Consider the following 57,671-nt stretch of genomic DNA (forward strand, 5'->3'; position numbering starts at 1 on the left):
GCATCGCATACCGCATCAATACATCTGTGCGCGATTCGCTACTTGATGCTGGTACACAATAAACTGGAAGGTCAGGATTATCGTATCGGAGACATTCGGTCACAGATGCAGGATCAGCTGGATTCACTCAGTTTTGCCGGACGGCTATGGCAAATATTTCGCGCCATCATATCCGGTACGCTCAATGAACTACGGAAAACGCTTGGTTGTTCAGTCGATACTATTATGCTGGCAATTGATAACCGCGTTCATGAGTTTTTTATCCAGAGCCTTCAGCTTGATACATTTACTATGCAATTGGAGCATGATTGAGGGGACGGCTGGGACTGATTTTTGCTATTTTGAACTCCGAAACTTGAGTTTTTTAGAGCCTAACGTCGCAAATCACCGGAAGGCAAAAGCGTTGTTTGGTTTGTGTAATAATAGAGCGTAGCGAAATACACAAACCAAACAACGCTTTTGACTGTCCGAGTGAATTTGCATTGTATGGATAATCATAACCGTTTCCGGGTAAAGTGTGACCCGGGCTTTAGCAGCAACTAAAGCCCTCCTATGTAGTAGCTCGTGATTTGCATGGCTCCTCTTTCGAGAGACCGATAACAAGTGTGAGCGCTACATCGGACACCGAGCTATAAACTCGAATAGTCAACCGGGCATTAAGCCCGTATTTGCAAGGCGGAGTCAGCTTATTATGTCTACCTCAAGTAACGAAAACAATATTAATGTCGGTGTTGATACCGGCAAATCCCAATTGGATATCTACTTCGTTCAATTACATGTGCTCCTTGAAGAGGCCTTGAAGCTCAAGAGGATCGGCTATCTGCACGCCGAGGGTTACACCGCCGGTGAGATGAAACATGGCCCTATCGCTTTGGCAGATACCGAGCTCTTCATAATTACCTTAATGACATGAAGCAGTCTTTACGACAAGATCAAAAGCAATGTGGATGAGTTGTCGGCCTGGGACTCGACCATAGTAGCCATCCACTGAGTATTTTAAGTTGGCCGAAGACATAATCAAGATCACCCTATAGTGGAGTTTTTTGAGATGATGGCAGTTGTGCAGTTGCTTGTGATAGAGATTGCCATCCGGCACGGCAGTGATGTGGATATGCCGCGCAATCTGGCCAATAGAAGTATGACAGTGGAGTAGTAGTTGTTGTCAAACGAGCGAAGCCATCCTTGGGAAAGATCTGGAAGTCTATTGGCTTTTCCACAAGGTTGGCAACGTCCGGCTAAAACCGAAGAGTGGGTATATGAGCAATGTCTTGGAGAATTGCCGGAATCCGTCTTTTCCCAACTGGTTTGTTTTCCTTGGGCTACGCTGATTGATCTGCTTAGGTCCAATAGGCAGCCGAAGGCAGGCCCTTATCTTGATGTCTTGGCTTTGGCTCCTCCTCGAACCACTTTAATTCGCGCTACAGTCTGCCAGCATATCTATGCCCTGGATATGCTGGAGTGGTTTCAAAGGTTAAGCATTACCGATCTTTATTGGTCTCATGCAGTCAGGGATGTGAGAGGAGTAGAGGGGGTCCGTGTACATCCCTTTCCGCTCTATCCGGTTCGCTGTTTCGATAACCCTGATGTTGATTCGCATGAGGTCAAGTCATCGTCCGAAAGAAAGTATCTTTACAGTTTCATTGGCGCCTATGATGCCAATCTTTATCTTTCTCCCGTGAGGAAGTGGATTCATAAGCTGCCCGTTCGCTCGGATGCTTTTGTAAGTGGGCGTAACGAATGGCACTACGAAAAGCAGGTTTATCATCAGCAGATTGGTGGATTCAAGATTGCGGATAGGGACCAGAAATCGCATCTTCAGCAAAGCGAAGAATATTCCCGTGTGATGGCCAATTCAGTTTTTTGTCTTTGCCCCTCCGGATCTGGCCCTAACAGTATACGTTTATGGGAGGCCTTGGGTTTTGGTTGCATTCCCGTGATTTTGTCTGATGATCTGCTTCTTCCTGGAAGCCGGAGTGATTGGAATAAGGCCGTAATCCAAGTCAAGGAAACAGAAATCGCTGTCAGTCAGCTGCCAGCGTTGCTGGAGGATCTGGCTAGCCAGCCAGAGCTGTTGAAGAGAATGCAAGAGGCAGGGCATGAACTGTGGAGATTGTATGGTGAACAAGGGCCTGTAACGATATTGAGCGAGTTGACACAATTGGGTGTCGTCAGAGACAGGGTGTTGTCATAGCTGGGGTACAAACCAGAACTCCGTCTGCTGTCAGTTTCGAGGCGCCTGAATATGCTGCCGATGTTGTTGGTATGTGTACACTTCGCCTGCTTGAGGCGATTCGCTTACTGGGGCTTGAGAAGAACGCGTGCTTCTACCAGGCGACCACCTCCGATCTATTTGGGCTTGTACAGTATAAAGGGGGGCGTTACTTAATATCATGGAAGATTCAAAGACTACCGTCGGTGGCAACTGGCCTGGATGCCGACATCCTTACTGCACAAACCACTGCCAGGAGGAGTTAGACTGGCCTTCATACCTTGAAGCTCTTGGTTAGCATCTTTGTCACTATCTTGACAAAGGCACCATATTGACGTACATAATAAGTATCCGTTATCGTTTTTTCCTCAAGGTACATATTATGAACGTTACTGCTGAAAAAAATGAGCGAATCAACTTACGCTTGAAAAAAAGCGCCAAGAGTCTCATTGAGCGCGCAGCAAGCTTCGAGGGTAAGACTGTAAGCAACTTTATTCTGTCCAGTGCCCTGGCGACTGCCGAAAAGACCATTCATGAGCAAGGGTATATCCAGCTCAACGAGTTGGATGCGCAATGTTTTTTTGATGCATTGGCCAAACCAGTCGCGTTCAACAGCAAGCTGACTGAGGCTCTGGCGGAACATGATCGCCGCGTAGTTTCCAAATAAGCGAAGTTCATGACGGATGCTCCCCAAGGACATGGGATGATCACAAACGGCTCTGAAAATGGCCTCATCATCATTGAGCCTTTAAGCAAAAACCACAAACGGAGTGCTTTCGATTGCGGTATAGAATCCCTGGATGACTACCTGAGGTATCGGGCCAGCCAAGACATAAAACGCCACGTCAGCCGCGTGTTTATTGCCTGCGGCCCCCAGGATAAAACAAAGGTGTTGGGCTACTACACGCTCAGCACCCTCTCCATCGACTTGTCGGTTTTGCCTGAAAAAATAGCTAAGAAGTTACCCAGGCATCCTATACCAGCTGCTCTCATCGGCCGTTTGGCGGTAGATACTTCAATGCAGGATAAGGGTATAGGCAAAATGCTCCTTGCCAACGCCATCAAGCGCACCCAGGCGGTAAGCGAAGCCAGCATATAGAATTAGGAAGAAAATCACATGAGATGCACGTTCTACGTATTGCCCATGTGTCGCAAAGCATTTAGTTCACAAGCTTCAGCATATGCACAGATAGAACCAGAAGAATTCTCATGGGTAAGTGGAGAAAATTTACTAACCAGCTACGAATCAAAAAGTGGTGCAGGATTGCTTTTCTGTAGCATATGCGGCTCAACACTTTGTGGTACATATAAAGACAAAGTTAATGGAGAAGGTGATCCAGAAATAGAGATTTGGAATGCATATTTTTGTAGGTTCTAAGGCATCCTGGGAAATCATCCCTGAAGGAGTTCCACAACATGATGAATGGCCACCAAAAAATGCCTAACAAAAAGCTCCAGCGGACAGTTTGTTTGGTAGCCAAATTGAAACCACTCAAAATATTCGTGCCATATCAGAAAGTTGTGGATACGGCTACTTTATCTATGCCACATGGGTATAATATCGCCATTACCCTTTGATGACATTAATATGAGCAACGAGATAAATTACAAGAACAACCCCACGGTGTTGGTTTGAAAAGCTTGTTAATTGAAATGGTAGATCAGTGTGGTTTTGAGATGCTCTTTGCCTATTTAAATATCAATTGCTTTAAGACCAATCCAAGCATTGATTCCAGTGTGAAGTTTCTAAAAAAAACGGATTGGGCGCGTGAAAAAATTGAAGCCTTCTATTTGTATGAGTTTAACAACTTACCTAGGGCATCTTCTGAACAGTTTTTATTACCTCCAAGAGAGCGGATTATTCCAGAAGACCAAACGCCGGGTAATCCTAAGGAGCTGAGTTTTGAAGATGCTGAGCGGTTACGCGAAAATCGTGCAAATAAGTCAGCTGCACGAAAGCCGTGGGTAGGGCAGCACTCGGGAAAGAGTATCGATCCATGGGCTAATCGTAAAAATAAAACCTAAACGATTACGGAACGAATAGATGCCTAGAGAGCTAGATAAATTGTTACTTAAAGTCGAAGAAAATGCCTAACAAAACAAATTCACTCGGACAGTCAAAAGCGTCGTTTGTTTTGTGTATTCCGCTACGCTTCATTTTACACAAATCAAACGCCACTTTTGCCTTCCGGTGATGTGAGACGTTATGTGCACAATAAAATCAAAGATCTGTTTTTGTAATGGTGATAGCGAAAACAGAATTATTTTTTTCACTATAAAGTAGAGAGCACAATATGAGTAAAGGTACAGTAAAGTGGTTTAATGCGGACAAAGGCTTCGGTTTTATTACTCCGGAAGATGGCAGCAAAGATCTGTTTGTTCATCATTCAGAAATTCAAGCCGGTGGCGGATACGCATCACTGAATGAAGGTCAGGCCGTTGAGTTTGAAGTGGGTCAAGGTCAGAAAGGCCCATGTGCAAACAAAGTTAAGGCTTTGTAAGCGATAAGCACATAACAAAAAGCTCATGCTGAAAACCGTGAGTTACGGCCTTGAAAAACAGGCCTCCACTCACGTTTTCAGCATAGCTTGGTGTTAGATTCAAGGAATAAACAAAGAAGCATGGATATACCCCTACCACAAGAATAATAGGGGACGCACCACGTTTTCCCGTTTTACGCGCCACTTCTGGTACTTGATGATCGGGTGTGGTACGAGCTGATCACGGGTAACGTGGTGCGTCCCCTATTGTTTAGTACTTTACGCAAGTGTGATAAAGATGGTGTTCACTGCCGCACAGGCAGCTCAGAAATCGATTTCAGCCTGCATCTGTGCAATGGTGCGGTTCACTGCCGGACAGGCAGCTCAGAAATGACTGAGGTCAAAACTTTTGACCTAATCCAAGTTCACTGCATGATAGGCAACTTAGCTTCATTATTATAGATCTTGTAATAATTGCATTTGCTGCAAGCATCTATCTTGCCTTCAATTAATGCTCGATATTGTATAAAAATATCACTATGGTCATAACATGAAGTACCCTCAATTTCCCAGCATTGTAGGTCATCAATTGTGCGTCTAACACAATCCGCCTCTTCGCAACATAAAAACTCGTAACATTTTTCCATGGCAAATAACCAAAAGTTAAATGAGAAAGTACTTATTCTATACTTAAAATGAAAAATTTTTAATAAAATTGACTGCCAAAATACTTTTTCAGTCTGATCCAGCTAGCGTTTTTGACGCTTTTTATTCGTTTTATTTCCGTGCTGAGTCCGGCCTGTTTTTTGTGGCTTGGCTGATCTGAGGTTGGGACGTTTGCCACTCCTGCCTTTGCTGTTTTCGTCTCTCCCCCCCCTCTTTCGGCTGCCAGCTTGGCACCAGGTGGCGTTTGCCGTTGCCGATCAGGTCTGCCCGTCCCATACTTTTTAGCGCTTCCCGCAGCAGGGGCCAGTTTTTCGGATCGTGATAGCGCAGGAAGGCTTTGTGCAGACGACGCTGTTTCAGGCCTGTGGCGACAGGGAGGTGGGGAGAATTCCGGCGAACCTTCTTCAGTGGATTTCGACCGGTATGATACATGGCAGAGGCAATGGCCAGAGGGGTCGGCAGAAAAGCCTGCACCTGATCCGGCCGAAATCCGTTTTGCTTCAACCAGAGGGCAAGGTTGAGCATATCCTTGTCTGTTGTGCCCGGATGTGCGGCGATAAAGTAGGGGATCAGATACTGCTCCTTGCCCGCCTCGGCAGAGTATTTGTCAAACAGCTTTTTGAATTTGTCATAGCTGCCGATTCCCGGTTTCATCATATGTTCCAGCGGGCCGGATTCAGTGTGTTCCGGGGCGATCTTCAGATACCCGCCGACATGGTGAGTGACCAGTTCCCTGATGTATTCCGGCGAACGTATCGCCAAATCGTAACGCAGGCCGGATGCGATGAACACCCGCTTGATGCCGGGCAGTTTGCGGGCGCGCCGGTAGAGTTTGAGCAGTGGTCGGTGGTCGGTGCCCATGTTTGGACAGATGTCCGGGTAGACACAGGAGAGGCGCCGGCAGGCAGCTTCGATCTTTTCGTCCCTGCAACTGAGTCGGTACATGTTGGCGGTGGGGCCGCCCAAGTCGGAGATGTTGCCGGTAAAACCGGGAACCTGGTCACGAATCGTCTCCACCTCGCGGATGATGGAGTCCTCCGAGCGGCTCTGGATGATGCGTCCTTCGTGCTCGGTGATTGAGCAGAAGGTGCAGCCGCCGAAACAGCCGCGCATGATGTTGATGGAGAAACGGATCATTTCCCAGGCGGGGTTCTTCGCCACCCCATAGGCAGGGTGGGGTTTGCGGGTGTAGGGCAGTTCGTAGATCCTGTCGAGTTCTGTGGTGGTCAGCGGGATCGGCGGCGGATTGAGCCAGACATCCCGTTTGCCGTGCCGTTGCACCAGCGCGCGGGCGTTACCGGGGTTGGTCTCCAGGTGGAATACACGGGAGGCGTGGGCGTAGATTACCTCATCCTCCACCACTTGATCGTAGGAGGGGAGCCGCACCAGGGTCTTCTCCCGATCGAGCTTGCGGGGACGATTATGGGGTATGACTACCTGAGGCTGTGGGCAGTCAGGTGCCGCCTGATAAGGGTCGGGATGGAAGGCTTTGGGACCGGGTGTGTCGAGTTCAGTCGAGTCGATGACTGTCCGGTCAGCCGGAATCTGTTGTGACATGAATCCGGTGCCGCGAATATCTGTGATCTCGCTGATCTTCTCTCCCGCTGCCAGCCGGTGCGCCACCTCCACCAGCGCCCGTTCCGCGTTGCCGTAGATCAGCAGGTCGGCCTTGGAGTCGGGCAGAATGGAGCGGCGTACCTTGTCCGACCAGTAGTCATAGTGGGCGATGCGGCGCAGGCTGGCCTCGATGCCGCCGATGATGATCGGCACGCCCTTGAGCGCCTCACGGGCGCGCTGGGCGTAGACGATGACGGAACGGTCCGGGCGCTTGCCGCCCTCGCCATCCGGCGTGTAGGCGTCGTCGCTGCGGATGCGCCGGTCTGAGGTGTAGCGGTTGACCATCGAATCCATATTTCCGGCAGTGATGCCGAAAAAGAGGTTGGGCCGCCCCAATTGCAGGAAGTCTTCGCTGTTGCGCCAATCCGGTTGGGAGATGATGCCGACACGAAAACCCTGGGCCTCCAGCAGTCTGCCCACCAGCGCCATGCCGAAACTGGGATGATCCACATAGGCATCGCCAGTGACGATGATAATGTCGCAACTGTCCCAGCCCAGGTCGTCCATCTCCTCCCGGGACATGGGCAGTACGGGTGCAGTGCCGAAACGTTTGGCCCAATGGGGGCGGTAGGAAAATATGTCAGGTGCGGTTTGCATGAGCCGATAATGATTGCCACAGAGGAATTAAGTTAACGTAACCAACCCTGGCCCCAGAATCGAGGATTGAAAGTTGCATGGGTCTCGAAACGCTCACAGGCTGTTTAGCCATTCCACCCCTAGTTCCGGCAGAGAAAAAACCTCAGGGAATTTTAAGTTAGCGTAACCAACCCTGGCCCCAGAATCGAGGATTGAAAGTTGCATGGCCCTCGAAACGCTCGTGGCTGTTTAGCCACTCTACCCCTAGTTCCGGCAGAGAAAAAACCTCAGGGAATATGCCCTGCGCCACGCCTGCGATGGAGAGCAATATAACAAACAAAAATAACCACTTCGCGGTGTGTCCGGCTGAACTGTCTGGTGTGATCTGCAGGGGTTGCACTATGCCGTACATCCAACCGATAACCAGACACATCATTATCTGGCTTAATGGCGTGGTTAATACACCGCTGATCTGTGAGTGAAATGTAGCAGCAAGCAGTGCTGCAGTCAGCGAAAGGTGGACCGGGTTTGCCGTGGTTCGCTTTACCCAGATGGTGAAGTTGGAAATGGCCAGGAGAGAGACCATCAGTAGTACTGGAAGTCCCCATTCAGAGGCGATTTGCAGCATGCTGTTATGAGGGTGTGCAGCATAAGGGTTACGAAAATATGCGTAGTGCAAGGGACCCGTACCCAGAAGTGGATTGTCTTTAATGAGCTGGAGCGCCTGTTCCCACAATGCCATCCGGCTGACGAGACTCTGGGCAATAGCGGCAAAATTGTCGTAGCGGAGCTCCGGTACAAAGACAGTGAAGTAGATAAAGAGTCCGGCCAGCAGGGCGTAAAATTGTATGAGCAGCCAGTCCCGGCTTCTGCCACGAAAAATAATCGCGACCACTATCCATCCAATAAGCAGCCCCAGAAGACTTCCTTTAGACCCATTGGCAATGGCAATAGCCCACCAGGTTCCGGCGATCAATAGCGTGGATAAAAAGATCAGTTTACGCCTGGTTGGTGTGCTTTCCTGAGCAAGGAATATTGGCAGCGTGATCAGAGGAAGCGTCCAGGTTAGGAACTGGCAAAGAAAGCGGCTGTTTACGAAAATCGGGTGAAAATAGAAAATCCTGTCCTGAACAGCATGATCAATAAATGATTTTATAAATGCACCTTCATAGATGATTACCGCGAGCACAATGATGAGAACCAGTATCTTGTCGTAAGCGTTGCCGTAATGGTGCCGCTGGGTTGCAATAAACAGCGTAAAGAAGAAAAGAAGGGCAACATAGCTGAGGGAGAGAAAAGCATCTTGGGGGATGGGTGCAGCGATGGAAGAGATTGAGCCGAAAATGATAATGCCGCTGATCAGCAGTTTCGTTTGATGGGTTAGTCGGGAGAAAAGGGTAAGCCATGACTGGCGTTCTTTTTGGGAAATGAGCAGTATCAGACAGATACCAAATAGTAATGCTGTTTCCAGTATGCGTTTGGTGTCATAGGGGTTGTCTTCCGACAGGAGAAACCTGGAGAGCCGGCCATTTAGCGCAAACGCAAAAAAAATAGCCAATGGAGCCGAGATAATCTCAGCGCTGGAACTGCGTATTTTTGTCATTGTGGAACCATTTTTCTGCATGGATTTTTATATCATAGTTATTCTTTCGGCAGGATTAAGGTTTCTCTTAATTGAATTACATTTGCAATCCGTTGGGAAGCGTATTAGCTTGCATGTGGGAGTCGGCCGGACAGTCGCTGTTTTACTTTTGTGAAGCGGAGGAAAGTCCGGGCTCCATAGGGCAGGGTGCCAGGTAACGCCTGGGAGGCGAAAGCCTACGGAAAGTGCCGCAGAAAATATACCGCCTAAGTCTCTTCGGAGGCCGGTAAGGGTGAAATGGTGACGGTAAGAGCGCACCGCGCTGTCGGTAACGATAGTGGCAAGGTAAACCCCACCCGGAGCAAGACCAAATAGGGGAACATTGGTGCGGCCCGCACTGTTCCCGGGTAGGTTGCTTGAGGTGTGTGGCGACGCACATCCCAGATGAATGACTGTTCTCGACAGAACCCGGCTTACAGGCCGGCTCCCACTTTTCCCCCTCTCTTTCCGTTGGTCCGGATTTTCTCCGATTTTCTTGATACTCCACTTTAGGTTTGAGCTTTAATCTGCTGTATTTTCAGTGGAAATCTACTGCTTATTCCTGTGTAACTTCCTCTTGTAACCCCCTGAACACAAAAGACTTTTACCCTAATTAACCTTGACAGATCCAGGTATCGGCTCCTAAGATGGATGGAAAGTGGGATAAAGTGGGTAAAAAGGGAAAATTTTACCCAAGGGGGGAGTTTTTTGTTTCGTGGTGTCTCCAAGCTCAATCTGGATGCTAAAGGCCGTATGGCGATACCGACCAGGTATCGCGACGGGCTGGTGGAGACCTGTGCCTCTCAATTAGTGATTACTGGGGATAAAGATCGTTGTCTGTTGATCTATCCTAAACCAGCTTGGTTGGTGATTGAAGAGAAACTCAAAAAGCTTTCCGCCTTAAGCAGATCAGCCCGGAACCTACAGCGACTCTATATCGGCTACGCCCATGAAACTGATATGGATGGCCAGGGGCGTATTCTCCTGCCGACAGAACTCAGAGAGTTCGCCAGTCTCGACAAAAAGGTGGCGTTGGTGGGACAGGGGGACAAATTCGAGCTCTGGGATGACGCGGTCTGGAGTCGGCAGCTTGATGACTGGCTCAATAAGATCGATGAGGAAGGGCTGGAACTGACTGAAGAGCTGGAATCGCTCTCGCTCTGATGATGGAAGAACCGAGAGCACACCGGCCGGTACTTCTGGACGAGTCGGTGGCAGCACTGGCTATTCGTCCGGATGGCGTCTATATCGACGGTACCTTCGGGCGTGGCGGACACAGTCACTTGATCCTGGAAGGTTTGGGTGAAGCCGGCCGTTTGATCGGTATCGACAAGGATCCTGAGGCCGTTATCCATGCCCAGGAGGCATTTGGCGGAGATGGCCGGTTTGTTATTGAGAGGGGTAGCTTCGCTATGTTGGCGACGATTGCAGCACAGCACGGGGTGGCGGGAAAGGTCGATGGAATTCTGTTGGATCTGGGGGTCTCCTCACCGCAGTTGGATCAGGCGGAGCGGGGCTTCAGTTTTCTGCAGGAGGGTCCACTCGATATGCGCATGGATCCAGAGACGGGGTTCAGCGCTGCCGACTGGCTGATGGGTGCGGAGGCGAAGGAGATTGCGGATGTGCTTAAAACCTTTGGCGAAGAGCGTCATGCGCGGCGTATCGCCCGTGCGATTGTGGCAGCCCGTCAGGAGCAGCCGATCAGGACCACACGCCAGTTGTCCGAGATCGTCAGTGCGGCCAATCCCGCCTGGGAGAAGGGTAAACATCCGGCCACCCGCAGTTTTCAGGGCATCCGGATCTTTATCAACCGGGAGCTTGAGGATCTGGAGCGTTTTCTGGACCAGGTGCTGGACGTGTTGGCCCCGGGCGGTCGGTTGGCAGTGATCAGTTTTCACTCCCTTGAGGACAGAATGATAAAGCGTTTCATGCGCGATCAGGCGAAGGGTGATCGTTTTCCGCCGGGTGTGCCTGTGACCCAGGCTCAGTTGAATCCAAAGTTACGGCTGCTGGGCAAGGCCATCCGGGCCGGCAAGGCAGAGATAGAGGAAAACCCCCGGTCCCGCAGTGCGGTGCTGCGGGTGGCGGAGCGGCTCTCATGAGCTACTTCAAATTCCTTCCGCTGGCTGGATTGATGTTGGCGGTAGTGCTTTCCGGCGTCAGTGTTGTCTATGCCAAGTATTTGAGCCGCAAGGCATTTGTGGAACTGCAGGTGCTGCATGCCGAGAGGCGGCAGATCGATGTCGAGTGGGGACGCCTGCAGTTGGAGGAGAGCACGCTGGCGACCCATGCAAAAGTTGAAAAGGCTGCGGATCGGGAGTTGAAAATGCACCGGCCGCGATGGGGTGATGTTGTGGTGATCAGGCGCTGAAGATGGTGGGATCGAAGAAAAAGCGGGGACATGCTGAGAAGATCAAGGTGCCGAGCTACAAAGCTCGCCGCCTTTTTCTGCTTGCTGTGCTGGCTTTTGCCTTCGGTTCTTTGATCTGGCGTTCGGTTGAGCGGCAGGTATTCGAGACGGCCTTCCTGCAGCAGCAGGGGGAGAAGCGTTATCTGAAACCGATGAAGGTGCGGGCGAGCCGCGGCATGATAACCGACCGGAATGGCGAACCGCTGGCGATCAGTACCCCAGTGAAAAGCATTTTCGCTAACCCTCGCAAACTCAAGGCCGACGGTAAAACCATTGGTGCGATTGCTTCTATCCTGGATCTGAATCCTGACAGGGTACGGCGTCTGCTGGCCAGTGACCGGAGGTTTGTCTATCTCAAACGGCGCGTCAATCCGGATGTGGCACAGCGGGTAAAGGCGTTGGATCTGGAAGGGATTGGCCTGGAGTCGGAGCACCGGCGCTTCTATCCCAGTGGCGAGGTGATGGCCCATATGGTCGGGCTGACGGGCATTGACGATCAGGGACTGGAGGGGATGGAGCTGGCCTACAATGAGTGGCTTTCCGGAGTGAATGGCGCCAAGCGGGTCATCATGGATGGTCGCCGCCGGGTGATCAAAGAGGTGGAGAATATCCAGTCCCCACGTCCGGGTAATGATCTGGTATTGAGTCTCGATCGGCGCCTGCAGTTTCTCGCTTATCGGGAACTCAAGAAGGCGGTGATGGCCCACAGAGCGGTTTCCGGCTCAGCCGTAATTCTGGATGCCAAGAGTGGTGAGGTGCTGGCAATGGTCAATCGTCCCGCCTATAACCCGAACGGCCGCCGCAGCAACCACCGGGGTAGCTTCCGCAATCGCGCAGTGACCGATGTGTTTGAGCCGGGATCCACGGTAAAGCCCTTTGTGGTGGCCGCTGCATTGGAGCAGGGACGTTTCAAGCCGGACACGCCGATCGATGTGAGGCCCGGACTGCTGCGCGTTGGACGTCATCTGGTCAAGGATTCGCACAACTACGGCCGCATCGACGTGGCAACCGTGTTGAGTAAATCGAGCAATGTGGGCGCCAGCAAGATAGCGCTTGCACTTAAGCCGGAGATCCTTTGGAAGCTCTACTCCCAGTTTGGCTTCGGTCGTTCGGCCGAAAGCATGTTTCCCGGTGAATCATCAGGCCGTCTGCCGCATTTTTCGGATTGGAGCCAGTTTGAACAGGCCACCCTCTCCTTCGGCTATGGACTTTCGGTGACCCCGCTACAGCTTGCCCGCGCCTACGCCGTATTGGCCAACGATGGGGTGAGACTGCCGGTCTCCCTGTTGAAGGTGAGTGAGCTGCCCAAGGGTGAACGTGTGGTACGTCGCTCCACCGCGCGATCAGTGGTTCACATGTTGGAAGCGGTGGTGGCCAAAGGCGGTACCGCACCGTTGGCGGCAATCCCCGGCTACCGCGTGGCGGGCAAGACCGGCACCGCCAAGAAGTCGGTTGCCGGAGGGTATGCGGAAGACAAATATCTCTCCCTGTTTGTCGGCATGGCGCCTGCGAGTGATCCACGTCTGGTGATGGCGGTGATGATTAATGAACCAAGGGGTAAGGATTACTATGGCGGCAAGGTGGCAGCACCGATATTTTCCAAGGTGATGAGCGGTGCATTGCGGCTGCTCAATATCCCACCCGATGCACCGTTGGTGGTGACGCCGTTGCTGGCGGGTTCAGGGGAAAGGCGCTGATGACCGCACATGTGAACGCACAGGGCATACTACTCTCCGAGTTGCTTGGCGGGTTTGTGAGCGTGACCCCGAAAGAGGACCGGGTGGTCACAAATATCAGCCTGGACAGTCGCTTTATAGAGGAAGGCGGACTCTTTCTTGCCTGTGTGGGGGGGAGTGTCCATGGGCTCGATTTTGTCGATCAGGCGATAGGGCAGGGTGCAGCCGCCATCGTTTGGGAACCGGACGGCGTGGTGAACGAGCGCAAAGCGGAGAGACTGGCGGCAGAGGTGGATATTCCACTTTTGCGGGTTGAGAACCTGGCGCGTCAGGCAAGCCTGTTGGCAGCACGCTTTTATGGCTATCCCAGCCGCTCCATGACGGTGATTGGGATTACCGGCACCAATGGCAAGACCAGTGTCAGTCATCTGCTGGCGCAGGCGCTGGAACCGGAGACACCCACCGGCATCATCGGCACCTTGGGGGCGGGTTTTATCGGTGCGTTGATTGATACCGGTTTTACCACCCCTGATGCGGTGACGCTGCAGTCACTGCTGGCGCAGCTGAAAACCGAAGGGGCAAAAGCGCTGGTGATGGAGGTCTCCTCCCACGCGCTGGCTCAGGACCGGGCAGCCGCGATCCATTTTGATATTGCCGTATTCACCAACATCAGCCGGGACCACTTCGATTTCCACGGCACCATGTCGAACTACTTTGCCGCCAAGCAGCGGCTGTTTCACATGTCTGACCTGTGCTGCGCGGTGATCAATCTCGATGACCCCTTCGGTCCTGAACTGCTCGATTCCCTGGCAGCTGATGTAGATGCGGTGGTCTATTCGGTGAGTCCGGAGGCCTGTCCACCGGATGGTATCAGTGGCTGGATCAGGGCGGAGGTCATCCTGCCCGCTGCCGACGGCATGGAGATCCACTTCTCCAGTCAGTGGGGCAGAGGCGTGTTGCATACCTCCCTGATGGGCCGGTTCAATGCCAGTAATCTGCTCGCCGCTCTCTCGGTCTTGCTCTACAAAGGCTGGGCGCTGGAGCAGGCTTTGGCAAAACTCTCAACGGCTACAACAGTAGAGGGACGCCTTGAGCGCTTCGGCAATGATGAGCGTCCCTGTGTGGTGGTGGATTTTGCCCATACGCCGGATGCCCTGGAAAATGTTCTGCTTGCGGTGCGCAGCCACTGCGCCAGTCGCATGACTATCGTTTTTGGCTGTGGTGGGGATCGGGATAGAGGCAAGCGGCCGCAGATGGGGCGTATTGCCGAGCAGTATGCGGATAACATTATTGTTACCGACGATAACCCCAGGAGTGAGGAGAGTCGCGCCATCATCGATCAGATACTGGCTGGGATGGAGCATCCCGAGCAGGCCAGGGTCGAGGCTAATCGGGCAGAGGCGATCCGTCTGGCGGTGCTCAGCGCCGGGGCGGAGGATCTGGTGCTGGTGGCCGGAAAGGGTCACGAGACCTATCAGCAGATAGGAGATCGGAAGCTGCCGTTCAGTGACCGGGAGCAGGTTATCCAGGCGCTGGACGATTGGCGGGATGGGGGTAACTGACGATGCTGCTCTATCTGACCGATTGGCTTTCGCAATATGACACGGCATTCAATGTCTTTCAGTATCTGACACTGCGTACCATTCTCGGGGTACTCACCGCGCTGCTGATCTCATTGATGGTCGGCCCGGTGATGATCCGCAGACTCAGTACCCACCAGATCGGGCAGACCATAAGGGACGATGGTCCGGAGACCCACTTCTCCAAGGCCGGTACGCCCACCATGGGGGGAGCGCTGATCCTGGTAGGAATAGCCGTCGCCACCCTGCTTTGGTCCGATCTGGGCAATCGCTATGTCTGGATCGTGCTGTCGGTGACGTTGCTGTTTGGCGTCATCGGCCTGGTGGATGACTACAAGAAACTGGTACTCCAGGATCCACGCGGACTCGCCTCCCGCTGGAAATATTTCTGGCAGTCGGTGGTGGGCCTCGGGGCCGCCTGCGTGCTCTACTTTAGCGCGCAGAGTCCGGTGGAGACGCAACTGTTGATCCCCTATCTAAAAAATGTGGCGTTGGATATCGGCCCCTGGTACATCCTGCTGACCTATTTGGTCATTGTGGGTTCATCAAATGCTGTGAATCTCACCGATGGCCTGGATGGTTTGGCGATACTGCCGACGGTGATGGTGGGTGGGGCGCTGGGTCTGTTTGCCTACCTTACCGGACACGTTGACTTCGCCGCCTATCTGAAAATCCCCTATATCCCAGGACTGGGTGAACTGATCATTTTCTGCGGCGCTCTGGTGGGTGCAGGGCTGGGGTTTCTCTGGTTTAACACCTATCCGGCGCAGGTCTTTATGGGAGATGTGGGCGCACTGGCCCTTGGCGCTGCCTTGGGCGTGGTTGCGGTTGCGGTACGCCAGGAGCTGGTGCTGTTCATCATGGGGGGAGTCTTCGTCATGGAGACCATATCCGTGGTGCTGCAGGTCGCCTCGTTCAAACTCACTGGGCGACGCATCTTCATGATGGCGCCCTTGCACCACCATTTTGAATTGAAGGGTTGGCCCGAACCCCGGGTCATTGTGCGTTTCTGGATCATCACCGTCATCCTGGTGTTGGTCGGATTGGCGAGTCTGAAGATCAGATGAGGGATGGAATGCAGGTCATGGCGCAGCAAGCAGGTAAAATCCTGATTGTCGGTCTGGGCAAGACCGGGCTCTCCTGCGCCCGTTATCTTATGCGGCAGGGTGTGCCTGTTGCAGTGACCGATAGCCGTGAGCAGCCGCCCGGGTTGCAGGATCTGACCGATGAGATGCCGGATGTGGCGCTGTTTCTCGGTAGTTTTCAGCCTGAGGTATTCCTCGCAGCGGAGCAGCTGGTAGTCAGTCCCGGCTTGTCGTTGCAGGAGCCCTTGATCCAGGAAGCCCAGCGGCGGGGCGTTGAAATCGTCGGTGACATCGAACTTTTCTGCAGAGCGGCACAAGCCCCTATCGTTGCCATTACCGGCTCGAATGGTAAGAGCACGGTCACCATGCTGTTGGGTGAGATGGCCCGTGCCGCCGGGTTGAATGTTGCCGTTGGCGGCAATATTGGAGAGCCGGCGTTGGATCTGCTGGATGAAACAGTGGATCTCTATATTCTTGAGCTGTCGAGTTTTCAGTTGGAGACGACTCAGTCCCTGAAGGCCGATGTGGCAGTGGTGCTGAACATCTCCGCAGATCATATGGATCGCTACGCCTCACTCGATGAGTATGCGAAGACCAAGGCGGCAGTTTACCAGAACGCCAGGGTTGGCCTGGTCAATCGGGACGATTCGCGGGTCGTTTCCATGAGCGGTGCTGCCAGCGCTGAGTCGGGATTTACCCTTGAGGCGCCACTGAAAGACGATTTCGGCATTTGCGAGAATGCAGAGGCCCGCTGGTTGTGCCATGGAACCACCCCCCTGCTGCCTGTGAGCGAACTGAAGATCCCAGGTTTGCACAACCAGGCAAATGCGCTGGCCGCCTTGGCGCTGGGTGTGGCGGTGGATCTGCCCATGCAGCCGATGTTGGCTGCCCTGCGGGGTTTTACCGGCCTGTCTCACCGTACCCAGTTTGTCGCTGAAAAAGGAGGTGTGCGCTGGTACAACGATTCCAAAGGCACCAATGTTGGTGCGACCATTGCCGCACTGGAGGGTCTCCACCCCCAGAACGGAGAGAGCCGCAGCGTGCTGATCGCCGGTGGCGACTGCAAAGGGGCGGATTTCTCCGAGTTGGCGCCGGTAGTTGAACGCACCGCCCGAGCAGTGATCCTGATCGGACGGGATGCCCAGGTTATCGAACAGGTGCTTTCCGGCAGGATTGTTGTGGAGTGTGCGGAGAGCCTTGAAGCGGCAGTGAACCGGGCAGCGGAATTGGCAAAACCTGGAGACCGGGTGCTGCTCTCACCGGCGTGCGCCAGTTTCGATATGTTCCGCAATTATGAAGCCCGTGGTGAAGCCTTCATTCAGGCGGTTGAGGGGTTGGTGTCATGAGTGCCATGGCAAGACCACAGGCGATCATCGGCGGTAAAGAGGGCGTTCTCTCGCCACCAGTCATTGACTACTGGCTGATGGGGGCTGCACTGATCCTGCTCATGTTTGGTCTGGTGATGGTGGCCTCCTCTTCCATGTACGCCGGTGAGCGTATCGCAGGATCGCCCTTCTTCTTTGTGATCCGCCACACCATTGCGCTCTGTATTGGACTGGTTGGCGCTGTGGTGCTGTTTCGCGTACCTGTCTCAACCTGGGAGAGGGCAGGGCCGGTACTGGTGTTCGTCGGTTTGGTGATGTTGGTGCTGGTATTGATACCGAATATCGGTAAAGAGGTGAACAATGCGCGGCGCTGGATTCCACTGGGGGTCTTCAACCTGCAGAGCTCTGAGTTCGTGAAGTTGTTCATGGTGATCTATATCGCCGGTTATCTGGTGCGCCGTCAGAGTGAGGTTACCAGTTCGCTGTGGGGTTTTGCCAAGCCAATGATACTGGTGCTTCTGACCAGTCTGCTGATTATGCTGGAACCCGATTTCGGCACCACGGTGGTGCTCTTCGCCACGGTCTTGGGCATGCTCTTTCTGGGCGGAGTCGTATTGTGGCAGTTCACTATTCTGCTGACATCCTCTGCCCTGGCTGGTGGCGCACTGATCTACTTTTCAGACTACCGCTGGCGGCGGATCACCGCCTTCATCAACCCTTGGGATGACCAGCGGGATAGCGATTACCAACTGGTGCAGGCGCTGATCGCCTTTGGCCGTGGTGAAGTGACCGGTGTCGGTCTCGGCAACGGCATACAGAAACAGTTCTATCTGCCCGAGGCGCATACCGACTTCATTATGGCGGTGATTGGAGAGGAGTTCGGTCTGATCGGAACCCTGGGGGTGATTTTCCTGTTTGCCTTCATTACCTGGCGCGCCTTTCAGATCGGTACCCGGGCGATGGCCCGGGAGAAGCGTTTCTCCGCTTATACCGCCTACGGTTTCGGTATTTGGATCGGCCTTCAGTCGTTCATCAATATCGGGGTGAACGTGGGGTTGCTGCCCACCAAGGGTTTGACCCTGCCCTTTATAAGCTACGGGGGTAACAGCATTATCGTCACCTGTCTGGTAATCGCCGTGCTGCTGCGTATCGATCATGAATTGCGGCAGCAGAGTGACGGCGTAAAGCCGGGAGGCCGCTCATGGAGCCGCGTGTGATGGTGATGGCAGGCGGCACAGGCGGACATGTCTTTCCCGCGCTGGCGGTGGCTGACTGGCTGATGGCAGAGGGCATTGCTGTCTTCTGGCTGGGTACGCGGCGGGGAATGGAGGCGAAACTGATCCCGCAGCGGGGCATTCCTATGGAGTGGATCGAGGTCCGTGGCGTTCGCGGCACGGGTCTGCTGCGTCGGCTGGCAGCGCCTTTTGTGATTTTGAAGGCACTCTGGCAGACGTTGCGGATACTGCGCAGAAACCGCCCGAGTCTGGTACTGGGGATGGGGGGTTTTGTCTCTGGTCCGGGTGGCCTGATGGCACGCTTGTTGGGTATTCCACTGGTGATTCAGGAACAGAATGCAATCCCGGGTTTTACCAACCGTCTCCTCTCCCATTTTGCGACTCGGGTATTCGAGGCGTTCCCCGGCAGTTTTGACACAGCCAGGAGAGCGGTTGAGTCGGGCAATCCGGTGCGCCTGGAGATCGCTGAACTGCCGGAACCTGCAACGCGGTTCGAGGGCCGGGTCGGGCCGTTACATCTGCTGGTGCTGGGCGGATCCCTTGGCGCCCAGGCATTGAATGAGACGGTGCCAGCCGCACTGGCCCGGCTGCCGGTTGGACAACGGCCCGAGGTGCGCCATCAGGCGGGCGAACGGAGCTATGACACGGCGGTCTCCGCCTATGAAAAGCATGGAGTAGATGCGGATATCAGCGCCTTTGAGCACGACATGGCGGGTGCCTATGGCTGGGCTGACCTGGTGATCTGCCGGGCCGGGGCGCTTACCATTTCAGAGCTGGCGGCCGCCGGGTTGGGTGCAATCCTGGTCCCCTTCCCCCATGCGGTTGACGATCACCAGACCCGCAACGCGGCCTATCTGGTGGATGCCGGTGCTGCACAACTCGTCCCTCAGACTTCGCTGGATGCAGTCACCCTGGCAGATATGCTGGAAGCGCTGTTGGCAGATCGAAAGATACTATTAAGTATGGCCGTCGCTGCACGCCGATTGGCACGTCCCGATGCCGCAGAACGGGTAGGCCGGGCCTGTCTGGAGATGATTGAAAGATGAGTGACAAGAATCGCCGCCGCCACGCCCCCGACAGCATGGGCCGCATGCGCCGCATCCATTTTGTGGGTATCGGTGGTGCCGGTATGAGTGGTATCGCCGAGGTGATGGTGAATCTGGATTATGCGGTTTCCGGATCCGATCAGCGTGAAAGCGCGGTGACCCGGCGGTTGGCTGGATTGGGCGCGCAGATATTCATCGGTCATGTTGCGGAGCAGGTCAGGGATTGTGATGCCGTAGTGATCTCCAGCGCCGTGAAAGCGGATAATCCGGAAGTGCAGGCTGCCAGAGAGTGGCGTATCCCGGTGGTGCCACGAGCGGAGATGCTGGCGGAGATCATGCGTTTCCACTACGGCATCGCGGTGGCAGGTACCCACGGCAAGACCACCACCACCAGTCTGGTGGCGAGTGTGCTGGGAGAAGCGGGGCTGGACCCCACTTTCGTGATCGGTGGACGCCTCAACAGCGCCGGCGCCAATGCACAGCTGGGAGAGGGAGACTATCTGGTGGCGGAAGCGGATGAAAGTGATGCCTCATTCCTCTATCTGCAGCCCATGCTGGCGGTGGTGACCAACATCGATGCCGATCATATGAGCACCTATGGCGGCGATTTCGACCGTCTTCGCGGGGCCTTTCTGGAGTTTCTTCACCACCTGCCTTTCTATGGTCTGGCGGTGCTCTGTATCGATGACGCCGAAGTCCGTGGGCTGTTGCCTGAGATCACCCGGCGGGTGCGCACCTACGGATTCTCCGAAGATGCTGATGTGCGGGCGGTGGAGGTCACCCAGAAGGGGGCGATCACCCGTTTCGGATTGGAGTGCGAGGGCTGGAATCAGGATCTGCGGGTCACCCTCAATATGCCGGGACGCCACAATGTGTTGAACGCCCTTGCGGCGATTACCGTAGCGCTGGAGCTGGGTGTCGAAGAGGCCAGTATCCAGCGGGCGTTACAGAATTTTCAGGGGATCGGCCGACGCTTTCAGACCAGCGGCGACTGTCTCGTGGGCAATGACCGGGTGATGTTTGTCGATGACTATGCACACCACCCCAGCGAGATAGCCGCCACTCTGGCGGCAGTGAGGGCCGGTTGGCCGGAACGGCGTCTGGTGCTGTCTTTTCAGCCCCATCGCTACACCCGGACCCAGGAGCAGTTCGAGAATTTCGTGCAGGTGCTCTCGCAGACCGACGTGTTGCTGCTTACCGAGGTCTATGCCGCAGGGGAAGCGCCTATTCAAGGTGCGGACGGGCGTGCGCTGAGCCGCGCTGTGCGTATGCGCGGGCAGGTTGATCCGGTATTTGTCGAGCTGCTGGAGGAGTTGCCGGAGGTCCTGGCCGGACTGCTGCAGGAGGGAGACATAGTCCTCACCCTCGGAGCGGGCAGTATTGGAGCCATCGCTGCGGATTTGCCGAAAAGACTGTGTGAGGGGATGGTCGGATGAATAAATTGTTCGATATGAGTCGGCTCCATCAGGGTTGTGGGGAGGCCTTGAATTCCGCGCATCTCCAGCTGTGCTTCGGCGTGGCGCAAGACCATGAGAAAGATGGGCTGCAGCAGACCGGGCGGAATCGATCCCTGCTTTCACCTCATCGACCAGATGATCAAAGATGTGTAGGGGAGCCCCGGAAATGATGCCTGCGCTGGACGAACAATCGCTGCGGGGTGAACTGCTGCTCGACGAGCCCCTGTCCGGTCATACGACCTGGCGGGTAGGCGGTCCGGCGCGTCGTTTCTACCGTCCTGCGGACAGCGCGGATCTGGTGCGGTTTCTACAGCAGTTGGAAACGGATGAACCGCTGCTCTGGCTGGGTCTGGGCAGCAACCTGCTGGTGCGTGACGGTGGTTTTCCCGGCACGGTGATTGCCACTCAGGGTCGGCTCAACAGGCTGGAATGGCGGGACGGGTCACGGCTCTACGCGGAGGCGGGCGTCTCCTGCGCCAAGGTGGCGCGCACTGCGGCGCGGGCGGGTCTCTGCGGGGTCGAGTTTCTGGCGGGTATCCCCGGCACACTTGGCGGTGCTCTGGCGATGAATGCCGGTGCCTTTGGCGGTGAGATCTGGGATCAGGTGAAACAGGTGGAGACCCTGGACCGTTACGGGGAGGTGCGGAAACGCACTCCAGATGACTTCGATATCGGCTATCGCAGCGTAAAGGGTACTGCAGGGGAGTGGTTCCTCTCCGCCGAACTGCAGCTGCAGTCGGGGGATGTGAGCGCGTCGCAGCAGGTGATTCGGACGCTGTTGGACCGGCGTGCGGCGACTCAGCCCACGAGTCTGCCGAGTTGTGGTTCCGTATTCAGAAATCCGACTGGTAACCATGCGGCAAAACTGATTGAGGCAGCAGGTCTCAAGGGGACGCGGATTGGCGGTGCACAGGTCTCTGAAAAGCACGCTAATTTCATTATCAACACCGGCGATGCCACTGCGGCGGATATCGAGGCGTTGATAACGAAGGTGCAATCTGAGGTTGAACAGCGCAGCGGTGTGCTGTTGGTACCGGAAGTCCACCGGGTTGGAGAGGCGCGGTGAAGCGGCGGCAGAAAAAAGCGCCGCTCAGCCGGTGGAAAAAGGGGGTGATCCTTCTGCAGGTGTGGGGGTTTGCACTCCTGTTGTCCGTACTGGGTGGAATTGGCGCAGCTTGGGGGATTGCCCAGCTGCAGGATCCAAAAGTGATGCCGCTGCGGGTGATTGGGATCGATGGAGAGATATTACATCTCGATCCAAAGCTGCTGAAACAGACAGTGATCAAAGCCATTCGCGGTAGCTTTTTCAGCGTCGACCTCAATTTAATCCGCGCCGAAGTGGAAGGATTGCCTTGGGTGGCCAGTGCAAGTGTGCGGCGGGTCTGGCCCGATACCCTGCGGGTCAATGTGGTGGAGCAGGTGGCGCTGGCACGTTGGGGTAAGAGGGGGTTGGTCAACCAGCAGGGGGAGATCTTTCGTCCTCAGCGGCTACCAAAACTGCCTGAACTGGTGACTTTGGAAGGGCCGGAGAGCAACGCTGCCGCCATCAGTCGTGACTTTCTGCGCATCGAGGCGCTGCTGAAGACCGTGGAGCTGGATCTGAAACATGTCTTGGTCGATGCCCGTCAGGCGTGGCGGCTGAAGACCCGGCAGGGTCTGACATTGAATTTGGGACGATCTGACATCGCCCAGCGGCTGGCACGTTTTGTACGGCTCTATCCCGGCTTGGGAGATGGTAAAGAGGGGCGGTTGGAAACGGTGGATCTGCGTTACACCAATGGATTTACGGCACGCTGGAAGGCGTTGCCGAAGCAGGAATTATCAACAGACAATCCGGCTCGGCAGAGCGGGAAAAAACGGATTGCAGGACTTTGAATGACCAAGAAAAGTGAAAAAAATCTGATTATTGGCCTGGATATCGGCACCTCCAAAGTGGTGGCCATCGTGGGAGAGGTCAAGACCGGTGATGAGATAGAGGTCATCGGCATCGGTTCCCACCGCTCACGCGGGTTGAAGAAAGGGGTCGTAGTGAATATCGAGTCCACGGTTCAGTCGATTCAGCGGGCGGTGGAAGAGGCGGAATTGATGGCGGGCTGCGAGATCCACTCGGTCTTTGCCGGTATCGCTGGCAGCCATATCAGCAGCCTCAACTCTCACGGCATCGTTGCGATCCGTGACAAAGAGGTGACCCAGGGTGATGTGGAGCGGGTGATCGATGCGGCCAGGGCGGTGGCGATCCCGGCGGATCAGAAGATCCTGCATATCCTGCCCCAGGAATTCATCATCGATGAACAGGAGGGGATCCGCGATCCCATCGGTATGTCGGGTGTGCGCCTCGAAGCCCGAGTGCACATGGTCGCTGGCGCCGTCAGCGCGGCGCAGAACATCATCAAATGCGTGCGCCGCTGCGGTCTGGAGGTCGATGACCTGATCCTGGAACAGTTGGCGTCGAGTTACTCGGTCCTGAGCGATGACGAAAAGGAGCTGGGGGTCTGCCTGGTGGATATCGGCGGCGGCACCACCGACATAGCGGTCTTCACCGGTGGAGCGATTCGTCACTCCGCAGTGATCCCCATCGCCGGGGATCAGGTGACCAATGATATTGCGGTGGCGCTGCGCACACCGACCCAGCACGCAGAAGATATCAAGATCAAATATGCCTGTGCCCTGACCCAGTTGGCCACCAACGATGAGAGCATCGAGGTGCCCAGTATCGGTGACCGGCCGCCGCGCAGGCTTTCGCGTCAGACCCTGGCGGAGGTGGTTGAACCCCGTTACGAGGAGTTGATGACACTGATTCAGGCGGAATTGCGACGTAGCGGTTTTGAGGATGTGATTGCGGGCGGCGTGGTGCTGACCGGCGGAAGTTCCAAGATGGAAGGGGTGATCGAGTTGGCGGAAGAGGTGTTTCACATGCCGGTCAGACTCGGGGTGCCGCAATACGTCACCGGGCTGGCCGACGTGGTGCGCAACCCGATCTATTCCACCGGCGTCGGGTTGCTGCTGTTCGGTAACACAAACCGGAGTCGTGGTGTGGTGGATCTCTCCCATGATGGGGGAATGAAAGCGATCTGGGAACGGATGAAGAATTGGTTTCAAGGTAATTTTTAACTTTATGTAGTGCAGGCTGTTGGCAGACAGACGGGCGGATAAAAGAGGAGATAGGCAATGTTTGAACTAATGGATACACACAGTCAAAACGCTGTGATCAAAGTGGTAGGCGTAGGCGGTGGCGGTGGCAATGCAGTGAACCACATGCTGACGGGCGAGATTGAGGGCGTTGACTTCATCTGTGCCAATACCGATGCGCAGGCACTGCGCAACAGTGAGGTGCGTACGCTGTTGCAACTGGGTTCCGATATCACCAAAGGCCTGGGTGCAGGCGCAGATCCTGAGATAGGCCGGCGGGCTGCCCTTGAGGATCATGACCGGATCCATGAGGTGCTGGAGGGGGCCGACATGATCTTCATCACTGCTGGCATGGGCGGCGGCACAGGTACCGGCGCAGCGCCGGTGGTTGCCCAGGTGGCCAAGGAGTTGGGCATTCTGACGGTGGCGGTAGTGACCAAGCCCTTTGGCTTCGAAGGCAGCAAACGCATGAGGATTGCCGAAGAGGGCATGGCCGAACTGTCGAAGAGTGTCGACTCCCTGATCACCATTCCCAATGAGAAGTTGTTGGCGGTGCTGGGCAAGGATATGAGTCTGTTGAACGCCTTCAAGGCGGCAAACGATGTGTTGCTGAACGCGGTGCAGGGCATTGCAGATCTGATTACCCGTCCCGGCCTGATCAATGTGGACTTCGCTGACGTGAAGACAGTGATGTCGGAGATGGGTGCGGCAATGATGGGTTCAGGTGAGGCAACGGGTGAGAACCGGGCCCGTGAGGCGGCGGAGAAGGCGATTCGCAGTCCGCTGCTGGAAGACATCAACCTGTCAGGCGCAAAAGGTATTCTGGTCAATATCACAGCGGGTCTGAACCTCTCCATCGGCGAGTTCGACGAGGTGGGCAATACCGTGCGGGAGTTCGCTGATGAAGACGCCACTGTGGTGGTGGGAACGGTCATCGACGGCGATATGCAGGAGGAGATGCGGGTTACCGTGGTCGCCACCGGACTGGGTGATCTGTCTGCGGCCGAATTACCGAAACCGGCTCGTCAGGCCGATGCGGGACTGGAACTGGTGGGTACGGATGTCGTCAAACCAGGCCCGACTGACTACAGAGAGCTGGATCGTCCGACGGTGGTGCGCAAGGGTTTGGCGGCCAAATCTGCCGCCGAAGCGCCGACAAAGACCAGTCTCGACTACCTTGATATCCCGGCATTCCTGCGTCGTCAGGCCGATTGAACTTTGTGGGATAGCCGCGTTCAGAGTGTTGGAGTTTCAGGGTGGTGCAGCGTGCCGGGGGCGGAATCAAATTTGGTTCCGATCCCGCATGTTCAAAGAATGCGACGGCCTTTTTGTCGGATAATTTGACATGTGATAACATTCCCGCGCTCATAAAGGTCAATTTCTCAAGGGAGCGAAAACGGCAATGATTCGGCAACGCACACTGAAAAATGTGATTCGCGCCACTGGCGTCGGATTGCATACAGGTCAAAAGGTCTATCTGACCCTAAGGCCTGCTGCGCCGGATACAGGTATCGTATTTCGCCGGGTTGACCTGGATCCGGCGGTGGAGATCCGTGCCTGCCCGGAAAATGTCGGTGACACTCGTCTCTCTACGACCCTGATGCAGCACGGTGTCAGGATCTCGACGGTGGAACATCTGCTTTCAGCCCTGGCCGGACTCGGTATCGATAATGCCTATGTCGATGTCAGCGCCCCCGAAGTGCCGATCATGGACGGCAGTGCCGGACCCTTCGTATTCCTCCTCCAGTCTGCCGGAGTGGAGGAACAGAACGCGGCCAAGCGCTTCATCAAAATCAAGCGCAAGGTCGTGGTGGAGGATGGAGACAAACGCGCCAGTTTTGAACCTTTTGATGGATTCAAGGTGAGCTTCGCCATCGATTTCGATCATCCGGCGTTTGAGCAGCGGGCGCAGTATGCCAGCGTCGACTTCTCCTCCACCTCATTCGTCAGAGAGGTGAGTCGCGCCCGGACCTTCGGCTTCCTGCGTGATATCGAGATGCTGCGTCAGCGGGAACTTGCCCTCGGCGGCAGCATGGACAACGCGGTGGTCGTGGATGACTATCGGGTGCTGAACGAAGATGGTCTGCGTTACGAAGACGAGTTCGTCAAACACAAGATCCTCGACGCCATCGGCGATCTCTACCTGCTCGGCCACAGCCTGATCGGCGCCTTCAGCGGCCACAAATCGGGACATGCCCTCAACAACCGCCTGTTGCGGGAACTGATGCAGGACCAGGATGCCTGGGAAGAGGTCACCTTCGACGAGACCGAAAAGGCGCCTATCTCCTATATGAAGCCTGTTCAGGTGACCTGACTCAATCTCCGGCTTACGCCGAAAAAGGCCGCTTCCGTCTGGAGGCGGCTTTTTTTTGCGGCGAACTTTTTCCTTTCGGCGGCAGAATTGGGTGACATTCTAAGATTGACAAACACCTCATCATGGAAGGAGCGGCGCTATCGCCGCGATTTGCCTAACTATGGAGTAATCGCGGCAGTATGGTTCATTGCCTCCGTCCTGTTTAATCGTTGAATGCATCCACACCACCTGAAGTGTTCTTGTCCATCGGGACAGAGAAACAGCAGGAAGTGAGGAAAACCATAATCGAACGACAAGATGGGAAAGAGAGTTTTTTGGGTGGGAGCGCGAGTGTTTTTTTGAGCCGGTCTTTTACTGATTCAGATCAATATTTCGGTGCGCAATTAAAGAATATTCTTCCCATATGGCCTATAAAAAGTTTAGAGGGTTCTATTTTCTGGAAGGATTGAATATTTGGAGTCGTTGTTTTCTGGTTCGATATTTACGAAGTTTTGGCAGATGGTCAGAGGGCGCTGACGTAAGAAAAGTCTGGGAGCGTGATTGTATAAATTATATTCCCTTCGCGCTTTGTTCCAATAATAAACATGGCGTCCTGTGGTTTGGTGCTTGCAGCGTGTATGCAGCAAATGGAGGTTGTTATGCGAACATCAGCTTTATTTTTTTTGGCAGCAATAGCCATAGCGTCAATAGCCGGTCAAGTCCATGCGTGGGGGCAGCTAACAGTAGACGAGTTGAACAATAAAATTTCAATGTACGTACAGTTTGGACCAGATTCATGGTACCAAAGTAGTGTAGATGCTCAACAAGACTTTATTAAAGGTGCGCGTGTTGGCATGGAAATGTGGGAATCAGTAATCCCTGAGTTGGACGTTGTATGGAAAGGTAATCCTGAAGATACTAACATAATTCTATCTGTAAAAGATTGGAGTCCTAGTTCATGGACCGCTCTCTCATTTTTTCCAAACGGGTTCCGCACAGGGCTAACGTCGAACTGCACTGATCAGTATCAATGTGAAATACGATTCCACGATCGTAATAAACAAGACTTTAAATATAATTCTTTGCTGTACAAATCAAAAGAAGATGCATTTTTTTCATACCAACCTGCCACATACCCGCCTGTCTACTATCATGGGTCTCCAATCGATACCTGTGAAGAAGCTTCGTCAGAACCCGGTAATATTGGCTTCATAGATGGAACCACTTTCACCACACCATTCAACCCAAGTGCTCAGGTTTCTGATTCAAGCAACCAAGCATCAATAATCATGTTTCACGAGTTTGGGCATACGTTGGGCATGCAACATTGGCGTCTACCAGTAGATGAATGGATTGACTATTATGGAAATCCGAATCCATCTGGTGGTGATCCCATAATCACTGTAGACAAAACACTCTACCCTGACCTTCCTGATGAGTATTATGGCGGTGGAACATGTAAGGATCCATGGATAGGAGACCTTGACTTAAATGCACCTATGGTCACTAATCATTTTGCAGATGTAAGTGGTACATTGCCAGAAGGTATACCAGTCGCACCACTAGTACACAATACCCAAGTGGTTTTTTCATCTGATGTGGATCGTCCGTTTATGCAGAATTACGATCTAACCTACCCGCACACGAGCAAAATTATCGTCATGTCAAATATCAATGAGGACTATTATCACACCAACAATTGGTATGACGCGATATATCGGATGTTTGAAACGGAACTACTTTACACAGATAGATACTATGTAATTGATCTGGACTCCAATATTGTTTCAACATATGTAGGAACAGGCGAATCAGGTGATTTGGATGGTGATATCACTGCAGCCAGCTTTAATGCCCCATCTGGTTTTTTTGTTGATACAGATGGTTCTCTATACATTGGTGACAGTGGCAATAATAAAATCCGCAAAATCTCACCTGATGGGATAGTTTCGACAGTAGCTGGCACCGGCGAACAAGGCTATAACAATGGCCCAATCAATACTGCAACCTTTACTTCACCGGCTTTTTTCGGAAAGGATAGCAGTGGTAACTCATACATTATTGAGGGGGCAGGGCATCACATAAGAAAGATTTCTGCCGAAGGTGTTGTTACAACATTTGCAGGAACCACTGGTGTGGCTGGTTATGGTGATGGGGTAGGTACATCTGCCCTGTTTAATAACCCCAATTCATTGGCGATTGATTCGAATGATAATGTTTTCGTATCGGATGGTGGTAACAATAGAATAAGAAAAATCTCTCCTGACGGAATGGTTACTACATTTGCAGGAACTGGAACTGCTGGCTTTGCAGATGGCCATAGGTTATCAGCGCAATTTGACTATCCTGCAGGCGTTGCCGTTGATAATGTTGACAATATATATATTGCAGATTACCAGAATAACAGAGTTCGAAAAATCAAGGCGGGTACTGACAACGTTATTACGATCGCAGGCAATGGATCTAATGGGGTGGTTGACGGTTTTTATCCAATCGCAGAATTTGGTTCCTTGTCGGATATTTTTGTAGACGATACTGGCAATATTTATGTTACAGAATATTTTACAAGAGTGGTTAGAAAACTTACGCCTGTAGGTAATGATAGTTACGAAGTCAGTACAATTGCCGGTGCTTTCACAGAGGATGCTGGTTATCAAGATGGTCCGGGAAGCATCGCAAGATTCCATAACCCATCTGACGTTGGCGCAGATTCAAGAGGCAATATCTTTGTTACTGATCACACAGACCATAGAATAAGAAAAATAAGCACTGCAATTCAACTAACAGTTAATGGATCTAAAGTTGGTGGCCGCATCAATAATGCTGATACAGACAACTGGTTTGAGTTCACAGTGTTGACAGAAGACTTATTCACAATTGAAACGCATTCAGGATCTTTAAACGATACTTACATTTCATTATACGGGCCGAGTGATGAATATAGACTATTAAAAGAAGATGACGAAAGTGGCGTTGGAAACGCAGCAAAGATTATTACGCATCTACTTCCAGGCGCATACAAAATAAAGGTGACCGCGCCTGATGACACAGTCGTCCAAGAAGGTGCTTATACCATTAGAGTCACCTCATCCTCTTTATATCTAAATTTAGATGGAACGCATACGGACGGCAATATTTCTTTTGCGGGTGACAATGACTGGTATGAGTTTGATGTTATTACAAGGGGAACTTACACCATTAAAGCTTCAATGGTTGCAGTATCACAATTAAAAAATGCCCACATGTACTTATATGGCGATGGCTCCGCAGGACAGAATATCCCGACCACTCTTGTTGAAGAATCCAAGGATACAGTTAACATCGGGGAACCTTCAATTATGAAGGCAGAATTAGACCCAGGAAAATACTGGCTTAGAGTCAGAGCTGAAGAGATGGATGATACAGGCGCTTACGAACTCACTATTACTTCCAGACTACCACCCATTCCACTAACTAACGGCCCATGGACCGCAGTCGCAGGAAATCCATTGATATTCGATGGAACAGCATCATATGCCCAGAATCCCGGTACAACTATTGTGTCGTATGAGTGGGATCTGGATGGTGACGGTATCTTCAACGAAGAACTTGATGATGGAATCATCACTTCACCAGGCATAGTGACCAAAACAATTACATTGCCAAGTTCTGGTGTTGCCGTATTAAAAGTAACAGATAGTATTGGTGACTCTGCAGAATCAGATGCTGAGATCATAACGATCGGATTGGCCTTTGTAACAAACTACCAAAATTGCTGGGTCAATCGTTTGACGCGCTTTATCAGTCGTTATGGGATTATTGTTACTATTAAGAATATTGGCAGTGATGAAATAGAAAATCTCGTGCTGACACTAACAGAGGTACCTAGCAACCGCTTTATCTATGTTCCAGCCAAAACGTCGGAATTGGGTAACTTGGCACCTGGTGATGAAGCCACTACCGCATGTAATCCTACCACCAAGGAAGCTGACATTCAGACCACCCTCAATCGACGCATCCCACCAGACGGCAGTTGGAGTTGGGAGGCTGAATTCGACTTGGGTGGATCTCACTATATAATTCCAAATCTTCCGCCGCTGGCGCCGTAAGTATGGATGAGGTATTTGGGGTCTATCTAACCGGGGTGCAGGTCTTGCGATAGAGCATGGGTGGGTTCCCTTTTTATCTGCTCCCGTGCTTACTCAGGCGCAGCAGCGCCTCCCGCAGTTCGTCTGATTCGGTACACTCGGCGGTACTGCGAATCATCTCGGCGCTCTCTGCGGAAAGGGTCAGCGGTTCCTCCGGGTGGTGCCGTTCGGCCGGTGCCGATTGGGGCAGGAATACCTTGATCTTGATACTTTCCAGCGCCACGCCTTCGGACTTCATTTTTTCCCGCAAATCCCGTCCCAGGTAACGGAACCGGCTGGCCCAGGCGGGTGAGTCGACAAACAGCACCAGCCGGGTTTCATGGGGTACAGCTCCGATGCAATGGTCGCCCAGGGGTTCGGGCAGCAGCTGGCGAATCCTGGCCAATAGCGCCGCATGTTGCGCCAGTTTTTTGTTCAGGGTTTTGATCGATTCCCGGGAGCCAAACAGCTCTTCCAGCGACTTCATCTTGCTTTGCATGGGCAAATCATAGGAGAATGCGCGGCTGTATGCCATCGCAATTGGCAGAGAAAGGCCTAAAGGTTTCGGCTTAAGCGGTCGATAAATGCTGTAGTTCCCCCTGAAAATCCCGGATAGAACTGGTTAAATGAAGATCATCTACCTGCGTGGCATCGGAAAGAGCTGTAGTACTACAGGACGTTGTCTATCGGCAATCACCCTACTTGGACTGCTTTGCGTCTTTGGCGCAGGCATGCTCTTGACCGGTTACAAAATGGGTGTGCAGGACGTGACCTTTCCTGAGCACCAGCTGGTGCGTTCCCTGAGAGATACCTTCATTCAGGAGCGCCTTCTGCTGGAAGATACCAGGACCGATGCCCAGGAGCGCATCGATGGCCTGGCCATGCGGCTGGGGCAGTTGCAGGCCAATCTGCTGAGGTTGGATGCCCTTGGACAGCGTCTGGTGGATATCGGCAGCCTGGATAAGGGTGAGTTCAGTTTCGAGGCGCCGTCAGCGGTGGGTGGCCCGGTAGTGGCTGAAGTTGCGAAATCGCAGTCGGTGCTGCCGGAGATCCTGAAGGATATGGACAGTCTGGAAGCGCTTATTGCGAACCGGGAACAGCAGTTGATGTTGCTGGAAGATCTGATTATGAACTCGGAGCTGGAAAAATCCGTACACCCTGCCGGTCGTCCCGTGGCCAAGGGATGGATCTCCTCTTACTACGGCATGCGCAACGATCCGTTTACCGGTAAGCGCACCATGCACAAGGGGATGGACTTCGCCGGCAAAAAGGGCTCGGATGTGGTTGCGGTGGCGGCAGGCGTGGTGACCAAGGCGGGCAAACAGAGTGGCTACGGTTACCTCATTGAGATCAATCACGGCAAAGGTTACGTTACCCGTTACGGCCACAATGCCCAGGTTGATGTCAAAATCGGCGATCGGGTGCAGCAGGGTCAGACCATCGGCAGCATGGGTTCCACCGGCCGCTCCACAGGTCCTCACGTCCATTTCGAGGTGCTGCGCAATGGTAAAACCGTCAATCCCACCAAATATATCCGTTCCAAGCGCACCGAAGCGCGAGCCTGATTTCCGCAAAGCTCTCTTTTTCTGAAATCCTGTTGGTCTTGAATCCAGCGGATTGATCCGCATATTTGCTGGAACAGTGCCGGATAAGGTGCTGGAACAGCATCATCACTCCATCTTTCCCCTCCTGTCTTCATGAAATCGATGGCATGGGGTATGATTGCCCGATTTCGCATTTTTCACGGACACCAACAACTACATGGTCACCAATATCTTCAAGAAGGTCTTCGGCAGCCGCAACGAGCGTCTGATCAAGCGGATGAGCAAGAGTGTTGCTCAGATTAGTGCGCTGGAAGCGGATATGGAGGCGCTTTCGGATGAAGCGCTGAGTGCCAAGACTCAGGAGTTTCGCGAACGTCTGGAGAAGGGGGAGTCTCTCGACTCACTCCTGAACGAGGCCTTTGCCGCAGTGCGTGAGGCGGGGCGTCGGGCCATGCAGATGCGTCACTTCGACGTGCAGCTGATCGGCGGTATGGTGCTCAACCAGGGCAAGATCGCGGAGATGCGAACCGGTGAAGGCAAGACCCTGGTCGCCACTCTGGCGGTCTATCTCAATGCCTTGCCCGCCAAGGGTGTGCATGTGGTGACGGTGAACGACTATCTGGCCCGTCGCGACGCGGTCTGGATGGCCAAGATCTACCACTTCATGGGGCTGAGTACGGGTGTCATCAACTCCTCCGGTGGAGCGGGGTCTGACAGTGCATCCTACCTCTATGATCCCGAACACAATGGTTCCACGGGTGGCTTCCCGCACCTGCGCCCCGTTGAGCGTAAAGCGGCTTATGCCGCTGACGTGATCTATGGCACCAACAATGAATTCGGCTTCGACTATCTGCGCGACAATATGGCGTTCAGCGGAGAGCAAAGGGTACAGCGTCCCCCTTTCTTTGCCATCGTGGATGAGGTGGACTCCATCCTCATCGATGAGGCACGTACACCGCTGATTATCTCCGGCCCCACCGACGACAGTTCCAATCTTTACCAGGCGGTCGATGCGATCATTCCGCAGCTGACGCGGCAGGATCCCATCACCAACGACGAGGGGCAGCCGGACTTCGGTCCCGGTGACTTTTCGGTGGATGAGAAGGCGCGCCAGACCTTTCTCAGCGAAGAGGGACATCAGCATGTGGAGGATATGCTGACTGAGGCCGGGCTGCTGGATGAGAACGCAAGCCTCTACGATTCAGCCAATATCATGCTGATGCACCATGTGAATGCGGCGCTGCGTGCCCATGCTCTGTTCCAGAAGGACGTGGAGTACATCGTCAAGGATGGGCAGATCGTTATTGTCGACGAATTTACCGGCCGCACCATGCATGGCCGCCGCTGGTCCGATGGGCTGCACCAGGCAGTCGAGGCCAAAGAGGGTGTGGAGATTCAGCACGAGAATCAGACGCTTGCCTCGATCACCTTCCAGAACTATTTCCGGCTTTACGAGAAACTGTCGGGTATGACGGGTACTGCCGATACCGAGGCCTTCGAGTTTCAACAGATCTATGGATTGGAGGTAGTGGTCATCCCCACCAACATGCCCATGATCCGTGACGATAAGGGTGACCTGATTTTTCTTACGCCGGATGAGAAGTATCAGGCGATCCTCGAAGATGTAGAGGATTGCGTGAAGCGGGGTCAGCCGGTGCTGGTGGGCACCGCCTCTATCGAGACCTCGGAACTGGTCTCCAATCTGCTTCAGCAGGCCAATGTCGAGCATAAGGTACTGAACGCCAAGCACCACGAGCACGAGGCCGAGATCGTAGCTCAGGCCGGTGCGCCGGGAGCCGTTACCATCGCCACCAATATGGCGGGCCGTGGTACGGACATCGTGTTGGGCGGCAATCTTGAGACTCAGTTGGCTGTGTTGGGAGAGGAGCCGGACAAGGTAAAAGTCGATGAGATGACTGAGACGTGGGGGTTGGTTCACAAGCAGGTCATTGAGTCTGGTGGTCTGCACGTGGTGGGTACCGAGCGCCATGAGTCCCGCCGTATCGACAACCAGTTGCGGGGCCGCTCCGGCCGCCAGGGTGATCCGGGTTCAAGCCGCTTCTATCTTTCGCTGGACGACAGCCTGATGCGCATATTCGCCTCCGACAAGATGAGCGGTATCATGAAGCGGTTGGGCATGGAGGATGGCGAGGCGATCGAGCATCCCTGGGTGACCAAGGCGATCGAGAATGCGCAGCGCAAGGTTGAGGGGCGCAACTTTGATATCCGCAAACAGCTGCTCGAATACGATGATGTGGCCAATGACCAACGCAAGGTGGTCTATCAGCAGCGTAACGAACTGATGGAGACGGAGGACATCTCCGAGACTATCGCCAGTCTGCGCGCCGACGTGGTGGATGTGGTGATGCACCGGTCTATCCCCCATGAGAGCCTTGAAGAGCAGTGGGACATTCCCGGACTGAGTCAGACGCTCTCTGATGAGTTTAGTGGAGAGTGGCCGATCCAGCAGTGGCTGGATGATGACCATGATCTGCATGAAGAGACTCTCCAGGCGCGTATTGAGGAGACGCTCAAGGCTGAGTACCAGAAGAAAGAGGGTTTCGTCGGTGCTGAGGGGATGCGTCAGTTCGAGAAGGGCGTGATGCTGCAGACGCTCGACGGTATCTGGAAAGAGCATCTGGCCGCGATGGACTATCTGCGCCAGGGGATTCACCTGCGGGGATATGCGCAGAAAAATCCCAAGCAGGAGTACAAACGCGAGGCTTTCGAGATGTTTTCCAACATGCTCGACAGCATCAAAACTGAAGTTGTGGGTGTTCTCGCCAAGGTTCAGGTACAGATGCCGGAAGAGATGGCGCTGCAGGACCACTCTCAGCAGGACACTGACTTTGAGTTCAAGCATGAAGAGTTTCATGGCCTGACCGAAGAGGAACAGACGGTGCCGCAACAGGCCGCTGCTGGAAAGGAAGAGCATCAGCCGTTTGTGCGCGAGGGACGCAAGATCGGGCGCAATGAACCCTGCCCATGTGGTTCTGGTAAGAAATACAAGCAGTGTCATGGGCGCATCGCCTGATCATGGGGGGTGACGTCTACTCTGTCCCCGGCATTCGCCTGGGGGTGGCGGCAGCGGGCATCAAGTATTCCGACAGGAATGACCTGCTTGTCATAGCGTTACCTGAGGGGGGGTGTTGCGCCGGCGTCTTTACCCGTAATGCGTTTTGTGCGGCCCCGGTGCAAGTGGCCAAACAGCATATGGGGGCAGAAGCCCCCCGTTATCTGCTGATCAATTCAGGAAATGCCAATGCCGGCACCGGCGACCAGGGCATGTTGGATGCGCAACGCTCCTGTGCGGCGCTGGCTGAGGTTACCGGCTGTAAGGCTGCCCAGGTTCTGCCCTTCTCCACCGGTGTGATTGGTGAGAATCTGCCGGTCGATTGCATTGCACAGGCGCTGCCGAAAGCGATTGAGTCGTTGGATGAGGCGTCGTGGGAGGTGGCCGCGGCGGCGATAATGACCACCGACACCCGCCCCAAAGTGGTATCCCGACAGTTTGATCTGGCGGGAGAGACTATCACTGTGACTGGCATTGCCAAAGGCTCCGGTATGATCCGGCCCGATATGGCCACCATGCTGGCCTATCTGGCAACGGATCTGGCCGTGGATGTTTCGCTGTTGCAGCAGTGCCTGCTCGATGCGGTCCAGCCCTCCTTCAATAGCATTACCGTGGATGGGGATACCTCCACCAATGACGCCTGCATGCTGCTGGCCAGTGGCAAGGCCGGGGTTGAATTGGTGTCTGATGTCGATTCTGAGGCATACCGGAAACTGAGTCAGACGGTCACCGAGGTCTGCATGTCTCTTGCGCGTGAGATAGTGCGGGACGGCGAGGGCGCAACCAAACTGGTCGAAGTGCTGGTGGAATCCGCAACCAGTGAGCGGGAGGCGAGATCGGTTGCCTATACTATTGCCCACTCCCCACTGGTCAAGACCGCGCTTTTTGCCTCCGACCCCAACTGGGGGCGTATTCTCGCCGCAGTGGGGCGGGCTGGCCTGGAAGATTTGGTCATTGATCGGGTGGAGATCTGGCTCGATGACGTATGTATCGTCCGGGATGGGGGACGCGCCGCAGACTATACGGAAGCGGCAGGACAGCAGGTGATGGATCGCGCCGAATTTACCATCGGTGTGAAACTGGGCCGAGGTCATGCCGCAACACGGATACTGACCTGCGATCTTTCCTACGACTACGTCAAGATCAATGCTGAATACCGAACCTGATGGATTGACCTTGACTCACCTCACCACCGTAGGCCGGTTCAAGCGTAGCGGAACCGGCAACGCCCGATCCGCTGCGCTTGATCGTGCCTACGTCTTGAGCAACTTCAATCAAGAAACCAAAACAGAGTGTTGATCCACGTCGCCGCCGCAGCTATCGAGGACGACCAAGGCCGCATTTTGATCGCCCGCCGTCCGCAACATGTGCATCAGGGTGGACTCTGGGAGTTCCCCGGCGGCAAGCTGGAGGCGGGTGAGTCGCCGCTGCAGGCGCTGGAACGGGAACTGCTGGAGGAACTCGACGTCCGGCCGCTGCGGTCTGAACCGCTGATCCGCATCACCCATCACTATGAAAATCGTTCCGTGCTCCTTGATGTCCACCGGGTGAGTGCCTTTGCGGGGACGCCCCGGGGTGTCGAGGGCCAGCCGCTTCGTTGGTGCAGACCACAGGAGATGCGTCCGGAGGTGTTTCCTGCGGCAGATCGACCGGTCATTACTGCGCTGCAGTTGCCGTCTCGTTATCTAATCACCGGCGCAGATTCATCACGGCCGGAACAGTTTCTGCGGCGCCTTGAACAGGTTTTACAGCTGGGCGTACGTATCATCCAGTTGCGCGCCCATGAACTCTCAGATCGGGATTACCGGGGACTGGTGGATGCAGCCAGGAAAGCAACTGGAAAGGTGGGCGCCCGCCTCATGCTGAATCGTCCGGACAATATCCTGGACTGGGCCGGGCTGGCGGATGGTCTGCACCTCAATCGACATACATTGATGTCACTGCAACGACGTCCTGCGAACGCAGGCCTGGTGGGGGCCTCCTGCCATGATCCGGAGGAACTTGCTCGCGCTGTCGATCTGGGACTGGACTACGCGCTATTGTCACCCGTGCTGCCGACGGCCAGCCATCCTGATGCGGAACCTTTGGGGTGGGAACGGTTTGAGGCATGGGTCGATCAAGCCAATCTTCCAGTCTATGCGCTGGGGGGTATGCGGTTGGAAACGATGGTTGAGGCAAGGCGACGTGGCGCCCAGGGTATTGCGGCTATTCGTGGATTGTGGCCGGAAAACTGAAACAGTTTTGGACTCAGTCCTGGAAACCATACTCCTTGATCAACTGCTGTACGATATCGATCGCCTCAGGGGCGCTGTTCAGAAAACTGAAACCAGAATCGTAGAATGACCGATTGATGTCGTTGCTGCTCCAGCGGCAGGCTGCCCGAAACTCAATCTTTTGCTGCTTGCCTTCGATACCTGGCAGACGGATCTCCAGCGAAAACTCTTTGTCTTTGGGGATTGGCTGGTCACTGAGCAGCATCAATCCCTCGCTGGAGATGTCGACGACATGTCCAAGCAACTGTTCGTAATCAGTCTCCCAAACACGCAGATAGTAGATGAGGTGGCGCCGCTTGATTTGGCGACGATCATCCCCAGTGCTTTGTTCGTTCTCATCGTATTGAAAGGGTTTTGTAATATACATGCCAAAGATGCTCCTTGCTTGAGCGGGCGGGGTGCTGTCTGTTTCTGTTGTTGGACGGACAGCGGCATCAATCTATGTTAGCTTTTCGGCAGATTGCGGTTTTTCTTGACCCAAGCTGCAATAAAAGTCTCTTTGCCGAGAATAAATAGGGAATGAATCAGATGTTTTCTCGCCTTTTTTCAAGGGAGTTGTTGCATAACTCAGAGTATCAGTCGGCTTGGGTACGTCTGGCGATCTGGAGTTTCAGTGTTGGTTATATCGGGCTTGGCGCCTGGACCGATTACTATGTGGTCGATGTCGGGCAGTACTATCTCTTTTTCGGTTTCTTCATTCTGCTCTTTCTGGGCCTGCTGATCAGTATCTACTACGTGCCAGAGATGCCGGCGCGTCGCTACGTCACAGTTGTTTCCGATATCGTTGCCGTCAGTCTGGCAATATTTCTCACCAACGAGGCAATCAGCCCCTTCTACCTGCTCTACATCTGGATATTCGTCTCCTACGGAACCCGCTATGGCAAGCGGCTGTTGAAGGTAGCCTCCATCCTTAGCGTCTTCGCCTACAATGTTGTGTTGATCGCCCTGGATGAGTGGCAGCAGCACACCTTCGAGGCCTTTTTCTTCCTGTTGCTGCTGGTGGTGCTGCCGATGTACCAATACTCCCTGCTGCGCAAGTTGCATGAAGCGCGGCAGGAGGCGGAACAGGCCAATAAGGCGCGGGGGGATTTTCTCGCCACCATGACCCATGAGCTGCGTACTCCGTTGATTGGGGTGATTGGTATGTCGCGGTTGATGCAGTCCACCCGCCTGGATGCGGAACAGCAGGAGTATCTGCACTCAATCAAGGCCTCGGCTCAACTGCTGCGGGCATTGATTGGGGATATCCTCGATTTTTCCAAGATCGATGCCAACAAGCTGGAGCTGGAAAGCAGTGCCTTTGAAATCCGGGAACTGCTGCGTGGGGTCACTTCAACCTTGGCAACAGAGGCGCAGGAGAAGCAGGTTGAGCTGATCTGCCAAGTGGATGCGCGGCTGCCCAGAGAGTTGTTGGGAGATGAACTGCGGCTCTCTCAGATTCTCTTTAATCTGCTGGGCAATGCGATCAAGTTTACCGATGAGGGAGAGGTGGTCCTGCGTGTCTTGCTGGCTCCGGCTGACGATAAGGTAACCGTGCCGCATGTTCGGCTTGAGGTGGAGGACACGGGGATCGGCATCCCGGCTGAGAAGCTGGAGAATATATTCGAGATGTTCTGGCAGGCGGATGTATCGACCAGCCGTCGCTTCGGTGGTACAGGCCTCGGAACCACGGTGGCTCGTGACTTGGCGCGCCTGATGGGGGGTGATATCGGGGTCAGAAGCAGGCTGGGTGAGGGAACCTGTTTTTGGGTAAAACTCCCCCTGCTGCCGAAGGACGGCAGTAAAAGTGGGGTTAAACCCCCTGTATTGTCCGGCCGCCGCTGTCTACTGTTTGAGGCCAACGATACGGGGAGGTCCGTATACAGCGAGGTGGTGACGGCGTTGGGTATGGAGGTAACAGCGGTCTCCAGCGTGGATTCACTGGCGCAGATGCCGAAACGGGCCTGGGAGCTGATTCTGCTCTGTGATTCAGTCAATGGTATAGATCCGGAGATCGTGCTGAACCAGCTCGATGAACATGTGACCGGACAACCTCCGGTGCTGTTTGCCGGCTATCGAGGGCGCAGGGTGGACCTGCCGGCACGGGTGATCCCGGCATTACTGAAGCCCTTTCTTGTCGATCAGTTGGCGCAAGCCGCAGTGCGGGTGCTACGTGGGGAGAGTGCGAGTGGTGAGGATGAGGCGGCATTTTCCAAGCGTGGAGGCCGGCGTGCTGAAGACAGCGGTGTGAATATTTTGTTGGCGGAAGATAATTCGATTGCAGCAAAGGTGCTGACGACGCTGCTGGTGCAGAAGGGGCACCGGGTGATTCATGCCATTGATGGAAGAGAGGCGCTGGAGGCGGCGACGAGTAACGAATTTCATCTGGCCTTTATCGATCTTCGTATGCCGCATCTGGATGGCTTTGATTTCACTCGTCTCTATCGTGAACAGGAGCCTGAGGGACTGCACATGCCGATTCTGGCGCTCACTGCCAATGCCGCAGAGGATGTAATCGAACAGTGTCACGAGGCCGGAATGGATGGCTTTATCAATAAGCCGGTAGAGCCGGAGCAGTTGGATTTGGTGATCTCCAGATATGTGCAGACGCAGGAATATGAGTAGCGGTTATGAGTGATCTGGTTGAACGGGCGGCACTCTATGCCACCCAGGCCCATGCGCGTATCGATCAACGGCGTAAATATTCCAATCAACCCTACGATGTCCATCTGCGGGCGGTAGCTGAGATCGTGTCGGAGGTCACCGATGATGAACACATGATCGCAGCGGCCTGGCTGCATGACACGGTGGAGGATACCACTGCCACGGTGCGCGATATTGAAACGACCTTTGGTCCGGATGTGGCGGCCCTGGTATCGGATCTGACGGACATCAGTCGTGCCAGTGACGGCAACAGGGCGGTGCGTAAGGCGATCGATCGCGATCATACGGCAAAGGCATCGGTTCGGGCGAAGACCATCAAGCTGGCGGATCTTACCGATAACTGCCGGGATATTTGCAAGCATGATCCCCGTTTTGGACGTGTCTATCTGGCGGAGATGACGGCGCTGCTCGAGGTTCTTGAGGAGGGCGATGAGCGGTTGAAAAAGCAGGCTCGTAAAGTCTGGGCACGCTGTCAGGAGAAGATTGGTCACGATCCCGCCGCAGTGTCAAACTCAATAGCGGCGCCTGTACGTACCGGTATCGGTGAGAATTTTGAACAGAGACGTGCCCTGCGATTGTTTACCAAGTCGTTCTCTGCGCGGGATATTGCCGAGCCCCTGGCTTCATTCGATGCGGAAACATCGGCAAAATCTGTACGCAAGATATTGCAGAAAAATGGCTGGTCGGTAGTCGGGTTGCGGGATGACGGATTGGTCAGCGGATATGTTCATGAAGAGGATCTGCTCTCCGGTTTTTGCCGGGATCACCACCGGTCATTTGCCAGGGGACAGGTGCTGCGTGAGACTGCATCACTTTCCGATGTGATACATGTTCTGACCCGGCATGAGAGCTGTTTCGTCTCCATGGTGGGTGGCGTTTCCGGCATTATTTTGCGGGAGCATATACAGAAACCGATTGTGCGCATGTGGCTGTTTGGCATGGTCACCATCATAGAGATGAATCTGGTGGAACGGATTGAGAGAATCTTTCCAGATGATCTTTGGCGTGAGCAGTTGAGTGAGTCGCGCCTGGCCAAGGCGCTTGAGATGCAGCAGGAGCGCACCCGCAGAGGTCAGTCCGGTCGTCTTCTGGACTGCCTGCAATTTTCCGACAAGGCCAAGATCCTGATCAATGATGACAGTCAACTGCAATCGCTTGGATTCGACAGCCGCCGCACGGCCAAGAATGTAGTCAAGGAGTTGGAGTCACTGCGTAACAACCTGGCCCACTCCCAGGATATCGTCGCGCACAACTGGCCGCAGATCGCACGAATGACGCAGCGGATCGAGGAGTTGATTCTTTGGGATGGGGAAGAAACGGTGTAGAGATCTGCATGAGTCGTGTGGGAGGTAGTTCCGGACTTTCACTCCTGGCGTCTGCCGCCGATGAACGACACAATGAGAAATTCTTCAAATCCAACAAAATTCTCCTGTCGACAAAGGAGACATACCCAGTTTCTCAAGTTGACACTTAAAAGGCAAAATAGCTAATATAGCCGCCCCGAAATATGACTCTTCCTCACGACTTATGACAGCTTCTTTCACCACTCCCGCAGTCGTCATCGGCGGACTGATACTGCTGCGGCAATTAGAAGGGACAGGTATTCCCTTCGTTTTGATTCCCCGTGCGCCCAAGGATCCCAGCGTCTACTCACGATTTTATCGTGGCGTTGGTTTGACCATGGAAGATTTAATGGAGAATGAGACGCTGTTTCTTGAGCGTCTGATTGAATTGGCAAAGGGCTATTCCGAGAAACCGGTCCTCTTTTTCGGTGATGATTGGGTGCTCTTTTTTGTTATCAGGCACCGGGAGGTTCTGTCGGAATATTTCCGTTTCACCATGCCTGAGCAGCGGATACTGGAAGAGTGTTCGGACAAGATGGCATTTGCCAAGCTTGCCCAGGAGTATGACCTGCCGGTACCGAAAGGCCTGGTGGAGTCCCCTTCCCTCGATTGCGCCCAGATCGAAGAACAGATCGGCTACCCCTGCGTCTTCAAACCCGACTCCCACTTGGGTTGGTTTGAGTCAGAGGCGGTAAAAGATGCGGGAGATATGCCGCAGAAGGTACTGCTGGCGCAGAATCGTGAAGAGTGCGAGCACGCTTTGTCAGGAATCCGTAAATTCACCGAAAAATTTGTTGTACAGGAGTTTATTCGTGGCGGCGAGGAGGAGATCTACTCCTTCCATACCTTCGTCGGTCGTGATGGCAAGCCGGTGGCTTCATATGTCGGCAAAAAGATCAGGACCTATCCCTCCATGGGTGGGGAGAGTAGCTACGTAGGCCTGATTCGCGATGACGAAGTCACACGGCTCGGACTGGAAGTGGCTGAGAAACTTGGCATTCGTGGTGTCATGAAGATTGACTTCAAGAAGGATGTCGACAGTGGCCGCTATTTCGTTTTGGAGATTAACCTGCGCTTCACCTTGTGGAATCATTTGGGCGCACGGGCAGGCATTAATCTGGCGGAACTTGTCTATCGGGATCTGTGCGGTCTGCCAATGGAGGTGCCGGGTGACTATAAAGACGACTTGCGTTGGTTACATCTGGGCCGCGATTTTCGTTCATTCGTCAAAGACTACCGCCCGTCCGGTCAGCTCACCACCTGGCAATGGCTAAGTTCTTTGATGCGGCCGAAGGTCTACGCTATGTTCGAGTGGCGCGATCCCATGCCGTTTTTGGTGAAGACCTTCGACTACATGAAACACAGCATCGGGAAGCTGAAGTAGTCCTCTCGCCCGTTAACCACACTGGATCAGGAGTCCATGCGCTCTTTCAGCGCATCGAGGCTGGAATCATCCGCCGTGCGAGGGAAGAGCCGGTGACGCAGGCGACCTGCCTTACGCCGAAACCTGTCGTATAATCCGCTAAACCCATTTGAGTTCTTCCGGCGCCACTTCTGCTCTATGGAGCGTTGCCAGGATGTTTCATGATCAAACTCCACTCTGCGGAATGTCACCTTCCCCGCATCGGGATCATAAAGCACATAACTGGCCCATTTCACCTCGCCCCTGGGCTCGCCAACTGTCCCTACATTGACCAGGAACACTCCATCATCCTGGAGTTCTATCTCGCCGTCTCCCAAGGAAATCAAGCTGCCGTCTTCCTGAATCCTAGTCGCCTTGGTGAGATGGGTGTGTCCGAAGAATGCCAGCGGGGGCAACCCTCTCTCCCTGATGATTCTGACGGCCTTGCGTAATCGCTCTTCCCGGGACAGGTACTCATCAACCTTGTCCGGAGAGCCGTGAAAGGCGCAGAATTTCTCCTCTACGATCATCAAGGGAAGCGTGCGGATGTACTCCCGCCATTCAGGTTTGAGCCGTTTTCTTGCCTGGGTTGAGGAGTAGAGTGCGTAGGGACTGCATGCCAGTGGGGCCAGCAGGCCTGCGGCAATCAGGTCGTGATTGCCTGCGATCCACTCGATATCCTGGCTCCGCAGCAGTTCCATGCAGGTGTGCTGATCCGCATTGTAGGAGGCAAGATCGCCGAGGCAGATGATCCGTTCCGCTCCAACGGACTTAATGTCGTCCAATACGTGCCGTAAGGCATCGATATTGCCATGCACATCAGAAAAGAGGGCGATAGTCCCCATGTGATTTAGGCGCCGCCCAGCAAACCGATCTCGTCAATGTAGCGTCCTGAGGGCCAGATCTCCTTGGAGAAAAGCAGCTTGTTTTTCAGCTTTGACGGGTGGGCGATGAATAGATCGTAGCCATCCCGTTCCTCCGCTCCCCATCGCCGTTTATGCTCGCTTCCACCACCCAGAAAGTCGTAACCGGAGATGCCTGCATCGATGCACCGCTCAATCACTTCAGTACGCAGCACATTGCCTGAGCCTTGCACATAGTCGGGATCAAAGCCCTCCTGCAGTTGCAGAAAGACACCATTGTAAACATAGCCGATCTGGACCGATTTGATCTCCCCGTGGTCTGTGAGTGCGATCAGCCACAGCCAGTCGTTCTTCAGGGCGATGCGAGAAAACTGGCGATAGAATTCAGCCTCGTAGGGCTTGCGACGAAAGGCGCCTACCTGGCCATCGAGCTGCCAGCGTCGGTAGTGCAGCTCGAACAGGGTCTCGATGAATTGGGGGAGATCTTCCGGTTTTTCACAGAGTACCACCTCGACACCTTCGGTATTGAGTAATTTGCGGCGCTTGCGGCGCATCTGCTGTCGGCGCTTGGAGGAGAAACTCTCTTCATAGAGCTGCATCGAGTCGGGGAGATCGAAGTAGCTGAAGACTGTAGTACGCGAGTGGTGCAACAGTCCCTTCTCTTCGCAGGCTGCCTTGATTCTCTCCATGGCCCCTGTCCAGCCCGCCATGCGGGGCATCCAGATGGTATCCCAATCCGACTTTGCAGCCAGCAGGGCATCCGCAATGGCGGACAGGGCCGCCGTCTCTACATCAGGATCGACGATCCAGTCAGCGTACTCGGAGCCGGTTGCATGATCCGCCATCATACGCAGGGTGCGGAACGGGAGCACTTTTAGCAGGCGCAGTTCCGAGACATAAAACGGCACCGCTCCAACCAGTCGTCCATTTTCATCGCGCACGGTGACGACAAACGGCTTAGCGGCTTCCTGCGTGACCTCGCGCCAGGTCTGCAGCCACTCCCAGGTGAGGAAGATCGTGTTGGAGCGTGACCGCTGCAACAGATCGTTCCACTCCTTGGCGAGCGGGTCGAAGTCGGACCAGCGGGTGATTATTTTTGTTTCCAGAGATAAATGTTTGGCAGTCACGAAATTCACTTTATATTAGAGAGATAGGAATTTGCTTTTGTGATGGGAGATGGATTTAGCCGCACCGTCCAGTGCTTGGCTTTGGTTCCATTTCATTGTTCTTCTCATCGCGGTTTTTAAGCAGAGGGTCATTCTCGCCACCCCTCAACCCTACTGTCAACCGGGACGTGTCATTTCTGAGAAATTTCCACTCTGCCTATAATTCGGCGTACCGGGATCAAGTCGGCGGCGGCAGAGTATTGACCTGATCTCATTAACAAGTTTGATCTCCTCTCGGCTAATTGACCCAGCTCAATAATATGTCGGTTATATGACGGTTTTGTTACAGTACCTGATGCGGAAATGCACTAACAGGAGTAATATGTGCATGAAAAATAACTATTTCAAAAAGCGTGAGAAAAATGCTCATGAGGGGGATCGTATTGGCCTCAGAGGGAGGCGAAATATGACAGAACAACTTAACGCGGCAACAGAGAATAACGACCCGTCCGCACCTTGGGCGATTATCCGTTTGGATGCCGATAATCAGTGTCTCAACACAATGAAGATGATCCTTGGGGCTGTCGCTTACAAAAGATTGGATCTGCAGGTTGATCTTGTTCCAACCCCCTCGATCGCTGCCTCCGGTGCATGTGAGATGGAGAGGGCGGAGGCGCTATGGCTGAGTCATGGCAAGTATTAAAACTGCTTGCCGCATTTCGCGGCGGCAGTGACGTCCAACGAAAAAGGGGGGGAGCCTTTTGAGATACAAAAATTTCGTCTGAATTTAAAGGATGAAGAAGATCCACTGACTGGGCTTCTTTGCGTCGCCTTTTGCTTTCGGCTAAGGGAAGGGTCACCTGCATGGCGGTGGCTGTCTTTACCTTGTGCGCAAAGGCCTAGGTTCACGCTACGTGATTTATCGATGTTAATTACTTATACGGAGACATACATGCGGACAACCAACCCTATTGCTTCCCTGTTGGGAAGCAGCCCGTTCAAGCCACTGCAGGCCCATATGCGCATCGTTGACGAGTGCGTTAATGAGGTTCCTGCCCTGTTTGATGCCTTGGTGGCGGGAGACAACACGGCACTTGTCGAGCAGAAGGAGAAGATTTTTGCAAAAGAGGGCGAAGCGGACATCCTCAAACATAACCTGCGGGCACACTTGCCAAAAAGCCTGTTCATGCCGGTCGATCGCCGTGATCTGCTGGAGTTACTGGACATGCAGGACACCATTGCCAACGTCGCACAGGATATCGCCGGCTTGATGACGGAACGGGATATGTCGGTGCCTGAGGGCATGGCTGAGCCATTGGTCGCCTTTGTGCAACGCTGTGTCGATACCTGCAATCATGCTGCGACGATCGTCGAAGAGCTGGATGAGCTGATCGAGACCGGTTTTCGGGGCCGCGAGGCCACTAAGGTGCAGGAGATGGTCGAAGCGCTCAGCAAGCTGGAAGATGAGACCGACGACATGGGGATTGCACTCGCTCAAAGCCTGTTTGCAATGGAGGATGATCTCAAACCCGTCTCTGTCATGTTCTGGTACCAGACGCTGCAGGCAGGATAGCAAGGATTGGCGGATTACGGCGAGAAGGTTGGTGACCGCGTTGGTATTGACGTTCGTTGATCGAGTCATCACCTCCGGCATCAGGCCGGATGGCTGACATCATTTTATTTGTTTAACACGTCTGGCGTGTGGGGAGGCTTTTTTGCCTCCGGCCAGGGGAAATTGAGTAATCCAGCAATGGAAATTATCTCCGAATGGGGTTTTTTGTTTATCGGTATGGCCGTCGTCTTTGGTCTCTATATGAGTTGGGGTATCGGCGCCAATGATGTCGCCAATGCCATGGGCGTGTCGGTAGGTTCCGGCGCCATCACGGTCAAACAGGCCATTATCATCGCCGCCATCTTTGAATTTGCCGGCGCCTTTATTGCCGGTGGTAGCGTCACAAGTACCATCCGCAAGGGGATTATCGACCCTGCCAGTATCGCCGGATCACCGGAGCTGCTGGTGTACGGGATGTTGGCGGCCCTGTTAGCTGCCGGCATCTGGCTGATGATTGCCTCGACCAGGGGCTGGCCCGTCTCTACCACTCACACCATCGTCGGTGCTATCGTCGGCAAGATTATGAGCTCGAATTAATCCGTGAATACTGATGAGTACTAGATATTTTGCCTTATTATTTTTTCTCATATAGATTTACAACTATAAAAAGGATGTACTTTAATGCCTTAATAGACAGTATATGGTTGAGAAGAGAAAACAGTTCATTATTTCAGCCATCACTGGTATTCGATGCTTCTTTCATTTGCTGACGCCTAAATATGGACAGGACAGCGAATACCTACCTCCATCATATCGTGCATGTAGTCATTCCGCACACAGCGTTCCGATCATTCTTCACAAAGTAAATGGTGGCAGGAGATTATGTCTGGCAAGATTAATGGGTCTATCCGGGTTTCCCAATGATTTTTCACTGATTTAATGACTTGATTTTAAACGAAAACACGGGCTTCATTCCTTCTGTTGATTGGCGTCGACCAGAAGGAGGAGAAACCCGTGAGCAACCTGAAGTTGCTAAGCAAAATATTACGCCTGAAAGGCATGAAGATCACCAGTTTTTGGTTCAAAAATCGTGATAGAGAACTGCATCTTGCGATCAAGCCATACAAAAATGGCTGCCGCTGTCCAGAATGTGGGCGGCGTGGCCGGATCGTGCGCTATGCAACCGAGCTTCGCAGGTGGGAGGATCTCACCCTCATGGGCATGAAGGTCCTGTTCTGGTATGCACCGAAGGAGATCCAATGCACGACGCACGGGCGCGTACAGGAGATGATCCCATGGGCGCCACCCTATTCACGCATCACCTACCGCCTGGAGTGGCGCATCTGCGCCCTGTGCCAGATCATGATTCAGAAGGCCGCTGCTGAGATCTTGAAAATGGCTGCCTCGACGTTGTCCGATCTGTTGCACCGCATTATCAACCGGATGAGAGATGGCCATAAGATCCGTGGCGTAAAGACGCTCGGAGTGGACGAAATCTCCTTCTGCAAAGAGCGCAAATTTGCCACCCTGGTCTATGATCTGGACCGCTCCCACATCCTCTGGGTAGGCCTGGGTAAAGGCAGCGAGACTATTGACCGCTTCTTCAACGAGCGACTGAGCAAGGGACAGAAATCCCGTATCCTGTGGGCCAGTTGTGATATGAGTCGCGCCTATACTGAGGCGATCAAGCATCACTGCCCCAATGCCACGCTCGTCATCGACCGTTTCCATGTAGTGAAGGCGCTCAACCAAGCTGTAGACGAGGTGCGCAAGGATGAGTGGCGAGTCCTCGACACCCATGGCCGCAAAGCGATCAAGGGGCTGCGTTGGTTGCTCAGCATGCATTCCAGAAACCGCACCAAGGGAAATACCCGCTTCCTCAATAGCCTGCGCAACTCCAACCGCCGGATCCACCGCGCCTGGGTACTCAAGGATGAGTTTGAGCATTTCTGGAATTACAGCTATCGCGCCTCGGCAGAGAAGTTCCTCAAGCGCTGGATTACTGCCGCACTGCAAAGCCGTATTCCTTCGTTGCGCAAGTTTGTCGGCACACTGCGAAATCACTTCGAGAACATCCTTTCCTTCGTCGACAGAAACTTGACCAATGCCGTTGGTGAGGGCCTTAACCGCATTGTCAAAATCGTCAAAAACCGAGCTTCTGGATATCGCAATCTAGAAAGTTTCGCCGACATGATTTACCTGACCATTGGTGACCTCGATGTTCCTGCGCAGATTCCCAGTCATTTGCGTACACTGTGAGATAGCCTTGAATCCTTATGAAACAGCTGAATTACCGCAATTCACTAGTTGGTAAATCCGGATATAGCCAATTAATTGTTTGCTGAATGATATCACTGACCGCTCAATGTGATGGTCTTCTCACCTCCATCCTCGAGGATGCGAATCACCCGATCCCTCCACATCTCCCGAAACTGCTGCAGGGTGGATGGTTCTGCCTGGCCTTGAAGAATTTGTTGCAGCAAGGGGAGCATGTCGGGGTTGGGTGGGATGCTGGCCGGGTCATAAGAGACGCTGACGGAGTCACCGTTATCTGCACGGGTGAAGATAAAGCTGCCAGTGGAATCGGCGGTGAAATACATCAACCCCTGACGAACATATCGGTCTCCAAGTCCATGAAAACCGTTACGCCCGGCGGCACCGGTCAATAGAGTGAATACCTGGCTGATGGGGCCATTCACCCCTTGGTCTTCAGCGCCGGCGATAGTGACACGGATCGCTCCACGCTGTGGGGTCTCCTCACCATACAGTGCCTCAAGGGCATGGATTGCCATCAGAAATGCACCCGCTACCGTAGGACAGGCGTGACCGGAGAGTTTCACCACATCATCGAAGGTGTAGTGAAAATGACCGTCCCCGGCACCAAGCAGATCGGCCAGAGGATCGTAGAGTGTGATGGTGGGTGTCGTAGGGAATTTTGTAATCATATAGCGCTGCTGATTGTAGATGAGGAGTTGTGAATGATACTGAAGTTTGGGGTCAAAGTTTGGGGTCAGAGTAACAACTCCAAGAACAGTTGTTACTCTGACCCCAAACTGCGCAAAGGCCAGCGTGATTATGTTAGGGAAACTATCCGTTTACAACCGAACCAGCAGCATCTCTCCAGGGTGGAGCTGAACAAGGAGCATGGCAGTATCGTCTTTCCACTGCAGCCCGTAATGCGGGTGGCTGCACCCATCCATACAAAGAACGGCACTGTTTTTGGTGTGGTGGTTATCAATGCCGATTTCAATGCCTTGGTCGATCCCTTTGATGCACCTCCAGCCAATGTCTCTTTCATCATGGCCGATCAGAAGGGCGACTATCTCCTTCATCCTGACAAGGATCGGCGGTTTAGCCATGCACTGGGTGGGAGCCCCGGACTAGAGAAGGATTATTCCACATTCAAACAAATGCTGCGTTTCCATGAAGGGTATGAATTCCAGGATCTTACGGAACAATCGGCAAGCTTAATTGAGACCCATCTGCGTTACAATCCACTGGATCAGACACAGCAAATTATGATAGCGGCCCTTGTATCTCACGATGTGATCAATGAACTTTCGCAAGGGTATGGGCGGCGTTTGACATTTGGCGTGGTGATAACAGTTTTTCTCATCAGTATTGGGATGGCCCTGCTGGCCCGACGCCTGACAAGGCCGATCAACCAGCTCACTATCGCGGCTGACAGAATTGCCAAAGGTGATGAGGTACGCATTCCAGCCATTGATCGCCGTGACGAACTGGGGCAGATGGCAAACGCCTTCCAAACCATGCTTAATCATCTGCATGCCACACAGCAGGAACTCGAACACCTGGCAACCCACGACGCCTTAACCGGGCTGTATAACCGCAAGGCTCTGGAGAATCGAATAGAAGAGGAGTTGCATAGGGCGGCAAGGTATAACCGCGATCTTTCTGTGTTTCTGTTGGATATAGATCATTTCAAGTCGATCAACGATACGTATGGCCATCTGTCCGGGGATTCAGTACTTCAATGCCTGGCAAAGGAATTGGAGGTTTCGATTCGTAAAACGGATTATGTGGCCCGTTATGGCGGTGAGGAATTTATCGTTGTCCTGCCGGAAACTCCACTTCAAGAAGCCATGGGGCTGGCGGAGCGTCTGCGGAGCAGTATTGCAGCTCTTTCTGTCCCACTTGATACGGACACAAAAATCAAGATGACTGCCAGCATAGGTGTTGCTGCCTTTCCGGTACATGGCCAATCCTGGCAGGATTTACTGGGAGCTGCGGACGCTGCGATGTATGCAGCGAAAAACGCCGGGCGCGATCAAATAAAGACACCTTGAATAAGGGATTCTGGGAGGGATAGGTGTTCGGTGCAGTCGAAGACTTAAATTCATGCTTCTTCAGTCAGCAGTGAGTGTGAATCACATATCCCCCGCGATTTCTAAAGTTTACCAAGGAGAACGTTGGATAGGCGGCATCCCCAATTGAGGGACGCCGAATATACATCCCTGTAGGTTCGACGGCGGCTTCTCGGCAACTGCACCTGCGTTGTTCTACCTTCCCACATCCATGTGGGTCGCATGCCGCCGACTCGCTCATTTGTGTATGTCGCCTGTCCTATAAAGTATTTAGTAGGTTTGAGTCTGCTGGGATGCGGTGAAAATGATTAGACTCTTACCAGCTTGGGCCACAGGAATCCGGTACTTTTCCTGTAGTCTTCGTATTCCGCTAGGGTTCTCATAAACTTACGCTCTTCAATCTTGGCGCGCACGATCTGCAGCAATACTGCGCCGATAAAAAGATAGAACCCCATAGGTGTTCCGGACAGGATGGCGATCCCAAAGATATGTACGATCTCACCGAAATAGAGAGGATGCCGGATTCTGGTGTAAGGGCCTGTAGTCACTAGTGTAGCGTCCTAAATTGAAGGCATATTAAGTGGTTATTGGTATAATCCTGCTATTCATGAATGGCAGGATTATTATGTATGAGAGTAGCAGCAAAAATCACATTATCTAAGAGAAATTGTGTGATGTAGTGGGCTTATATTTAAATCCACCTGAAAACGCTATTGTCTTTTGTGTTGATGAGAAGACATCAATCCAGGCGTTGGACCGCACGCAACCGGGTCTTCCATTGAAGAAAGGTCGCTGTGGAACCATAACGCATGATTATAAAAGAAACGGTACGAGTACACTTTTTGCAGCGCTTGATGTTGCTACTGGAAGTGTGACGGGTGAGTGTTACCAAAAGCATACGCACAAAGAATTTCTTAAATTCCTGAAGAAGGTTGAAGGTCAAACTGACAAAGATAAAGACTTGCATATTATTGTTGATAATCGCGCACGCATGCTACGAAAGTACGAAACTGGCTGAGGCGGAATAAACGTGTATTTCTGCATTTCATACCGACCAGTTCATCATGGCTTAATTTGGTAGAACGATTTTTTGGCGTACTTACAGAGAACTTAAAAGGGGTATTTTTACTCGGTAGTTGAGCTGGAAAAAAAGATTATTGAGTATATCGATAAGAACAACAAAAACCCCAAACCTTTTGTTTGGACAAAATCTGCTGAAGACATTTTAGAAAAAGTAAACCGTGCGCGATTAACCCTTGATAATATACAATCAAATTAGGACACTACACTAGTGTGCGGACGGCGGCACGCAGACCAAAGGAGCGTTTCAGGTAGCTGATCGCCCATATGCTGAAAGCAGCTCCAAAGAGACCTATTATGAAACCTGTCATGGTGAAATAGAAACTGAACAGTGGTGTGATGCTTCTGAAAATTTCCAGTGTTTCCGGTGAATAATCGGGCACGAATTGCCTGACTTGTGGAAAAAATAACAGTGTGAAGCCAATGACAGGGACGAATACGGTCAATAGTGGAAACAGGTTTTCCCAAAATCCCTGGGGTTTGCTTTTAGCCTCCCCGCGCACAATAAAACTGTAAAATGCAAGAAAATCAAAGGCCAGCGCTGTTATGAAGTAGAGGATGTAGGTTAACTCGTTAGTAAGATAATAGGCGCCAACCTGTCCATATTGACCCATGCTGCCGATGTTTTTCAGCATCATCCAAAGATTTGGATTGTCAGCCAGATAGCTCCAGAGTCCATAACTCTTGCTTCCGACGATCAGGGCAAAGAGCAGGATGGGCGCTCCATCCAATTTGATTTTTTCGCTTAACGTCATGTGTAGCCATCCATAGTGGGCGTTCTTGATGGGATCGCCTGCATCAAGATAAGAATAAATCTTGTTTGGATTGATAACTGTCATAGTATTTTACTGTGGTATTTGTAGATACTAACAGTAAGCCTGATGGGCGGGGGTGGATATTTTGAATCCTGTAACAGGCTGGTGGAGTGGTGTCTATGAAATGGCAATCTGTCATCAGGTCTTTTGGATTTCTGGGCCTTCTTGTGTTTTTACCGCCTGCATTCGCTGCAGAGGGTGAGGCATTCACCGAATCCGTGGTTATATTCAACACCATCTGCGCAAAATGCCATGAGGCACAATGCAGTGGTCGATTGAGTTTCGACCAGGCCTTTGAGAAATCAAGCAGTCATGTCCTGAGGCACTACGGGCAGGCATCCGGCAAGCAATGGCTACAAAAGGAGTTGTTCGACATTCTTAACTTCATGAAAGAAAAATGCGCCTATTATCCAATACAGACTCCTATACCTTCAAAGAGAATTTGGAAAACAGATATTTTGGATAAATTTACGACTTTTATGGAGAGAAACTATTTCATTCCGCTAGGTCACTTTACTCCGGGGCAGTATCGTATTGAACTGGAGCTTGAGAAAGATGCAAAGGTTATCACTCATCTTATATCCGGAGAGTTTGAAATGGCGCTGGAGGATTGTTACTTATCAACTGATCGAAGGGTGAATATTCCGGTTCGTATTGAAGAGCCGGGAGATTACTACTTTCGCATGTATCCGAAAACGCCTGTCAGGATTCTCAGATTTTCAATACTCCCACAGGAAAGCAATGGTCAGCAGGGTCTAAAGACTCTTATGTGACTAACCTTCTATAATAACGAAGGAAACAGACATCTCCGGTTTACATGCATTCGCGTGTGAATCCATATGATTTACTATTCTGGCCTGCTATATACTGGGATACGCGTGGTTAAAATCCTACTGTTCTCCGTATTGAGTGGTGTCATAATGGAGTCATTCGAGAGTGGAATTTTCAGTGTTCCGACGATGGTGATTGATGAAAGACAAAGCTGTTTCAGGACTCATTGGAATCACATTTTTGCGTTGCTATCTGAATAGTTATCATGGATTTTGAATGGGTTGCCGTTGCGCTGGGAGATGTTGCCTGGATCTCACTGGCTTTTTTTCTGGGTTTTCTGGCAAAACAGATTGGATTGCCGCCGCTGGTGGGGTTTCTGGCGACAGGTTTCGTGCTCAATTACCTGGGTATCGTAAGCGGCGAGATGCTACAGAAGCTTGCGGATCTGGGTATCACCCTGCTGCTGTTTACCGTTGGCCTTAAGCTGAATCTCAAGGTCCTGATAAGACCTCAGGTCTGGTCGGTGACACTTCTGCATATCGCCTTGATTATTGTCCTCTTCGGGGCGGCAATATTTGCGCTTGCCTTGATGAGTGTGCCGCTCTTCTCCGGTCTGGATCTCAAGCTTTCGTTGATGCTTGCCTTTGCCTTGAGTTTTTCCAGTACGGTATTCGTCGTCAAGGTGCTGGAGGAGAAAGGGGAGATGAAGTCCCTGCATGGCCGGATCGCTATCGGCATCCTGGTGATGCAGGATCTGGCTGCAGTCATCTTTCTGGCGGCATCCACAGGGAAGCTCCCGTCACTCTGGGCACTGTCGCTGTTTCTGCTTATCCCGCTGCGACCGTTGTTGCACCATCTGTTACAGAAAACGGGTCATGGTGAACTGCTGATTCTATATGGTCTGGTGCTGGCATTGGGCGGGGCTGAACTCTTTGAGTTGGCCGGGGTGAAGGATGATTTGGGGGCGCTCGTCTTGGGGGTATTGATCTCAGCCCACCCAAAATCGGCGGAGATGGCCAAGTCTATGCTGGGTTTCAAGGACCTGTTTCTGGTGGGTTTCTTTCTCTCCATCGGCATGTCAGGTCAGCTTTCGTTGGAGGCATTGATCATAGGGGCCCTGTTGGTGCCTTTTGTTTTCGTTAAATCCGCGATCTTTTTTGCGCTGATGACCCGTTTCAAACTGCGGGCGCGGACCTCCCTGTTGGCAACGCTTAACCTGACCAACTACAGTGAATTCGGCTTGATCGTTGCGGCCATTGGCGTAACGCATGGTTGGCTGGATGGCGAGTGGCTGATCGTTATCGCTATTGCACTCTCCCTCTCTTATGTCGTGGCGGCCCCACTAAACAGCAGGGATGACAAAATCTACAGCACATTCAGAGATTATTGGCGGAAGTTTCAGCGCAAGGAGAGGCTTCCGGATGACACGATTCTGGATACGCTCGGTGCAACCATAGCCATCTTCGGCATGGGCAGGGTAGGCTGTGGCGCCTACGATAAGATGCGTGTACTTCATGGTGAAACTGTCGTCGGTATCGATTTCGATGCCGATTTGGTCAAGGGACACCAATCGATGGGACGCAAAGTGCTACATGGCGACCCCAGCGATGCGGACTTCTGGGATAAAGTAGAGCAAGGGCATAGTATCGAACTCGTCATGCTGGCGCTGCCGAATCTTCAGGCTAATCTGGATGCCCTTGAGCAACTACAGGAGATATCTTTCTCCGGACGTATTGCTGCAACGGCAAGATTTTCAGATGAGGTGGAATTGTTGCGACAGTCAGGTGCGACCGCTGTTTTCAATATCTACACTGAAGCAGGCGCCGGTTTTGCTGAACATGTTGAGGATCTAGGTCATGCCCAATGAAACAAGGTCACTGGTAGGGTGTTTGACTGGATTTCCAATGTTCTCTAGTAGAGTTATTTGATGAAAAAAACGACCGAAAAAGAGTATGTCGCTCCCTGGGAAAAGGCCTTTGATCGGGTATTGACTCCTCTGGAAGAGTTTATTCACCGACAGACTACCAGTGGCGTTCTGCTGATGCTCTGTGCGGTTGTGGCGCTCTATGTTGCCAACAGCCAATGGAATGAGGCCTACCATCATCTGTTGGAACTGCCGTTTACGATCGGCGTGCCGGGGTTCCAACTATCCAAGTCGCTGCATCACTGGATCAACGACGGTTTGATGGCGATCTTCTTTTTTGTGGTCGGGTTGGAACTCAAGCGTGAGATTCTTGTGGGGGAGCTTGCCGATCCGAAACATGCGGTGCTGCCGATAGTTGCGGCTATTGGCGGCATGCTGGTACCGGTTTTTTTCTACATCAGTTTCAATCCGGAGGGGCACACCTTAAATGGCTGGGGTGTGCCGATGGCCACCGATATTGCTTTTGCCTTGGGCGCCTTGGCATTGCTGGGCAAGCGGGTTCCCAAGAACCTGCTGACATTTCTGGTGGCACTGGCGATTGTTGATGATCTGGGCGCCGTTTTGGTCATTGCGCTGTTCTATACTGAGACAATAAACATTCCTGCCCTGGCCATTGCAGCTGCCATGCTGGGATTGCTGGTTTCATTGAATCTTGGTGGAATACGCCGTCCTTTACCCTATATCCTGCTGGGTATTGTGCTCTGGATAGCGATGCTGAAGAGTGGCGTTCATGCAACGCTTGCAGGCATCTTTCTGGCCTTCACTATTCCCATGCGCCCAAAGTATGATCCGGACCGTTTTCTGTCGCAGATCAATGGGATGGTTGAGCAGATCAAACGGGCCTACCAGCGTGAAGAGAATATCGTCATCAATGACGAAATGCGGTCACGGGTTCGGGCCTTGGGAGAGGGTGTGCAGTTGGTGCAGGCGCCTGCTCAGATTCTGGAGCGTAAGATGCACTTGCCGTCCGCCTATCTGGTGATTCCCATCTTTTCTCTGGCCAATGCAGGTATCCCAATCGACTGGTCCTCTTTGGGTAGTATCGTCACTCACCCGGTTTCAGTGGGCATAGCTGCTGGTCTGGTTCTGGGAAAGTTGATTGGCATCGCAGGCTTCTCCTGGGTTGCCGTGAGACTTGGTTTGACCTCGCTGCCACATGGTTTGAACTTCAAGCACATTATCGGTGTAGCCCTGATGGGTGGGATCGGTTTTACCATGTCGATATTTATTGCGGAACTGGGTTTTGCTCACCATGCTGAAGATCTGTTGATGGCTAAAACCGGGATTCTGTTTGCCTCGGCGCTGGCTGGGGTTTCGGGCTTTCTCTGGCTCTATTTTACCCATGAGAAGAGTGCCGAATAGCTTTCCATCCGTCGAAGCTCATTGAAGGTGGTTTCTAACCCATTCAGGCAATTGTCTACCCGGCATTGGTTTTGCAATGAAGTAACCTTGAGCAACATCACATCCGAGGTCTGACAGAAGATCCCATGTCTCCTGGTTCTCTATGCCTTCGGCAACCACCTTCATACCCAGTTCGTGTCCCAGCAGGATAGTCATCTTCACAATGGCCAGCGCCTCCTTGTCGGATGTGGCCCGCATGACGAAGGACTTATCGATCTTCATTTCGGAAAATGGGATGCGATGCAGTTGCTGCAGAGATGAATAACCCGTACCAAAATCATCGATTGAGAGTTTGATCCGCTTCATTCTCAGGCGGGTCAGAATGTCGAGGGATTTGATCAGCTCCTGCATGAGGGTGGTTTCAGTCACTTCAAGGGTGACCTGGTCAGATCCCAGGCCATATTGCCTGATCTTCACGTCAATCAATTCCGGTAGATTGAGGTCTTTGAAATTACAGGGCGCCATGTTGATGGCGACGCGTGTCTTCAGTCCCGCAGCCATCCACTCGCTGACCTGTTTGAATGCTTGCTGAAGCACCTCTGCCGAGAGCTTGTCCATCAATCCGAATTGTTCGGCCAGTGGGATGATGATATTCGGCATAAGCAGTCCGTGGGCCGGGTGGCGCCAGCGAATCAGGGCCTCCACGCCAACCAGTGAATTATCAGAAAAATTCACTTGTGGTTGAAAATAGGGTTCAAGCTCGTCGTTGTTGATCGCCCGTTGCAGCTCCTGTTCAGAGGGAAACTCAAGAAGTTCGATTGCATCGTGTGGTCTGTTTTTAGGCGGGTAAACAATCGCGTTGAGCATATCCTCCAGTTCTCTGTAGCGAATCGGCTTGGTCAATGTACCGACTACGTGGAGGCCCTGTTCGGAGGCTAGTTTCTGTGCGGAGTGAAGTACGCCGATGTCATAGCCACTGATCAGAATGATAGAGGCAGTTGAAGCCCGCCCGGCCATAGTGCGCAGGAGTTCCACTCCATCACGTCCGGGCATGATCAGGTCAAGTACGACCAGGTCAATGTCGTCCGAGAAGTACTCTTCGAAG

The 57,671-nt window shown here is 53.1% G+C and carries 50 protein-coding genes, 1 other RNA gene and 2 pseudogenes (1 of these 53 cut by a window edge); 43 read left to right on the plus strand and 10 right to left on the minus strand.

Annotated features, from left to right (window positions below):
* From G9Q73_RS06605 to G9Q73_RS06645, 9 genes and pseudogenes are all read left to right on the plus strand, one after another.
* Positions 1–312: hypothetical protein (locus G9Q73_RS06605; protein WP_304956565.1), on the plus strand; the 312-nt coding region annotated here is incomplete at its 5' end.
* Between the two features lie 379 nt (positions 313–691).
* Positions 692–913, plus strand: coding sequence for an SIS domain-containing protein (locus G9Q73_RS20160; protein ID WP_177419091.1), 222 nt, complete (start codon positions 692–694; stop codon positions 911–913).
* 243 nt (positions 914–1,156) lie between these two features.
* Positions 1,157–2,191 (plus strand): exostosin domain-containing protein, encoded by a 1,035-nt coding sequence (locus G9Q73_RS06615; RefSeq protein ID WP_177419092.1) that lies wholly within the window; start codon positions 1,157–1,159, stop codon positions 2,189–2,191.
* Between the two features lie 26 nt (positions 2,192–2,217).
* Positions 2,218–2,364, plus strand: a pseudogene (locus G9Q73_RS20685) (GDP-mannose 4,6-dehydratase); the annotation flags it as partial.
* Between the two features lie 227 nt (positions 2,365–2,591).
* Positions 2,592–2,876, plus strand: coding sequence for a type II toxin-antitoxin system TacA family antitoxin (locus G9Q73_RS06625; protein ID WP_177419093.1), 285 nt, complete (start codon positions 2,592–2,594; stop codon positions 2,874–2,876).
* Positions 2,877–2,912: 36 nt separating this feature from the next.
* Positions 2,913–3,308, plus strand: a complete 396-nt coding sequence (locus G9Q73_RS06630; protein ID WP_177419094.1) for a GNAT family N-acetyltransferase — start codon at positions 2,913–2,915, stop codon at positions 3,306–3,308.
* A gap of 45 nt (positions 3,309–3,353) precedes the next feature.
* On the plus strand, positions 3,354–3,587 hold the full coding sequence (locus G9Q73_RS20690) for a GFA family protein (RefSeq protein WP_246345081.1): 234 nt from the start codon (positions 3,354–3,356) through the stop codon (positions 3,585–3,587).
* A 254-nt stretch (positions 3,588–3,841) separates the two neighbouring features.
* The gene (locus G9Q73_RS06640; RefSeq protein ID WP_304956566.1) at positions 3,842–4,234 is read left to right on the plus strand and encodes a VF530 family DNA-binding protein; all 393 of its coding nucleotides are present in this window, start codon (positions 3,842–3,844) and stop codon (positions 4,232–4,234) included.
* Between the two features lie 269 nt (positions 4,235–4,503).
* Positions 4,504–4,710, plus strand: a complete 207-nt coding sequence (locus G9Q73_RS06645) for a cold-shock protein (protein WP_177419095.1) — start codon at positions 4,504–4,506, stop codon at positions 4,708–4,710.
* Between the two features lie 756 nt (positions 4,711–5,466).
* Here G9Q73_RS06645 and G9Q73_RS06650 read toward each other — a convergent pair.
* Both G9Q73_RS06650 and G9Q73_RS06655 read right to left on the minus strand, forming a co-directional pair.
* Complete coding sequence (locus G9Q73_RS06650) at positions 5,467–7,569, minus strand: YgiQ family radical SAM protein (RefSeq protein ID WP_177419096.1); 2,103 nt, start codon at positions 7,567–7,569, stop codon at positions 5,467–5,469.
* 157 nt (positions 7,570–7,726) lie between these two features.
* Complete coding sequence (locus tag G9Q73_RS06655; protein ID WP_177419097.1) at positions 7,727–9,172, minus strand: O-antigen ligase family protein; 1,446 nt, start codon at positions 9,170–9,172, stop codon at positions 7,727–7,729.
* Positions 9,173–9,269: 97 nt separating this feature from the next.
* Here G9Q73_RS06655 and rnpB point away from each other — a divergent pair.
* From rnpB to G9Q73_RS06740, 17 genes are all read left to right on the plus strand, one after another.
* An RNA gene (gene rnpB / locus G9Q73_RS06660) (RNase P RNA component class A) lies at positions 9,270–9,622 on the plus strand.
* 255 nt (positions 9,623–9,877) lie between these two features.
* Complete coding sequence (mraZ, locus tag G9Q73_RS06665; RefSeq protein WP_177419098.1) at positions 9,878–10,333, plus strand: division/cell wall cluster transcriptional repressor MraZ; 456 nt, start codon at positions 9,878–9,880, stop codon at positions 10,331–10,333.
* A complete protein-coding gene (rsmH, locus tag G9Q73_RS06670) occupies positions 10,333–11,271 on the plus strand; it encodes a 16S rRNA (cytosine(1402)-N(4))-methyltransferase RsmH (RefSeq protein WP_177419099.1) in 939 nt (312 codons plus the stop codon). Before mraZ ends, rsmH begins: the two co-directional genes overlap by 1 nt.
* Positions 11,268–11,540, plus strand: a complete 273-nt coding sequence (gene ftsL / locus G9Q73_RS06675; RefSeq protein ID WP_177419100.1) for a cell division protein FtsL — start codon at positions 11,268–11,270, stop codon at positions 11,538–11,540. The genes rsmH and ftsL overlap by 4 nt, the downstream gene beginning before the upstream one ends.
* Positions 11,541–11,542: 2 nt before the next feature.
* The gene (locus G9Q73_RS06680; RefSeq protein ID WP_177419101.1) at positions 11,543–13,276 is read left to right on the plus strand and encodes a peptidoglycan D,D-transpeptidase FtsI family protein; all 1,734 of its coding nucleotides are present in this window, start codon (positions 11,543–11,545) and stop codon (positions 13,274–13,276) included.
* The gene (locus tag G9Q73_RS06685; protein WP_177419102.1) at positions 13,276–14,817 is read left to right on the plus strand and encodes a UDP-N-acetylmuramoyl-L-alanyl-D-glutamate--2,6-diaminopimelate ligase; all 1,542 of its coding nucleotides are present in this window, start codon (positions 13,276–13,278) and stop codon (positions 14,815–14,817) included. Before G9Q73_RS06680 ends, G9Q73_RS06685 begins: the two co-directional genes overlap by 1 nt.
* Positions 14,818–14,819: 2 nt before the next feature.
* Positions 14,820–15,902, plus strand: coding sequence for a phospho-N-acetylmuramoyl-pentapeptide-transferase (gene mraY / locus G9Q73_RS06690; protein ID WP_177419103.1), 1,083 nt, complete (start codon positions 14,820–14,822; stop codon positions 15,900–15,902).
* 8 nt (positions 15,903–15,910) lie between these two features.
* On the plus strand, positions 15,911–17,266 hold the full coding sequence (gene murD / locus G9Q73_RS06695) for a UDP-N-acetylmuramoyl-L-alanine--D-glutamate ligase (protein WP_177421304.1): 1,356 nt from the start codon (positions 15,911–15,913) through the stop codon (positions 17,264–17,266).
* Positions 17,263–18,462: a putative lipid II flippase FtsW gene (gene ftsW / locus G9Q73_RS06700; protein ID WP_177419104.1), complete on the plus strand. Its 1,200-nt coding sequence runs from the start codon at positions 17,263–17,265 to the stop codon at positions 18,460–18,462. The genes murD and ftsW overlap by 4 nt, the downstream gene beginning before the upstream one ends.
* A complete protein-coding gene (gene murG, locus G9Q73_RS06705; protein WP_177419105.1) occupies positions 18,447–19,526 on the plus strand; it encodes an undecaprenyldiphospho-muramoylpentapeptide beta-N-acetylglucosaminyltransferase in 1,080 nt (359 codons plus the stop codon). Before ftsW ends, murG begins: the two co-directional genes overlap by 16 nt.
* Positions 19,523–20,962 carry a UDP-N-acetylmuramate--L-alanine ligase gene (murC, locus tag G9Q73_RS06710; protein ID WP_177419106.1) on the plus strand — a complete coding sequence of 480 codons (1,440 nt, stop codon included), beginning with the start codon at positions 19,523–19,525 and terminating at the stop codon, positions 20,960–20,962. The genes murG and murC overlap by 4 nt, the downstream gene beginning before the upstream one ends.
* A gap of 190 nt (positions 20,963–21,152) precedes the next feature.
* Positions 21,153–22,049: a UDP-N-acetylmuramate dehydrogenase gene (gene murB, locus G9Q73_RS06715; RefSeq protein WP_177421306.1), complete on the plus strand. Its 897-nt coding sequence runs from the start codon at positions 21,153–21,155 to the stop codon at positions 22,047–22,049.
* Positions 22,046–22,858: a cell division protein FtsQ/DivIB gene (locus tag G9Q73_RS06720; RefSeq protein ID WP_177419107.1), complete on the plus strand. Its 813-nt coding sequence runs from the start codon at positions 22,046–22,048 to the stop codon at positions 22,856–22,858. Before murB ends, G9Q73_RS06720 begins: the two co-directional genes overlap by 4 nt.
* On the plus strand, positions 22,859–24,094 hold the full coding sequence (ftsA, locus tag G9Q73_RS06725; RefSeq protein WP_177419108.1) for a cell division protein FtsA: 1,236 nt from the start codon (positions 22,859–22,861) through the stop codon (positions 24,092–24,094).
* Between the two features lie 57 nt (positions 24,095–24,151).
* Entirely contained in the window at positions 24,152–25,327 is a 1,176-nt protein-coding gene (ftsZ, locus tag G9Q73_RS06730; protein WP_177419109.1) for a cell division protein FtsZ, read from the plus strand.
* 187 nt (positions 25,328–25,514) lie between these two features.
* Positions 25,515–26,426, plus strand: coding sequence for a UDP-3-O-acyl-N-acetylglucosamine deacetylase (lpxC, locus tag G9Q73_RS06735; protein ID WP_177419110.1), 912 nt, complete (start codon positions 25,515–25,517; stop codon positions 26,424–26,426).
* 638 nt (positions 26,427–27,064) lie between these two features.
* A complete protein-coding gene (locus G9Q73_RS06740) occupies positions 27,065–30,493 on the plus strand; it encodes an NHL repeat-containing protein (protein ID WP_177419111.1) in 3,429 nt (1,142 codons plus the stop codon).
* Between the two features lie 73 nt (positions 30,494–30,566).
* Here G9Q73_RS06740 and G9Q73_RS06745 read toward each other — a convergent pair whose 3' ends face one another.
* Positions 30,567–31,010 carry a DciA family protein gene (locus G9Q73_RS06745; RefSeq protein ID WP_177419112.1) on the minus strand — a complete coding sequence of 148 codons (444 nt, stop codon included), beginning with the start codon at positions 31,008–31,010 and terminating at the stop codon, positions 30,567–30,569.
* 127 nt (positions 31,011–31,137) lie between these two features.
* Here G9Q73_RS06745 and G9Q73_RS06750 point away from each other — a divergent pair, with 127 nt between their 5' ends.
* From G9Q73_RS06750 to G9Q73_RS06765, 4 genes are all read left to right on the plus strand, one after another.
* Positions 31,138–32,076 carry a M23 family metallopeptidase gene (locus G9Q73_RS06750; RefSeq protein ID WP_177419113.1) on the plus strand — a complete coding sequence of 313 codons (939 nt, stop codon included), beginning with the start codon at positions 31,138–31,140 and terminating at the stop codon, positions 32,074–32,076.
* Positions 32,077–32,272: 196 nt separating this feature from the next.
* Positions 32,273–35,089 carry a preprotein translocase subunit SecA gene (secA, locus tag G9Q73_RS06755; protein ID WP_177421307.1) on the plus strand — a complete coding sequence of 939 codons (2,817 nt, stop codon included), beginning with the start codon at positions 32,273–32,275 and terminating at the stop codon, positions 35,087–35,089.
* Between the two features lie 2 nt (positions 35,090–35,091).
* Complete coding sequence (gene argJ / locus G9Q73_RS06760) at positions 35,092–36,294, plus strand: bifunctional glutamate N-acetyltransferase/amino-acid acetyltransferase ArgJ (RefSeq protein WP_177421308.1); 1,203 nt, start codon at positions 35,092–35,094, stop codon at positions 36,292–36,294.
* Between the two features lie 126 nt (positions 36,295–36,420).
* Positions 36,421–37,362, plus strand: a complete 942-nt coding sequence (locus tag G9Q73_RS06765) for a Nudix family hydrolase (protein WP_177419114.1) — start codon at positions 36,421–36,423, stop codon at positions 37,360–37,362.
* A gap of 13 nt (positions 37,363–37,375) precedes the next feature.
* On the opposite strand, the gene G9Q73_RS06770 is transcribed toward G9Q73_RS06765, so the two are convergent.
* The gene (locus G9Q73_RS06770) at positions 37,376–37,768 is read right to left on the minus strand and encodes a PilZ domain-containing protein (protein WP_177419115.1); all 393 of its coding nucleotides are present in this window, start codon (positions 37,766–37,768) and stop codon (positions 37,376–37,378) included.
* Between the two features lie 161 nt (positions 37,769–37,929).
* Here G9Q73_RS06770 and G9Q73_RS06775 point away from each other — a divergent pair, with 161 nt between their 5' ends.
* From G9Q73_RS06775 to G9Q73_RS06785, 3 genes are all read left to right on the plus strand, one after another.
* Entirely contained in the window at positions 37,930–40,005 is a 2,076-nt protein-coding gene (locus G9Q73_RS06775; protein WP_246345083.1) for an ATP-binding protein, read from the plus strand.
* 5 nt (positions 40,006–40,010) lie between these two features.
* Entirely contained in the window at positions 40,011–41,369 is a 1,359-nt protein-coding gene (locus G9Q73_RS06780) for an HD domain-containing protein (protein ID WP_177419116.1), read from the plus strand.
* A 202-nt stretch (positions 41,370–41,571) separates the two neighbouring features.
* A complete protein-coding gene (locus G9Q73_RS06785; protein ID WP_177419117.1) occupies positions 41,572–42,771 on the plus strand; it encodes a carboxylate--amine ligase in 1,200 nt (399 codons plus the stop codon).
* A gap of 26 nt (positions 42,772–42,797) precedes the next feature.
* Here the strand turns inward: G9Q73_RS06785 and G9Q73_RS06790 are convergent, their stop codons facing one another.
* Together G9Q73_RS06790 and G9Q73_RS20395 are read right to left on the minus strand one after the other, a co-directional pair.
* Entirely contained in the window at positions 42,798–43,634 is an 837-nt protein-coding gene (locus tag G9Q73_RS06790) for a metallophosphoesterase family protein (protein WP_177419118.1), read from the minus strand.
* A gap of 5 nt (positions 43,635–43,639) precedes the next feature.
* Positions 43,640–44,779: a GNAT family N-acetyltransferase gene (locus G9Q73_RS20395; protein ID WP_369408854.1), complete on the minus strand. Its 1,140-nt coding sequence runs from the start codon at positions 44,777–44,779 to the stop codon at positions 43,640–43,642.
* Positions 44,780–45,146: 367 nt separating this feature from the next.
* Here G9Q73_RS20395 and G9Q73_RS06800 point away from each other — a divergent pair, with 367 nt between their 5' ends.
* The 4 genes and pseudogenes from G9Q73_RS06800 to G9Q73_RS06815 all read left to right on the plus strand — a co-directional run bounded on the left by G9Q73_RS06800 (position 45,147) and on the right by G9Q73_RS06815 (position 48,569).
* Entirely contained in the window at positions 45,147–45,461 is a 315-nt protein-coding gene (locus G9Q73_RS06800; RefSeq protein ID WP_177419119.1) for a hypothetical protein, read from the plus strand.
* A 249-nt stretch (positions 45,462–45,710) separates the two neighbouring features.
* Entirely contained in the window at positions 45,711–46,331 is a 621-nt protein-coding gene (locus tag G9Q73_RS06805; RefSeq protein ID WP_177419120.1) for a TIGR00153 family protein, read from the plus strand.
* 177 nt (positions 46,332–46,508) lie between these two features.
* A pseudogene (locus G9Q73_RS06810) lies at positions 46,509–46,886 on the plus strand (inorganic phosphate transporter); the annotation flags it as partial.
* 438 nt (positions 46,887–47,324) lie between these two features.
* The gene (locus tag G9Q73_RS06815) at positions 47,325–48,569 is read left to right on the plus strand and encodes an ISL3 family transposase (protein WP_177419121.1); all 1,245 of its coding nucleotides are present in this window, start codon (positions 47,325–47,327) and stop codon (positions 48,567–48,569) included.
* A gap of 92 nt (positions 48,570–48,661) precedes the next feature.
* Here G9Q73_RS06815 and G9Q73_RS06820 read toward each other — a convergent pair whose 3' ends face one another.
* Positions 48,662–49,255, minus strand: coding sequence for a hypothetical protein (locus G9Q73_RS06820; RefSeq protein WP_177419122.1), 594 nt, complete (start codon positions 49,253–49,255; stop codon positions 48,662–48,664).
* A gap of 33 nt (positions 49,256–49,288) precedes the next feature.
* Here G9Q73_RS06820 and G9Q73_RS06825 point away from each other — a divergent pair, with 33 nt between their 5' ends.
* Positions 49,289–50,617, plus strand: a complete 1,329-nt coding sequence (locus G9Q73_RS06825; RefSeq protein WP_177419123.1) for a diguanylate cyclase — start codon at positions 49,289–49,291, stop codon at positions 50,615–50,617.
* Positions 50,618–50,943: 326 nt separating this feature from the next.
* Here the strand turns inward: G9Q73_RS06825 and G9Q73_RS06830 are convergent, their stop codons facing one another.
* A complete protein-coding gene (locus G9Q73_RS06830; protein WP_177419124.1) occupies positions 50,944–51,183 on the minus strand; it encodes a methyltransferase family protein in 240 nt (79 codons plus the stop codon).
* A gap of 119 nt (positions 51,184–51,302) precedes the next feature.
* On the opposite strand from G9Q73_RS06830, the gene G9Q73_RS19965 reads away from it, so the two are divergent.
* Together G9Q73_RS19965 and G9Q73_RS19970 are read left to right on the plus strand one after the other, a co-directional pair.
* Positions 51,303–51,653: a transposase gene (locus G9Q73_RS19965; RefSeq protein ID WP_177419125.1), complete on the plus strand. Its 351-nt coding sequence runs from the start codon at positions 51,303–51,305 to the stop codon at positions 51,651–51,653.
* 29 nt (positions 51,654–51,682) lie between these two features.
* Complete coding sequence (locus G9Q73_RS19970; protein ID WP_369408944.1) at positions 51,683–51,775, plus strand: hypothetical protein; 93 nt, start codon at positions 51,683–51,685, stop codon at positions 51,773–51,775.
* Between the two features lie 143 nt (positions 51,776–51,918).
* Here G9Q73_RS19970 and G9Q73_RS06845 read toward each other — a convergent pair whose 3' ends face one another.
* Positions 51,919–52,554: a hypothetical protein gene (locus G9Q73_RS06845; RefSeq protein ID WP_177419126.1), complete on the minus strand. Its 636-nt coding sequence runs from the start codon at positions 52,552–52,554 to the stop codon at positions 51,919–51,921.
* Positions 52,555–52,649: 95 nt separating this feature from the next.
* Between G9Q73_RS06845 and G9Q73_RS06850 the strand changes: the two genes are divergently transcribed.
* From G9Q73_RS06850 to nhaA, 3 genes are all read left to right on the plus strand, one after another.
* On the plus strand, positions 52,650–53,303 hold the full coding sequence (locus tag G9Q73_RS06850) for a hypothetical protein (protein WP_177419127.1): 654 nt from the start codon (positions 52,650–52,652) through the stop codon (positions 53,301–53,303).
* Positions 53,304–53,566: 263 nt separating this feature from the next.
* Positions 53,567–55,168 (plus strand): cation:proton antiporter domain-containing protein, encoded by a 1,602-nt coding sequence (locus tag G9Q73_RS06855; protein ID WP_177419128.1) that lies wholly within the window; start codon positions 53,567–53,569, stop codon positions 55,166–55,168.
* A gap of 60 nt (positions 55,169–55,228) precedes the next feature.
* Entirely contained in the window at positions 55,229–56,587 is a 1,359-nt protein-coding gene (gene nhaA, locus G9Q73_RS06860; RefSeq protein WP_177419129.1) for a Na+/H+ antiporter NhaA, read from the plus strand.
* An 18-nt stretch (positions 56,588–56,605) separates the two neighbouring features.
* Here nhaA and G9Q73_RS06865 read toward each other — a convergent pair whose 3' ends face one another.
* A protein-coding gene (locus G9Q73_RS06865) for a GGDEF/EAL domain-containing response regulator (RefSeq protein WP_177419130.1) crosses the window boundary here: on the minus strand, positions 56,606–57,671 show its 3' portion. It continues 116 nt past the right edge of the window; only the last 1,066 of its 1,182 coding nucleotides appear in the window; its start codon lies off the right edge, out of view — the gene reads right to left on this strand; the stop codon is at positions 56,606–56,608.

The organism is endosymbiont of Lamellibrachia barhami (assembly GCF_011947365.2).
Taxonomy (GTDB): domain Bacteria; phylum Pseudomonadota; class Gammaproteobacteria; order Chromatiales; family Chromatiaceae; genus QGON01.

Bases quoted from the DNA above. Each gene is read 5' to 3' on its own strand.
- G9Q73_RS20160 (WP_177419091.1), top strand. From the start codon at position 692: ATGTCTACCTCAAGTAACGAAAACAATATTAATGTCGGTGTTGATACC.
- G9Q73_RS06625 (WP_177419093.1), top strand. From the start codon at position 2,592: ATGAACGTTACTGCTGAAAAAAATGAGCGAATCAACTTACGCTTGAAA.
- G9Q73_RS06630 (WP_177419094.1), top strand. From the start codon at position 2,913: ATGATCACAAACGGCTCTGAAAATGGCCTCATCATCATTGAGCCTTTA.
- G9Q73_RS20690 (WP_246345081.1), top strand. From the start codon at position 3,354: ATGTGTCGCAAAGCATTTAGTTCACAAGCTTCAGCATATGCACAGATA.
- G9Q73_RS06645 (WP_177419095.1), top strand. From the start codon at position 4,504: ATGAGTAAAGGTACAGTAAAGTGGTTTAATGCGGACAAAGGCTTCGGT.
- G9Q73_RS06650 (WP_177419096.1), bottom strand. From the start codon at position 7,569: ATGCAAACCGCACCTGACATATTTTCCTACCGCCCCCATTGGGCCAAA.
- G9Q73_RS06655 (WP_177419097.1), bottom strand. From the start codon at position 9,172: ATGCAGAAAAATGGTTCCACAATGACAAAAATACGCAGTTCCAGCGCT.
- rsmH (WP_177419099.1), top strand. From the start codon at position 10,333: ATGATGGAAGAACCGAGAGCACACCGGCCGGTACTTCTGGACGAGTCG.
- ftsL (WP_177419100.1), top strand. From the start codon at position 11,268: ATGAGCTACTTCAAATTCCTTCCGCTGGCTGGATTGATGTTGGCGGTA.
- G9Q73_RS06680 (WP_177419101.1), top strand. From the start codon at position 11,543: ATGGTGGGATCGAAGAAAAAGCGGGGACATGCTGAGAAGATCAAGGTG.
- G9Q73_RS06685 (WP_177419102.1), top strand. From the start codon at position 13,276: ATGACCGCACATGTGAACGCACAGGGCATACTACTCTCCGAGTTGCTT.
- mraY (WP_177419103.1), top strand. From the start codon at position 14,820: ATGCTGCTCTATCTGACCGATTGGCTTTCGCAATATGACACGGCATTC.
- murD (WP_177421304.1), top strand. From the start codon at position 15,911: ATGCAGGTCATGGCGCAGCAAGCAGGTAAAATCCTGATTGTCGGTCTG.
- ftsW (WP_177419104.1), top strand. From the start codon at position 17,263: ATGAGTGCCATGGCAAGACCACAGGCGATCATCGGCGGTAAAGAGGGC.
- murG (WP_177419105.1), top strand. From the start codon at position 18,447: ATGGAGCCGCGTGTGATGGTGATGGCAGGCGGCACAGGCGGACATGTC.
- murC (WP_177419106.1), top strand. From the start codon at position 19,523: ATGAGTGACAAGAATCGCCGCCGCCACGCCCCCGACAGCATGGGCCGC.
- murB (WP_177421306.1), top strand. From the start codon at position 21,153: ATGCCTGCGCTGGACGAACAATCGCTGCGGGGTGAACTGCTGCTCGAC.
- ftsA (WP_177419108.1), top strand. From the start codon at position 22,859: ATGACCAAGAAAAGTGAAAAAAATCTGATTATTGGCCTGGATATCGGC.
- ftsZ (WP_177419109.1), top strand. From the start codon at position 24,152: ATGTTTGAACTAATGGATACACACAGTCAAAACGCTGTGATCAAAGTG.
- lpxC (WP_177419110.1), top strand. From the start codon at position 25,515: ATGATTCGGCAACGCACACTGAAAAATGTGATTCGCGCCACTGGCGTC.
- G9Q73_RS06740 (WP_177419111.1), top strand. From the start codon at position 27,065: ATGCGAACATCAGCTTTATTTTTTTTGGCAGCAATAGCCATAGCGTCA.
- G9Q73_RS06745 (WP_177419112.1), bottom strand. From the start codon at position 31,010: ATGCAAAGCAAGATGAAGTCGCTGGAAGAGCTGTTTGGCTCCCGGGAA.
- G9Q73_RS06750 (WP_177419113.1), top strand. From the start codon at position 31,138: ATGAAGATCATCTACCTGCGTGGCATCGGAAAGAGCTGTAGTACTACA.
- secA (WP_177421307.1), top strand. From the start codon at position 32,273: ATGGTCACCAATATCTTCAAGAAGGTCTTCGGCAGCCGCAACGAGCGT.
- argJ (WP_177421308.1), top strand. From the start codon at position 35,092: ATGGGGGGTGACGTCTACTCTGTCCCCGGCATTCGCCTGGGGGTGGCG.
- G9Q73_RS06770 (WP_177419115.1), bottom strand. From the start codon at position 37,768: ATGTATATTACAAAACCCTTTCAATACGATGAGAACGAACAAAGCACT.
- G9Q73_RS06775 (WP_246345083.1), top strand. From the start codon at position 37,930: ATGTTTTCTCGCCTTTTTTCAAGGGAGTTGTTGCATAACTCAGAGTAT.
- G9Q73_RS06780 (WP_177419116.1), top strand. From the start codon at position 40,011: ATGAGTGATCTGGTTGAACGGGCGGCACTCTATGCCACCCAGGCCCAT.
- G9Q73_RS06785 (WP_177419117.1), top strand. From the start codon at position 41,572: ATGACAGCTTCTTTCACCACTCCCGCAGTCGTCATCGGCGGACTGATA.
- G9Q73_RS06790 (WP_177419118.1), bottom strand. From the start codon at position 43,634: ATGGGGACTATCGCCCTCTTTTCTGATGTGCATGGCAATATCGATGCC.
- G9Q73_RS06800 (WP_177419119.1), top strand. From the start codon at position 45,147: ATGAAAAATAACTATTTCAAAAAGCGTGAGAAAAATGCTCATGAGGGG.
- G9Q73_RS06805 (WP_177419120.1), top strand. From the start codon at position 45,711: ATGCGGACAACCAACCCTATTGCTTCCCTGTTGGGAAGCAGCCCGTTC.
- G9Q73_RS06820 (WP_177419122.1), bottom strand. From the start codon at position 49,255: ATGATTACAAAATTCCCTACGACACCCACCATCACACTCTACGATCCT.
- G9Q73_RS06825 (WP_177419123.1), top strand. From the start codon at position 49,289: ATGATACTGAAGTTTGGGGTCAAAGTTTGGGGTCAGAGTAACAACTCC.
- G9Q73_RS06845 (WP_177419126.1), bottom strand. From the start codon at position 52,554: ATGACAGTTATCAATCCAAACAAGATTTATTCTTATCTTGATGCAGGC.
- G9Q73_RS06850 (WP_177419127.1), top strand. From the start codon at position 52,650: ATGAAATGGCAATCTGTCATCAGGTCTTTTGGATTTCTGGGCCTTCTT.
- G9Q73_RS06855 (WP_177419128.1), top strand. From the start codon at position 53,567: ATGGATTTTGAATGGGTTGCCGTTGCGCTGGGAGATGTTGCCTGGATC.
- nhaA (WP_177419129.1), top strand. From the start codon at position 55,229: ATGAAAAAAACGACCGAAAAAGAGTATGTCGCTCCCTGGGAAAAGGCC.